The 55,306-nt window shown below is 73.5% G+C and carries 55 protein-coding genes (1 of these 55 running past the window's edge); 38 read left to right on the top strand and 17 right to left on the bottom strand.

The window, feature by feature from the left end; translation table 11 throughout:
* Positions 1-32: 32 nt before the first annotated feature.
* The 6 genes from AB0C87_RS33650 (at position 33) to AB0C87_RS33625 (ending at position 4,459) form a co-directional block, all read left to right on the top strand.
* Complete coding sequence (locus tag AB0C87_RS33650) at positions 33-626, top strand: riboflavin synthase (RefSeq protein WP_360581211.1); 594 nt, start codon at positions 33-35, stop codon at positions 624-626.
* Positions 623-1,264, top strand: a complete 642-nt coding sequence (pnuC, locus tag AB0C87_RS33645; protein WP_345184709.1) for a nicotinamide riboside transporter PnuC — start codon at positions 623-625, stop codon at positions 1,262-1,264. The genes AB0C87_RS33650 and pnuC overlap by 4 nt, the downstream gene beginning before the upstream one ends.
* Positions 1,261-2,553: a bifunctional 3,4-dihydroxy-2-butanone-4-phosphate synthase/GTP cyclohydrolase II gene (locus AB0C87_RS33640; protein WP_345184707.1), complete on the top strand. Its 1,293-nt coding sequence runs from the start codon at positions 1,261-1,263 to the stop codon at positions 2,551-2,553. Before pnuC ends, AB0C87_RS33640 begins: the two co-directional genes overlap by 4 nt.
* Positions 2,550-3,062: a 6,7-dimethyl-8-ribityllumazine synthase gene (ribH, locus tag AB0C87_RS33635; RefSeq protein WP_345184705.1), complete on the top strand. Its 513-nt coding sequence runs from the start codon at positions 2,550-2,552 to the stop codon at positions 3,060-3,062. The genes AB0C87_RS33640 and ribH overlap by 4 nt, the downstream gene beginning before the upstream one ends.
* A gap of 82 nt (positions 3,063-3,144) precedes the next feature.
* A complete protein-coding gene (hisG, locus tag AB0C87_RS33630; protein ID WP_345184702.1) occupies positions 3,145-4,020 on the top strand; it encodes an ATP phosphoribosyltransferase in 876 nt (291 codons plus the stop codon).
* The gene (locus AB0C87_RS33625) at positions 4,013-4,459 is read left to right on the top strand and encodes a PH domain-containing protein (RefSeq protein ID WP_345184700.1); all 447 of its coding nucleotides are present in this window, start codon (positions 4,013-4,015) and stop codon (positions 4,457-4,459) included. The genes hisG and AB0C87_RS33625 overlap by 8 nt, the downstream gene beginning before the upstream one ends.
* An 18-nt stretch (positions 4,460-4,477) precedes the next feature.
* Here the strand turns inward: AB0C87_RS33625 and AB0C87_RS33620 are convergent, their stop codons facing one another.
* From AB0C87_RS33620 to AB0C87_RS33610, 3 genes are read right to left on the bottom strand one after another with little or no spacing between them, the layout of a single operon-like run.
* The gene (locus AB0C87_RS33620) at positions 4,478-5,116 is read right to left on the bottom strand and encodes a hypothetical protein (RefSeq protein ID WP_345184696.1); all 639 of its coding nucleotides are present in this window, start codon (positions 5,114-5,116) and stop codon (positions 4,478-4,480) included.
* A complete protein-coding gene (locus AB0C87_RS33615) occupies positions 5,113-6,513 on the bottom strand; it encodes a selenium-binding family protein (protein ID WP_345184694.1) in 1,401 nt (466 codons plus the stop codon). Before AB0C87_RS33615 ends, AB0C87_RS33620 begins: the two co-directional genes overlap by 4 nt.
* Positions 6,514-6,523: 10 nt before the next feature.
* Positions 6,524-7,786 carry a sulfite oxidase gene (locus AB0C87_RS33610; RefSeq protein WP_360581209.1) on the bottom strand — a complete coding sequence of 421 codons (1,263 nt, stop codon included), beginning with the start codon at positions 7,784-7,786 and terminating at the stop codon, positions 6,524-6,526.
* Between the two features lie 190 nt (positions 7,787-7,976).
* Between AB0C87_RS33610 and AB0C87_RS33605 the strand changes: the two genes are divergently transcribed.
* From AB0C87_RS33605 to AB0C87_RS33590, 4 genes are read left to right on the top strand one after another with little or no spacing between them, the layout of a single operon-like run.
* Positions 7,977-8,873: a MoxR family ATPase gene (locus AB0C87_RS33605; RefSeq protein WP_345184791.1), complete on the top strand. Its 897-nt coding sequence runs from the start codon at positions 7,977-7,979 to the stop codon at positions 8,871-8,873.
* 2 nt (positions 8,874-8,875) lie between these two features.
* Positions 8,876-9,994 (top strand): VWA domain-containing protein, encoded by a 1,119-nt coding sequence (locus tag AB0C87_RS33600; protein ID WP_345184690.1) that lies wholly within the window; start codon positions 8,876-8,878, stop codon positions 9,992-9,994.
* Positions 9,987-11,111 carry an XdhC family protein gene (locus AB0C87_RS33595; protein WP_345184688.1) on the top strand — a complete coding sequence of 375 codons (1,125 nt, stop codon included), beginning with the start codon at positions 9,987-9,989 and terminating at the stop codon, positions 11,109-11,111. The genes AB0C87_RS33600 and AB0C87_RS33595 overlap by 8 nt, the downstream gene beginning before the upstream one ends.
* 18 nt (positions 11,112-11,129) lie before the next feature.
* Positions 11,130-11,771 (top strand): nucleotidyltransferase family protein, encoded by a 642-nt coding sequence (locus tag AB0C87_RS33590; RefSeq protein WP_345184686.1) that lies wholly within the window; start codon positions 11,130-11,132, stop codon positions 11,769-11,771.
* Here AB0C87_RS33590 and AB0C87_RS33585 read toward each other — a convergent pair.
* Genes AB0C87_RS33585 through AB0C87_RS33565 form a run of 5 tightly spaced genes read right to left on the bottom strand, consistent with a single transcriptional unit; the run spans position 11,701 to position 17,792 of the window.
* Entirely contained in the window at positions 11,701-12,921 is a 1,221-nt protein-coding gene (locus AB0C87_RS33585; protein ID WP_360581206.1) for an aldolase, read from the bottom strand. The two genes, AB0C87_RS33590 and AB0C87_RS33585, sit on opposite strands and share 71 nt — an antisense overlap.
* A 50-nt stretch (positions 12,922-12,971) precedes the next feature.
* A complete protein-coding gene (locus AB0C87_RS33580; protein ID WP_360581204.1) occupies positions 12,972-13,895 on the bottom strand; it encodes an aldose 1-epimerase family protein in 924 nt (307 codons plus the stop codon).
* 56 nt (positions 13,896-13,951) lie between these two features.
* Positions 13,952-15,403 (bottom strand): DUF1116 domain-containing protein, encoded by a 1,452-nt coding sequence (locus tag AB0C87_RS33575; RefSeq protein WP_360581202.1) that lies wholly within the window; start codon positions 15,401-15,403, stop codon positions 13,952-13,954.
* Complete coding sequence (locus AB0C87_RS33570) at positions 15,400-16,869, bottom strand: FdrA family protein (protein ID WP_360581201.1); 1,470 nt, start codon at positions 16,867-16,869, stop codon at positions 15,400-15,402. Before AB0C87_RS33570 ends, AB0C87_RS33575 begins: the two co-directional genes overlap by 4 nt.
* Complete coding sequence (locus AB0C87_RS33565; protein ID WP_360358657.1) at positions 16,866-17,792, bottom strand: DUF2877 domain-containing protein; 927 nt, start codon at positions 17,790-17,792, stop codon at positions 16,866-16,868. Before AB0C87_RS33565 ends, AB0C87_RS33570 begins: the two co-directional genes overlap by 4 nt.
* Before the next feature lie 212 nt (positions 17,793-18,004).
* Here AB0C87_RS33565 and AB0C87_RS33560 point away from each other — a divergent pair, with 212 nt between their 5' ends.
* From AB0C87_RS33560 to cutA, 5 genes are all read left to right on the top strand, one after another.
* On the top strand, positions 18,005-19,765 hold the full coding sequence (locus tag AB0C87_RS33560) for a PucR family transcriptional regulator ligand-binding domain-containing protein (protein ID WP_345175606.1): 1,761 nt from the start codon (positions 18,005-18,007) through the stop codon (positions 19,763-19,765).
* 211 nt (positions 19,766-19,976) lie between these two features.
* Complete coding sequence (locus AB0C87_RS33555; protein ID WP_360581199.1) at positions 19,977-21,455, top strand: solute carrier family 23 protein; 1,479 nt, start codon at positions 19,977-19,979, stop codon at positions 21,453-21,455.
* Between the two features lie 44 nt (positions 21,456-21,499).
* Positions 21,500-22,363 carry an FAD binding domain-containing protein gene (locus AB0C87_RS33550; protein ID WP_360581197.1) on the top strand — a complete coding sequence of 288 codons (864 nt, stop codon included), beginning with the start codon at positions 21,500-21,502 and terminating at the stop codon, positions 22,361-22,363.
* Positions 22,363-22,893, top strand: coding sequence for a (2Fe-2S)-binding protein (locus AB0C87_RS33545; RefSeq protein WP_360581195.1), 531 nt, complete (start codon positions 22,363-22,365; stop codon positions 22,891-22,893). The genes AB0C87_RS33550 and AB0C87_RS33545 overlap by 1 nt, the downstream gene beginning before the upstream one ends.
* Positions 22,894-25,308, top strand: a complete 2,415-nt coding sequence (gene cutA, locus AB0C87_RS33540; protein WP_345175598.1) for an aerobic carbon-monoxide dehydrogenase large subunit — start codon at positions 22,894-22,896, stop codon at positions 25,306-25,308.
* A gap of 160 nt (positions 25,309-25,468) precedes the next feature.
* On the opposite strand, the gene AB0C87_RS33535 is transcribed toward cutA, so the two are convergent.
* Complete coding sequence (locus AB0C87_RS33535) at positions 25,469-26,314, bottom strand: polysaccharide deacetylase family protein (protein WP_345175597.1); 846 nt, start codon at positions 26,312-26,314, stop codon at positions 25,469-25,471.
* A gap of 225 nt (positions 26,315-26,539) precedes the next feature.
* On the opposite strand from AB0C87_RS33535, the gene AB0C87_RS33530 reads away from it, so the two are divergent.
* Positions 26,540-27,187 (top strand): carbon monoxide dehydrogenase subunit G, encoded by a 648-nt coding sequence (locus AB0C87_RS33530; protein WP_360581192.1) that lies wholly within the window; start codon positions 26,540-26,542, stop codon positions 27,185-27,187.
* Positions 27,188-27,258: 71 nt separating this feature from the next.
* Here AB0C87_RS33530 and AB0C87_RS33525 read toward each other — a convergent pair whose 3' ends face one another.
* Positions 27,259-27,633, bottom strand: a complete 375-nt coding sequence (locus AB0C87_RS33525; protein ID WP_345175594.1) for an FKBP-type peptidyl-prolyl cis-trans isomerase — start codon at positions 27,631-27,633, stop codon at positions 27,259-27,261.
* 141 nt (positions 27,634-27,774) lie between these two features.
* On the opposite strand from AB0C87_RS33525, the gene AB0C87_RS33520 reads away from it, so the two are divergent.
* The 4 genes from AB0C87_RS33520 to AB0C87_RS33505 are packed head-to-tail and all read left to right on the top strand — an operon-like array spanning position 27,775 to position 32,525.
* A complete protein-coding gene (locus tag AB0C87_RS33520; protein ID WP_353835056.1) occupies positions 27,775-29,814 on the top strand; it encodes a hydantoinase/oxoprolinase family protein in 2,040 nt (679 codons plus the stop codon).
* Complete coding sequence (locus tag AB0C87_RS33515) at positions 29,811-31,640, top strand: hydantoinase B/oxoprolinase family protein (protein ID WP_360581189.1); 1,830 nt, start codon at positions 29,811-29,813, stop codon at positions 31,638-31,640. The genes AB0C87_RS33520 and AB0C87_RS33515 overlap by 4 nt, the downstream gene beginning before the upstream one ends.
* 58 nt (positions 31,641-31,698) lie before the next feature.
* The gene (locus AB0C87_RS33510) at positions 31,699-32,172 is read left to right on the top strand and encodes a DUF6247 family protein (protein WP_353835057.1); all 474 of its coding nucleotides are present in this window, start codon (positions 31,699-31,701) and stop codon (positions 32,170-32,172) included.
* Complete coding sequence (locus tag AB0C87_RS33505; protein WP_360581188.1) at positions 32,169-32,525, top strand: hypothetical protein; 357 nt, start codon at positions 32,169-32,171, stop codon at positions 32,523-32,525. Before AB0C87_RS33510 ends, AB0C87_RS33505 begins: the two co-directional genes overlap by 4 nt.
* A 139-nt stretch (positions 32,526-32,664) precedes the next feature.
* Here AB0C87_RS33505 and AB0C87_RS33500 read toward each other — a convergent pair whose 3' ends face one another.
* The 3 genes from AB0C87_RS33500 to AB0C87_RS33490 all read right to left on the bottom strand — a co-directional run bounded on the left by AB0C87_RS33500 (position 32,665) and on the right by AB0C87_RS33490 (position 34,882).
* Entirely contained in the window at positions 32,665-33,186 is a 522-nt protein-coding gene (locus AB0C87_RS33500) for a hypothetical protein (RefSeq protein WP_360581186.1), read from the bottom strand.
* A gap of 142 nt (positions 33,187-33,328) precedes the next feature.
* Complete coding sequence (locus tag AB0C87_RS33495; RefSeq protein WP_360581184.1) at positions 33,329-34,297, bottom strand: helix-turn-helix domain-containing protein; 969 nt, start codon at positions 34,295-34,297, stop codon at positions 33,329-33,331.
* 159 nt (positions 34,298-34,456) lie between these two features.
* Positions 34,457-34,882, bottom strand: a complete 426-nt coding sequence (locus AB0C87_RS33490) for an ATP-binding protein (RefSeq protein WP_353835060.1) — start codon at positions 34,880-34,882, stop codon at positions 34,457-34,459.
* 35 nt (positions 34,883-34,917) lie between these two features.
* Between AB0C87_RS33490 and AB0C87_RS33485 the strand changes: the two genes are divergently transcribed.
* Positions 34,918-35,802, top strand: a complete 885-nt coding sequence (locus tag AB0C87_RS33485; RefSeq protein ID WP_353835061.1) for a Scr1 family TA system antitoxin-like transcriptional regulator — start codon at positions 34,918-34,920, stop codon at positions 35,800-35,802.
* Positions 35,799-35,993: a DUF397 domain-containing protein gene (locus tag AB0C87_RS33480; RefSeq protein ID WP_353835062.1), complete on the top strand. Its 195-nt coding sequence runs from the start codon at positions 35,799-35,801 to the stop codon at positions 35,991-35,993. Before AB0C87_RS33485 ends, AB0C87_RS33480 begins: the two co-directional genes overlap by 4 nt.
* A gap of 237 nt (positions 35,994-36,230) precedes the next feature.
* Here the strand turns inward: AB0C87_RS33480 and AB0C87_RS33475 are convergent, their stop codons facing one another.
* Complete coding sequence (locus AB0C87_RS33475) at positions 36,231-36,971, bottom strand: hypothetical protein (protein ID WP_353835063.1); 741 nt, start codon at positions 36,969-36,971, stop codon at positions 36,231-36,233.
* 786 nt (positions 36,972-37,757) lie between these two features.
* Here AB0C87_RS33475 and AB0C87_RS33470 point away from each other — a divergent pair.
* Genes AB0C87_RS33470 through AB0C87_RS33450 form a run of 5 tightly spaced genes read left to right on the top strand, consistent with a single transcriptional unit; the run spans position 37,758 to position 42,429 of the window.
* A complete protein-coding gene (locus AB0C87_RS33470) occupies positions 37,758-38,423 on the top strand; it encodes an urease subunit gamma (protein ID WP_360581183.1) in 666 nt (221 codons plus the stop codon).
* Entirely contained in the window at positions 38,416-40,224 is a 1,809-nt protein-coding gene (locus AB0C87_RS33465; RefSeq protein ID WP_360581181.1) for an urease subunit alpha, read from the top strand. The genes AB0C87_RS33470 and AB0C87_RS33465 overlap by 8 nt, the downstream gene beginning before the upstream one ends.
* Positions 40,225-40,258: 34 nt before the next feature.
* A complete protein-coding gene (locus AB0C87_RS33460) occupies positions 40,259-40,924 on the top strand; it encodes an urease accessory UreF family protein (RefSeq protein WP_345175572.1) in 666 nt (221 codons plus the stop codon).
* Between the two features lie 24 nt (positions 40,925-40,948).
* A complete protein-coding gene (ureG, locus tag AB0C87_RS33455) occupies positions 40,949-41,638 on the top strand; it encodes an urease accessory protein UreG (RefSeq protein WP_353834171.1) in 690 nt (229 codons plus the stop codon).
* Positions 41,635-42,429 carry an urease accessory protein UreD gene (locus tag AB0C87_RS33450; protein ID WP_360581179.1) on the top strand — a complete coding sequence of 265 codons (795 nt, stop codon included), beginning with the start codon at positions 41,635-41,637 and terminating at the stop codon, positions 42,427-42,429. The genes ureG and AB0C87_RS33450 overlap by 4 nt, the downstream gene beginning before the upstream one ends.
* A gap of 20 nt (positions 42,430-42,449) precedes the next feature.
* Here AB0C87_RS33450 and AB0C87_RS33445 read toward each other — a convergent pair whose 3' ends face one another.
* A complete protein-coding gene (locus AB0C87_RS33445; RefSeq protein WP_360581177.1) occupies positions 42,450-42,878 on the bottom strand; it encodes a VOC family protein in 429 nt (142 codons plus the stop codon).
* Between the two features lie 75 nt (positions 42,879-42,953).
* Between AB0C87_RS33445 and AB0C87_RS33440 the strand changes: the two genes are divergently transcribed.
* Entirely contained in the window at positions 42,954-43,520 is a 567-nt protein-coding gene (locus AB0C87_RS33440; protein WP_345175566.1) for a dienelactone hydrolase family protein, read from the top strand.
* 315 nt (positions 43,521-43,835) lie between these two features.
* Positions 43,836-45,047, top strand: coding sequence for a phospholipase D-like domain-containing protein (locus tag AB0C87_RS33435; protein WP_353834173.1), 1,212 nt, complete (start codon positions 43,836-43,838; stop codon positions 45,045-45,047).
* Here AB0C87_RS33435 and AB0C87_RS33430 read toward each other — a convergent pair.
* Positions 45,022-45,636, bottom strand: coding sequence for a hypothetical protein (locus AB0C87_RS33430; RefSeq protein ID WP_353834174.1), 615 nt, complete (start codon positions 45,634-45,636; stop codon positions 45,022-45,024). The two genes, AB0C87_RS33435 and AB0C87_RS33430, sit on opposite strands and share 26 nt — an antisense overlap.
* A 123-nt stretch (positions 45,637-45,759) precedes the next feature.
* On the opposite strand from AB0C87_RS33430, the gene AB0C87_RS33425 reads away from it, so the two are divergent.
* Positions 45,760-46,926, top strand: a complete 1,167-nt coding sequence (locus AB0C87_RS33425; protein WP_345175560.1) for a CoA transferase — start codon at positions 45,760-45,762, stop codon at positions 46,924-46,926.
* The gene (locus tag AB0C87_RS33420; RefSeq protein ID WP_360581174.1) at positions 46,926-48,332 is read left to right on the top strand and encodes an acyl-CoA synthetase; all 1,407 of its coding nucleotides are present in this window, start codon (positions 46,926-46,928) and stop codon (positions 48,330-48,332) included. Before AB0C87_RS33425 ends, AB0C87_RS33420 begins: the two co-directional genes overlap by 1 nt.
* Here the strand turns inward: AB0C87_RS33420 and AB0C87_RS33415 are convergent.
* Positions 48,329-48,898, bottom strand: coding sequence for a TetR family transcriptional regulator (locus AB0C87_RS33415; protein WP_353834176.1), 570 nt, complete (start codon positions 48,896-48,898; stop codon positions 48,329-48,331). The genes AB0C87_RS33420 and AB0C87_RS33415 overlap by 4 nt on opposite strands.
* 94 nt (positions 48,899-48,992) lie before the next feature.
* Between AB0C87_RS33415 and AB0C87_RS33410 the strand changes: the two genes are divergently transcribed.
* The 7 genes from AB0C87_RS33410 to AB0C87_RS33380 form a co-directional block, all read left to right on the top strand.
* Positions 48,993-49,634, top strand: a complete 642-nt coding sequence (locus tag AB0C87_RS33410; RefSeq protein ID WP_360581172.1) for an NAD(P)H-binding protein — start codon at positions 48,993-48,995, stop codon at positions 49,632-49,634.
* A gap of 104 nt (positions 49,635-49,738) precedes the next feature.
* Positions 49,739-50,695, top strand: a complete 957-nt coding sequence (locus AB0C87_RS33405; RefSeq protein ID WP_360581171.1) for an ABC transporter ATP-binding protein — start codon at positions 49,739-49,741, stop codon at positions 50,693-50,695.
* Positions 50,692-51,501, top strand: coding sequence for an ABC transporter permease (locus AB0C87_RS33400; RefSeq protein WP_360581169.1), 810 nt, complete (start codon positions 50,692-50,694; stop codon positions 51,499-51,501). The genes AB0C87_RS33405 and AB0C87_RS33400 overlap by 4 nt, the downstream gene beginning before the upstream one ends.
* A 47-nt stretch (positions 51,502-51,548) precedes the next feature.
* Complete coding sequence (locus AB0C87_RS33395) at positions 51,549-52,829, top strand: sensor histidine kinase (protein WP_360581167.1); 1,281 nt, start codon at positions 51,549-51,551, stop codon at positions 52,827-52,829.
* Positions 52,826-53,431, top strand: a complete 606-nt coding sequence (locus AB0C87_RS33390; RefSeq protein WP_345175544.1) for a response regulator transcription factor — start codon at positions 52,826-52,828, stop codon at positions 53,429-53,431. Before AB0C87_RS33395 ends, AB0C87_RS33390 begins: the two co-directional genes overlap by 4 nt.
* 57 nt (positions 53,432-53,488) lie before the next feature.
* Positions 53,489-54,652, top strand: coding sequence for a pyridoxal phosphate-dependent aminotransferase (locus AB0C87_RS33385; RefSeq protein WP_360581164.1), 1,164 nt, complete (start codon positions 53,489-53,491; stop codon positions 54,650-54,652).
* Between the two features lie 116 nt (positions 54,653-54,768).
* Positions 54,769-55,306: the 5' portion of a carbamate kinase gene (locus AB0C87_RS33380; protein WP_360581162.1), read on the top strand. 437 nt of this gene lie beyond the right edge of the window; the window shows 538 of its 975 coding nt (coding positions 1-538); it begins with the start codon at positions 54,769-54,771; the stop codon falls past the right edge of the window.

Raw genomic sequence — 55,306 nt, 5'->3', positions numbered from 1 at the left:
CCCCGGAGCCACTGATCTAGGAGGCCCGGGAGATGTTCACCGGCATCGTCGAGGAGCTCGGCGAGATCGTGGCGATCGACCCCCAGGGGGACTCGGTCGCGCTCGCGGTCCGCGGGCCGCTGGTCGTCCAGGACGCCGTGCACGGCGCGTCGATCGCCGTCAACGGCGTCTGTCTCACCGTGGTCGACGTCAAAGGCGAGGTCTTCACCGCCGACGTCATCAAGGAGACGCTCGACAAGTCCAGCCTGGGCGCGCTGGAACCGGGCTCCAAGGTCAACCTGGAACGCCCCGTGCGGCTGTCGGACCGGCTCGGCGGCCACCTCGTCCAGGGCCACGTCGACGGCGTCGGCGCGATCGTCTCCCGCGAGCCGGGGGAGCGGTGGGACGTGGTGGCGGTGTCCCTGCCCGCCGAGCTGAGCCGCTACCTGGTCGACAAGGGCTCGATCACCGTCGACGGGATCAGCCTCACGGTCGTCGAGGCGGGCGCCGACCGGTTCAGCGTGGCGCTCATCCCGACGACGCTCGCGCTGACCACCCTCGGCCACAAGGGGCCCGGCGACCCGGTGAACCTCGAAGTGGACGTCGTCGCCAAGTACGTCGAGCGCATGCTGGGAGACCGGTCATGAGCTGGCTCGGCGCCGGTTTCGAGGTCTTCGGCGAGCACATCCTGTGGACCGACCTCGTCGGCAACGTCCTGTCGCTCGCCGTCGTCTGGCTCGCCATGCGCAAGACCCTCTGGACCTGGCCGGTGCAGATGGTCGGCGCCCTCCTGCTGCTCGCGGCCTCGCTGCACGCGCACGTCCCGGGCAACGCGCTCAAGCAGATCCTCTTCTGCGGGCTCGCCCTCTACGGGTGGCTCATGTGGACCCGCGGACGGCGCGAGGCCGACGGCCTGGTCGTCCGGCAGGCGACGCTCAGGGAGCGGGCCGTGCTGCTCGGCGCGCTCGTGGTCGGCACGGCCGTGGTCGCCCAGCTGTTCGTGCACCTCGACTGGCTGAAGGTCGCCTGGTCGCCGTGGGCGAACGCCTACATCTTCGTCGGCAGCGCGGTCGCGACGTTCGCGCAGAGCCGCGCGCTCGTCGACTTCTGGATCGTCTGGGTGCTGGTCGACCTGGTCGGGGTGCCGCTGGCGCTCAAGTCCGGGCTGTACGTCTCCGGCGCGGTCTACGGGATCTTCTTCGTGATGGTGATGGTCGGGTTCAGGAACTGGCTCCGGGAGTCCCGGGGCGAGCGCAATTCCACGCGGAAGGCGGTGACCGCATGAGCGGCAACGACACGGCGCTGAACGGCACGGGAACCGGGGGCACGGGGATCTTCGACTCCGTCGAGTCGGCGATCGCCGACATCGCGGCGGGCCTGCCCGTCGTGGTCGTCGACGACGAGGACCGCGAGAACGAGGGCGACATCATCTTCGCGGCGTCGAAGGCGACGGCCGAGCTGCTGACGTTCACGATCCGCTACACCAGCGGCGTCATCTGCGTCCCGATGGAGGGCGCCGACCTCGACCGGCTGCAGATCCCGCTGATGACCGCGCAGAACACCGAGCGCATGCGCACCGCGTACACCGTCAGCGTGGACGCCCGGCTCGGCATCTCCACCGGCATCTCCGCCGCCGACCGGGCGCGGACGATCCGCACGCTGTGCGACTCGGCGTCCGAGCCCGGCGACTTCGTCCGCCCCGGCCACATCTTCCCGCTGCGCTACCGCGAGGGCGGCGTCCTGCGCCGGCGCGGCCACACCGAGGCCGCCGTCGACCTCGCCCGGCTCGCCGGGCTCCCCCCGGCCGGCGTCCTCGCCGAGGTGGTCAACGAGGACGGCACCATGGCGCGCCTGCCCGAGCTCCAGGTCTTCGCGAAGGAGCACGGCCTCAGGCTCGTCTCCATCGAGCAGCTCGCCGAGTACCGCAGGCGCACCGAGGCGATGGTGACCCGCGTCGTCGAGACCCGGCTGCCGAACAGGTACGGGATGTGGCGCGCGGTCGGGTTCTCCAGCGCCATCGACGGCGGGGAGCACATCGCGCTCGTGCTGGGCGACCTCGGCGAGGGAGAGGACGTCCTGGTCAGGGTCCACTCCGAGTGCCTCACCGGCGACGTCCTGCACTCCGAGCGCTGCGACTGCGGGACCCAGCTCGACGCCGCCATGGAGCGGATCGCCGGCGAGGGCCGCGGCATCGTGCTCTACCTGCGCGGTCACGAGGGGCGCGGGATCGGCCTGCTCGCCAAGCTCCAGGCGTACGCCCTCCAGGACAACGGCTCCGACACCGTCGACGCCAACCTGGAACTGGGGCTGCCGGCCGACGCGCGCGAGTACTCCAACGCCGGCCACATGCTGCGCGAGCTGGGCGTACGCTCGGTACGGGTGCTCACGAACAACCCGGACAAGCTCAGGGGACTGGGCGGCTTCGGGGTGGACGTGCGGGGGCGGGAGGCCATGCCCGTCATCGTCACCGAGCACAACCGGCGCTACCTGACGGTCAAGCGCGACCGCCTCGGCCACGAGCTTGAGCTCGGGCCCCAGATCGAACCCGGACACCGGAGCGAGGGACTTTCATGAGCGGCGCGGGACGCCCCGAGGACATCACGGTCGACGCGGCCGGGCTCACGCTCGGCATCGTGTGCACCCGCTGGCACGAGCCGGTCACCGACCGGCTGCTGGAGCGGGCGCTCGCCGCGGCGAAGGCGTGCGGCGTGGACGAGCCGGTCGTGGCCCGCGTCGCCGGCGCGCTCGAACTGCCGGTGATCGCCCAGCAGATGGCCCGCGACCTCGACGCCGTCGTCTGCCTCGGCGCGGTCGTCCGGGGCGCCACCGCCCACTTCGACTACGTGTGCGACTCGGTGACCGCCGGTGTGACCCGCGTCGCGCTGGACGAGTCGACTCCGGTGGGCAACGGGGTGCTCACCTGTGACACCATTGAGCAGGCACTGGAACGCAGCGGGCTGCCGGGCAGCTCCGAGGACAAGGGATGGGAGGCGACTGTGGCCGCACTCGACACGGCACTGACCCTGCGAGGTCTGCGGCATCACGGTCACGCCGGGCACGGCCTGGAGCATCTGGGCTCCTAGGCAGGGGGCGGATCCGGCCACAGGGCCGTCCGCGCTCCCGAAACCCGGTGTCCCGTACCCATCCTCATCGAAAGGCTCATCCGTGCTGTCACTCGTTCTGCCCAAGGGGTCGCTGGAGAAGGCGACCATGCAGCTGTTCGACGCCGCCGACCTCACCGTCCAGCGCGCCTCGGACCGCGACTACCGCGCCTCCATCGACGACCCGCGCATCGACCGCGTCCGGGTCCTGCGCCCGCAGGAGATCCCGACCTACCTCGAACAGGGCCTGTTCGACCTCGGCATCACCGGCCGCGACTGGATCACCGAGACCGACGCCGACGTCGTCAGCCTCGGCGAGCTGAAGTACTCCAAGGCGACCTCCAACCCGGTCCGCGTGATCATGGCGGTGCCGGACGGCGCGCCCTGGCAGTCCGTGGCGGACCTGCCGGAGGGCGTGCGGATCTCCACCGAGTTCCCGGCGATGACCAAGCGGTACCTCGACCGGCACGGCGTCAAGGCCACGGTCGTCCCGTCCTACGGCGCGACCGAGGCGAAGGTGCCCGACATCGTCGACGCGATCGTCGACCTCACCGAGACCGGCTCGTCGCTGCGCAAGAACGGCCTGCGCATCCTCGACACGCTCCTGACCAGCTACACCGAGCTGGTCGCGAACCGCGAGGCCTACGAGGACGCCGAGAAGCGCGCCGCGATGGAGGACATCTCCCTGCTGCTGCAGGGCGTGATCCGCGCCCGCGGCAAGGTGCTGCTGAAGCTGAACGTCGCGCACGGCGACCTGCAGAAGGTCCTGGACATCATGCCCGCGATGGCCTCGCCCACGGTCACCTCGCTGGCCGGCGGCGAGTCCAACGCGGTGGAGTCGGTGGTGGCCAAGCGCGGCGTCAACACGCTGATCCCGGCGCTGAAGGCGGCGGGCGCCCACGACATCCTCGAGATCCCCATCGCGAAGATCGTTGACTGACGTCCCGGCCCTGCCGACGGTGTGGCGCCCCCGCACCACCCGGCTCGTCGCCTACACCACGGCGGGCGTGATCGTGCTCGGCATGATCGTGCTCGCCGTGGTGGTGGCGCCGCAGTTCAAGCTGTTCGACCGGATCCTGATGGTCGCCTTCGCCGCGGTGGTCGCCTGGGTGCTGCACATGCTGGCGCGCTGCCGCGTCGGCGCCGACGAGTCCGGCCTGACGGTCGTCAACGCCTTCCGCACCCGCCGCCTCGAATGGCCCGAGGTCGTCGGCGTCTCCATGACCACCGGCGACCCCTGGCCCACGCTCGACCTCGCCGACGGCACCTCCCTGCCCGCCATGGGCATCAACGGGGCCGAGAAGGCCCGCGCCGCCCACCAGCTCACCGAACTCCGAGCCCTCCTCCACACGCGCGGCGAAGCCCCCGACCCCACCTGACGCCCTGGACCGGCCGGGTCACCAGGCGGTGATGGCGGTGATGGTGCCGGCGCCTATGAGGGCCACGGCCCAGAGGCGGTCGAGGTTGAACCAGGCGCGGCGCAGGACGGCCAGGCCGACGATCTCGTAGACGAGGACGGCGATCACGCCGGCGACGGTGAACATCGACAGGGTGTGCACGGCGGTGACGAAGATCCCGGTCGACAGGGCGCTGCCGGAGGACGACGCCAGTCCGTGGTCGTGGCCCGCCGGGGCCGTCCCGGACGAGGTGAGCACGGGCAGCAGCATCAGGCCCGCGCCGTGCACCGACGACATCAGGAACGACCAGCCGGCGAGCTGCCAGAGCGAGATCCGCATCCCGACCCAGCGGAAGTGCCGCCGCGACAGCAGGCGCCACAGGCCGAACCCGACGAGCACGGCCCCGCCGCCGATCGCGACCGCGCGGGTCGCGACGACGGAGCGGGTGAGGGCGACCAGGACGGCGACGGCGCCGACGGAGGCGGCGTGGCCCGCGGCGATGGCCGGGAGCGACTGCAGCACGAGGGACCGGCTGCGCTCCTGGAGTCCGCGGGCCACGGCGAACAGCCATCCCATGGCCGGGTTGAGGCCGTGGAACGCGCCGAGCGCGACGAGTGCGGCGAGCGACCCGTCGTTCACGGGTAGCAGTAGGAGTCCGAGGAGGCGTCGCCGCCCTGGAGACGCGTCTGGTGCGGGCGGCGGCCGCGGAAGTCGTCGCCGCTGGGGAAGAACCGCTCGTCGAACGAGAAGCCGTCCGGGGTGGAGTCGAGCTTGGCCATCCAGGCGCCGACGCCGTCGGGATAGAACTGGTCGTCCCACGAGCCGTACAGCGAGTTGGTGACGTAGACGCGCTTTCCGTCGCGGCTGACCTCCACCATCTGCGGCCCGCCCGCCAGGGGGCGACCGGGGTCGGCGGGATGGGGGGTCCGGCCGACGATGCCGCCGATGCGCACCGAGCCCGCCTCGACCGGGTGGAACGGGTCGCTGACGTCGTAGCGCTTCAGCTCGCCGGTGCCCCAGCAGGAGACGTACAGCCACTGGTCGTCCACCGACAGGTCGATGTCCGTCACGAGCGGGGGCACGGCCCCGAATGGCCGGATGACGGGCGGGAGGGCGTCCGGGTCGGCCGGCTCGGCCGGGATCGTGATCACCTTGGTCGCGGCCCACCGGTCGCCGTCGCGGTGCCAGACCCACACCGACGCCGACAGGTCCTCGACGCTGACGACCACCCCCGCGAACCCGTACAGCTTCGTCGGGTCGTGCGCGGGGCGCAGCTCCAGGACCATCTGGTGCTCGTCCCCGAGGTCGACCGTCTGGACGTGCTTGCGCTTGCGCAGGTCGAAGAAGTTCAGCGAGTGCCCGTACTTGCGGCCGAGCAGCAGTTCCCCGACGACACCGTCCTCGATCATGGACGGCGTGCCCCACTCGGACGCGACGAGGACGTCGTGCGCGATGTGCCACCAGGCGTCGTAGGCGAAGTGCTGCGGGCCCCGGTCGACCTCCCAGCGTCCGAGGACCTCGAACGAGGTGTGGTCGAGCAGCGCGATCCCACCGGGGCCGTCCTCCCCGTTCGCGCCGCCGAGGGCGGTCAGGTAGAGGCCCTCGGGCCCGCAGTGGACGGTGTGCGGGCGCGAGTACCCGGCGCGCTTGGCCAGCTCGTCCGGCTCCAGCGTCTTGACGATCTTCGGGGCGGTCGGGTCGTCCTTGGTGTCGATGACGTACACCCGCGACGACCGGAGCCCGGGGACGATCAGGTACCGCCGCTCGACGTGCGGGTGCGGGGAGCCGGGGCACAGGGCGCTGCTGCACGCGTTCCACCCGAAGTGGTGCAGCTCGTCGCCGAGATAGGGCAGCTCGGTCCACCCGACCACGGAGCCGTAGGAGGCGGAGCCGGGGTCCACGTCGAGCACCGCGATCGCGTCCGGCTTCTCCGCGGCCCGGTCGAACGCCGCGACGTAGGCGAGCTTCTCCGGCGGCGCCGAGGCGGCGTCGCGCGGCGAGGCGTAGAACGTCGGGTCTGGCTTCCACAGTGGCATGGGTGCCCTTTCAGGTGATGGTGACCGGGTGCCGTACGACGGCGCCGAAGAGATAGCCGAGCGTGTTGTAGGGGGCGGTCGCGGGCTGGGTGGTGCCGGTCTCGTCGGTCGCGCGCGCCAGGAGTTCGTGGCGGCCCGGCCGTTCGGGTCGCCACGGCAGCTCCCAGCGGACCCATCCGCGGGGACTCGGGTGGCGGTCCCGCAGTCGGGCGCGGCGCCACGTCCTGCCGCCGTCCACGCTGACCTCGACGTGCCGGATGCGGCCGCTGCCCGACCAGGACCGGCCGCGCAGGACGTGCGGGCGCGCCGGCAGGGACGCCTCCCAGGGCAGCTCGAACGCGGACTTGACGTTCATGCGGGTCAGGGGCGGCGATCCCTCCTCGGGGTAGCCGGGCCCGAAGAGCCGGTAGTAGCGGGTGTTCCACGGGGAGAACAGCGGCTCGTCGGCCACCTGGATGTCTCCCAGCCACTTGATGGAGGCGATGCCCGTCCACGAGGGCACGACCAGGCGCACCGGGTGGCCGTGGTCGGGCGGCAGGGGGGCGCCGTTCATCTCGTAGGCGAGGAGCGCGTCCTTCATGGCCTTCGCGATCGGCAGGGGGCGCCGCACGCGGCCGAGGTTCTCGCCCTTGTCCACGAACTCAGCGTCCAGCCCGCGCGGCATGATGTCCACGGCCTCAGGGGTGACACCTGCACGACGCAGGACGGTCGCCAGGCGGACGCCGCGCCAGCGGGCCACGCCGACGCCGCCCAGCCGCCACGGGGTCCCCGACACCTCCTGGCCCTGCTGGGAGGTGTAGAACGCGCGGGCGTTGCCGGTGCACTCGATGAACGCGGTGACCTCCTCGGCCGGGAGCCGGAGGAGGTCCTCGTAGGTGAACTCGACGGGGCGGTCCTCGGCGGGGGCGCCGCGCAGGCCGGTTCCCCAGAGCCTCAGCCGCCAGGTGCGCGCGTCGATGAGCGGTGTGGCGACATGGTTGCGGACGAAGAACCGGTCGGTGGGGGTGAGGTACCCCTGCCCGCGCATGGCCTCCCACCGCATCTCGGCGTTCGTGCCCTGCGGGACGAACAGCTCCGGGGGCAGCGGCTTCACGATTCCGGTCGCGGCGTCCGCGGGCCGCGGGCCGAGGGCCGCGGAGAGGCCGGCGGTCAGCCCGGCTCCCGCCGACAGCCGCAGGAGTCCCCTCCGGGAGGGGGATCGGACGCGCTCGTAGGTCGCCTCGTCGGTCAGGTCGTCCCCATGGGGCAGGTCATCGGGATCACCGCTTCGCATGGCTCCGATGCTGCTCAGCCCGCGTCCAAAAGTCAACTTTCCCTACTGCTTTGACAGGTTTTTATCGGAGGGGGAGGTTCCCATAGCGCGGCAAAGTAGGGCGGGCGGCCGAGCCGGATCCGTACGGAACCAGATGTGTGACTTGGGTCTCGGGCTGAGTAGCCTGTGATCCGTGGGGGAGGCGGCGCCGATGACCGTGGACCAGGTCGGATCGCCCGCGGAGCTCGCGGGCCTGCTCGACAGGAACGGCTACCTGTGCGACGAGGGGCTCGCCACGGCCTGCTTCCTCGCCCTGCGGATGGGACGGCCCCTGTTCCTGGAGGGGGAGGCCGGCGTCGGCAAGACCGAGCTGGCCAAGACGCTCGCGCGGGGCCTCGGCGCGCCGCTGATCCGGTTGCAGTGCTACGAGGGCCTCGACGCGTCGCAGGCGCTCTACGACTGGGACTTCCCCCGCCAGCTCCTGCACCTGCGCGCGGCGGAGGCCGCGGGCGTCAGCGACGTGTCGCGGCTGGAGGGCGAGCTCTACGACCGGCGGTTCCTGCTGGCGCGGCCGCTGCTCCAGGCGCTGGAGACGTCCCCCAGCGTGCTGCTCGTCGACGAGCTGGACCGCGCCGACGACGAGTTCGAGGCGTTCCTGCTCGAGGTCCTCAGCGACTTCACGATCACCGTCCCCGAGCTCGGCACGATCCGGGCCGAGCGGCCGCCGGTGGTCGTGGTGACGTCCAACCGCACCCGCGAGGTCCACGACGCGCTCAAGCGCCGCTGCCTGTACCACTGGCTGGAGCACCCCTCGTTCGACCGCGAGGTCGCGATCATCAGGCGGCGGCTGCCGGACGCGGCGGAGCGGCTCGCCGGGCAGGTGGCGCGGGCCGCGCAGCGGATGCGCGAGGCCGACCTGCTGAAGCCGCCGGGCGTCGCCGAGTCCCTGGACTGGACGGAGGCGCTCGTGGCCCTCGGCGTCCGCGACCTCGACCCGGGTACGGCGGCGGTGACGCTCGGCGCCGTCCTGAAGTACCGCGAGGACCAGCAGCGCGTGCTCGGCGGCGACGGCGCGGCCGGGCTAGAGGCACTGCTCGACGGGGGGTGACCGTGGACCGGGACGTCACCGAGACGATGGTCGGCTTCGCCAGGACGGTGCGCGCGGCGGGCGGGGCCGCCGATCCCGAGCGGGTCCAGGCGATGCTCGCCGCGCTCGACCATCTCGACGTTCTCGACCCGCACGACGTGTACTGGGCGGGCCGGCTCACCCTGTGCGCCGACCCCGACGACCTCGCCCGCTACGACCGCTGCTTCGCCGCGTACTTCTCGGGCGCGACCGCCCGCCCGGGACGCGGGAGGCCGCCGGTCGTGGTGCGCCGGGTGCCGATGGCGGAGCCGGGCGGGCGCGGCGGCGGGCAGGGGCCGCAGGAGCTGGAGGCGGCCACGGCCAGCGACGTCGAGGTGCTCCGCGACCGCGACGTCGCGCGGCTCGGCGCCGCCGAGCGCGCCGAGGTCGCGCGGCTCATCGCCCTGCTGGACGCGGGCGCCGAGCGGCGCAGGTCGCGGCGGTTCGCGCCGACGCCGACCGGGCGGCTCGACCCCGCCCGCACCGTCCGGGAGACGCTGCGGCGCGGCGGCGAGACCTCCCTGCTCCGGCACCGGAGCCACCGCACCCGGCCGCGCCGGGTCGTGCTGATCGTGGACGTCAGCGGGTCGATGAGCCCGTACGCCGACGCGCTGCTGCGGTTCGCGCACGCCGCCGCGCGCTCGGGCGGCCGGGACGTCGAGGTGTTCAGCGCGGGGACGCGCCTCACCCGCCTCACCCGTGAGCTGCGGCACCGCGACCCGGACGCGGCGATGGCGGCGGCGTCCGCGGCCATCCCGGACTGGAGCGGCGGCACGCGCCTCGGCGAGGAGCTGAAGGAGTTCCTCGACCGGTTCGGGCAGCGGGGGCTGGCGCGCGGCGCCGTCGTGGTGATCGCCTCGGACGGGTGGGAGCGCGGCGACGCCGGCCTGCTCGGCGCGCAGATGGCGCGGCTGCACCGGCTCGCGCACCGGGTGGTGTGGGCGAACCCGCACAAGGCGCGGCCCGGGTACGAGCCGCTGACCGCGGGGATGGCCGCGGCGCTCCCGCACGTCGACGACTTCACCTCCGGGCACAGCCTCGCGGCGCTGGAGGAACTGGCCCGCCTCGTCGCGGGCGCCGGAAAGGGGAGGGCTCATGCGTGACGTGCTCGGCGACATCGCCGGCTGGTACGGGTCCGGGCGGACGTTCGCGCTCGCGACCGTCGTGAACACCTTCCGCAGCGCGCCGCGCCCTCCGGGGGCGGCGATGGCGGTCTCGCCCGACGGGGAGGTCGCGGGCAGTGTGTCCGGCGGCTGCGTCGAGGGCGCGGTGTACGAGCTGGGGCGGACGGTCCTGGAGACCGGCGAACCCGTCGTCCAGCGGTACGGGGTGAGCGACGACGACGCGTTCGCCGTCGGGCTGACCTGCGGCGGGATCCTGGACGTGCTGGTGGAGCCCGTCGGCCCGGACACCTTCCCCGAGTTCGCCGACGTCGCCGCCGCCATCGAGGCGCGCGAGCCGGTCGCGGTCGCCACCGTCGTGGCCGGGCCCGGCCGGATCGGCGCCCGCCGCGTGGTCTGGACCGACCGCGCGTCCGGATCCCTCGCGCCCGGCGCCCCGCACGCGGCCCGCCTCGACGCGGCGGTGGACGACGACGCGCGCGGCATGCTCGCCCAGGGCCTCACCGGCCAGCGGCACTACGGGCCGGAGGGGGAGCGGCGGCTGGACGACCTCACCGTCTTCGTGCACTCGTTCGCGCCGCCGCCGCGGCTGCTGGTGTTCGGCGCGATCGACTTCGCGGCGGCCGTCGCCCGGATCGGCAAGTTCCTCGGCTACCACGTGACGGTGTGCGACGCGCGGCCGGTGTTCGCGACGCCCAAGCGGTTCCCCGAGGCCGACGAGGTCGTGGTGAAGTGGCCGCACAAGTTCCTGGAGGAGACGCGCGACGCCATCGACGGGCGTACGGCGATCTGCGTCCTCACCCACGACCCCAAGTTCGACGTGCCGCTGCTGGAGGTGGCGCTGCGCACCGAGGCCGGCTACGTCGGCGCGATGGGCTCGCGCCGCACCCACGACGACCGGACGGCGCGGCTCCGCGAGGCGGGCCTGACCGGCGCCGAGCTGGCCCGGCTGCGCTCGCCGATCGGCCTGGACCTCGGGGCCCGCACGCCGGAGGAGACGGCCGTGTCGATCGCGGCGGAGCTGGTGCAGCTGCGCTGGGGCGGTTCCGGCCGCCCGCTCACCGACACCAGCGGCCGCATCCACGCCGAGTCGGGCTGACGGCACTACCCTCGCGGGATGACGTTGCGCAGTGAGGAAGCACCGGCCGGCCTGCTGCTCGCGGCGGGGGAGGGCCGCCGCCTCGGCCGTCCCAAGGCGACGCTGGAGCTGGACGGCGAGCGGCTCGTCGACCGGGGCGTCCGCACGCTGCGGGACGGGGGCTGCTCCCCGGTCCTGGTGGTGGCGGGCGCCGCGCAGATCGAGGTCATCGGCGCCGTCGTCGTGCCCAACCCCGACTGGCGCGACGGCATGGGCTCGTCCCTGCGCGCCGGGCTCGCCGCGCTGCCGCCCGGCTGCCCCGCCGTGGTCGTCGCGCTGGTCGACCAGCCCCTGGTGACGCCCGCCGCCGTGCGACGGCTGGTCGCGGCGTTCGAGGAGGGCGCGGGCATCGCGGTCGCCACCTACGGGGGTGCGCCGCGCAACCCCGTCCTGCTGGCCGCGGGGCATCTCGCCGGCGTCGCCGAGGCGGCGGTCGGCGACCAGGGGGCGCGCGGCTACCTGCGCGCCCACCCGGAGCTGGTGACGCCCGTCCCGTGCGACGACGTCGCCGCGCCCGACGACATCGACACCCCGGAAGACCTGTCCGCGCTCAGCCGCCCGCGGGAAGGACGCTCTCGTCCAGCGCCCCGCAGTCGACCGCACGGCGCAGCCGGGCGGTGAGCGCCTTGACGGTGGCGGGCTCGTCCAGGACGCCGCTCGCGTTCCCCGCCTGCTCGTGCCAGGCGCGGACCCGTCCGATCACGTCGTCGGCGCCGTTCAGGTGGAACGCGTACACGGCCGCGTACCGGCTCGGCAGGTGCGCGGGATGCAGGTCCCAGCCCTGGTAGAAGCCGTGCGCCAGCGAGTGCCGGACGTGCGCGGCGTGCGTGGCCCACGCGGCGTTGACCTCGTCGGGCCCGTCGTTGCGGGGGATGATGTTGGTGGAGCCGTCCGACAGCCGCACCCCCGTGCCCGCCAGCGACACCTGCATGATGTGCCGGGCGAAGTCGCAGGCGGGGTGGTCGAGCCGCTGCTCGTGCGGCGGGAGCCCGAGCGCCGCGGTGTAGTCGAACACGCCGAAGTGGGCGGCGGTGATGCGGCCCTGCGCCTCGGTGACGAACGGCTGGAGGCCGATCCGGTTCTCCTCGTCGTCCATCAGCGCCTGCGGCATCTCGATCTGGATCTCGAACCGCAGGATGCCCTGCGGCAGCCCGAGGGAGGTCTCCAGCCGGTCCAGGAACTCCACGAACAGCTTGACGTGATCGACGGAGGTCACCTTGGGGAAGGTGATGGTGAACCCGCCGGGCAGCCGGCCGAGCCGGTCGCGCAGCGCGGTCAGGAACCCGTCCAGCGTCCGCATCGCGCGCTCGTGGCCGCCGTCGGCGAACGACTTGACCCGCAGCCCCCAGTAGTGCGGCAGGCCCTTCACCTGGTACGCGGCGCCGACCGCCTCGACGACCTGCTCGACGTGGGCGTCCTCCTCCTTGTCGTCGCGCACCCCGTAGCCGTCCTCGAAGTCGATCCGGACGTCCTCGACCGGCTCGGTGGCCAGCTTCGCCGCGACGCGTTCGCGCACCGTCCCGGCGAGCTCCGGATCGAGGCCGAACGCCGCGCCGAACGACCCGGCGCCGGGCGTGTGGGTGTTCAGCAGCCTCAGCGCCTCGGCGCCGAAGTCGGCGGGCGTCGACCGGGAGAACCGGTCCGCCGGGACGTACACCGTGTGGACCGGTTGGCGGCCTTCCGCGCCGCCGGGGAAGCGCTCGCCGTGGGCGTCGCGGACGGCGGCGATGCGCGCGGACAGATCGTCGTACGAGGAGACGCTGAGGTTCACCCTGCAATGATCCCCCAACCGCCGCCGGGGAGGGAACCGATCCGGCGTGATCAGAACACCCGGATTCCCCAGGTCCCGCTGAACTCGGCGCCCGGTTCGAGGTCCACGACGTCCTCCCCGGACACGAACGCGTTGGGCGGGCAGGTCATCGGCTCGACGCCCAGCCCCATCCGCGGGCGCGGGGCGTGGTCGGCGGTGTAGACCTCCATCCACGGGTGCGCCTCGTCGGCCCAGAGCGCGACCGTGCGGCCGCCCCCGGACAGGGTCGCCCAGGTGCGGCCGTGGCCGTCGCGGTTGAGCCCGGTGAACGCGTTGTCGATCCGCCGGTCGCCGAACACGGGCCCGGTGCGCAGGTCGTACGGGGTGCCGGTGACGTCCAGGGACGGCCCGGACGGGATCGTCCGGTCGTCCACCGGGACGTACCGGTCGGCGCCCAGCGTGACCGTGCAGCCGTCGACGGGCTCGCCGACCGTCAGGTAGGGGTGCGCGCCGTGGCCGTAGGGGGCGGTCCGCGTCCCGGTGTTGCGCGCGGTCATCCGCACGCGCAGGCCCTCGGCCACGTCGAGGACGTACTCGGCCTCCAGGTCGAGGCGGAACGGGTACCCGGCCGCGCCGAGCAGCCGGTGCGTGAGCCGCACCCGGTCGGGCTCGTGCTCGGCGGCGGTCCACGCCGCCAGGCGGACCAGGCCGTGGATGGCGCAGTCCCGCTCGGGCTCGGACAGGTCGAGCCGGTGCGTCTCGCCGCCGTACGCGTAGCGGCCGCGGTCGACGCGGTTCGGCCACGGGACCAGCAGGTGCCCGGACGCGGCGGGGGCCGGCTCGTCGGCGCCGTGCGTCAGCACCAGCGGGCGCCCCCGGTGGGTCAGCTCCCGCAGACTCGCGCCCGACTCGGTGACGACGGCCTGGTAGTGCCCCGCGCTCAGCGCGTACTGCTCGCCCGTCAGGGCGCGCCCCCCGGTGATCGACTCGCTCATGCGGGCGACGTTACCCCGCCGTCGCCGAGGCGGGAGCCGGCGCCCCGCCGCTCCCGCTACACCGTCTCCGCGAGGGCGTGCAGGGCGTCGGCGAACACGTTCGCGGGCGGCTCGACCAGGCCCGCGCCGACCTGGCCCGTGCCGGCCTCACGCCCGGCGATGCCGGTGTCGATGACGGGCAGGATCCCGGTGCGGACGACGCGGGCGACGTCCACGCCCACCGGGGTGCCCCGGAAGGACAGCAGCGGGATCTGCAGCACCGGGTGCTCGGCCAGGGTGATCTCGTACATCCGCTGGGTGGCGGCGACCGCGTCGGGGACCTCGCCGCCCACGAACCGCACGATCGCGGGCGCGGCGGCGAGCGCGAACCCGCCCATCCCGGCCGTCTCGGTGATCGCCGAGTCGCCGATGTCGGGGTTGGCGTCGTCCGGGCCGTAGCCGCCGAGGTAGAGGCCGTCCGGGACGCCGGCGGGGCCGGTGAACCAGCGGTCGCCCGTCCCCGACACCTGGATGCCGAAGTCGGTGCCGTTGCGGGCCATCGCCACGACGAGGCTGGAACCGGGCACGCCGCGGGCCGCGTCCGCGCACGCCTTCGCCGCCGCCATCCCCGCGTTGAGGAAGAAGTGGTCGTTGCCCGCCGCGAACGCCAGCGCCTCGGCGGCCCTCGCCCGGGGCACCTCCTCGGCCGCCGCGAGCGCGGGCGCCAGCTCGCGCAGCAGCAGCGACGTCGCCGCCCGGTTGCGGTTGTGCAGCTCGTCGCCCATCTGCAGGGCCTGCGCGATGAGCGACATCAGGTCGAGCGGACCGTGCCGCCGCACCGCCTCCCGCAGGGCCGGGCCGAGCACGTCGCCCATCCACGCCAGCCGCTCGATCACCTCCGGCCCGTACGCCCCGTACCGCAGCACCTTCCCGAGGCCCTCGTTGAGCGAGCAGTAGGAGGTCCCGCCGTGCTCGGCGTCCTCGACCACGAGCATCCACATGGACGGGCTGACGACGCCCGCCATCGGGCCGACCGCGGCGTGGTGGTGGCACGGCTCGAACACGGCCGCGCCGCGCTCCAGCCGGCGCTCGGCGCCGCGCGGCGTCTCGGCGAGCCCTTCGAGGAGCATCGCCCCGACGAGGGCGCCGCGCATCGGGCCGGACGCGCGGTCCCACTCCAGCGGCGGGCCGGCGTGCAGGAACGTCCCCGGCTCCAGGCCGAGCACGTCGCGCGCGGGGCGCACGTCCACCAGGTGCGGGCGCGCCGTCACCATCCGCCGGACGGCGCGCGCGTTGGCCTCGGCGTGGCCGGGGGCGCCGAGGACCGCCGCCAGCGCCGCCTCCGTCCCGGCGGGCGGCGGGCGCCAGTCGACGGCCTCCACCGGGACGGCCTGGTCGGCGAGCGCGCTCGCGAGCACCTCCACGCCGGTCGCGACGACGCTCGGCTCGCGCGAGAGCAGCCCGCCCAGCCGGTGGGCGCGGTGTGTGTCGCGGTGTGTGTCGCGCCGCGTGTCCCGCTCGTCCCTCATCGGGGCGTCCCTTCGACGATCGGCCCGTCCACCAGCGTGAGGGCGTGCCGGGTCGCCTGCGCGTTGGAGGCGAACACGTCGGCGCCCGCCTCGCACAGCGCGACGGCCTGCCGGTCGCGGTCCTGCGGGTCGGCCGGCGTCCCGCACAACGACACCACCACGGCGAGGTCGGAGCGGTCCCGCAGCGCCGCGGCGACGGCCGGGGCGAGGGCGGCGGACGGATCGGGCTCGGCGCCGTACCCGAGCACCACGTCCAGGAGCAGGGCGCCGCAGCCGTCGTCGGCGGCCTCGGCGCGCAGGGCCTCCAGCCGCAGCGTCGGGTCGATCATCGGGTGCGGGCGGCCCCGCGTGTAGGCGTCGTCGCCGAAGTCGGTGAACCGGTGGCCGCGCGCCTCCAGATCCCGGCCGAGCGCGTCCCGCGCGATCATCTCGGCCTCGTCGCGCAGCGTCCCGCCCGCGAACAGGCCGCGCAGCGCCCGCCCGCGCACGGGCGCGGCGGCGCGCGGGGAGGTCCAGCGGGGCCATGCCGGGACGGGCCGGCCGAGCGCCCTCAGCGCCTTCTCCGCTGCCCGCGTCAGGTCGTCCTCGCCGGGCAGCGGAAGCGCGAACACCACCGGGGTGTCCAGGCGCCGCGCCGCCTCCCGGATCAGGTCCAGCACCTGCGGCGCGGGCGGCTTGGACACCAGCACGATCAGGTCGGTGGCCGGGTCGGCGTCCAGGGCGGCCAGCGCCGCCAGCGCCGACCGTCCGCTCACCTCGGGCGACAGGTCCCGCCCGCCGACGCCGAGCACGTGGCTGACGCCGGCGCCCGCGGCGTCCAGCAGGCACATCAGCTGCTGCGCGCCCGTCCCGGACGCCGCGACGACGCCCACGGGGCCGGGCCGCACCGCGTTGGCGAACCCCAGGCCCGCACCGCCGACCACGGCGGTCCCGCAGTCCGGGCCCATCACGATCAGCCCGCGCCGCGCCGCCGCCTCCTTCAGCGCGATCTCCTGCGCGACCGGCACGTTGTCGCTGAAGATCATCACGTTGAGGCCGGCGTCCAGGGCGTCCATCGCCTCGGGGAAGACGTGCGGCCCCGGCACCGACAGCAGCGCCACGGTCGCCTCGCCGCGGGCCGCCGCGGACCCGGTCGTCCTGGCCGGCGCCGGCGCCCCCAGCAGCCCCTCCCGCGCGGGCGGGCGGGACGCCTCCCGCAGCAGTCCCTCCAGCGCCTCCCTGGCCTCGTCCAGTCCGGCTCCGCCGGGTCCCTCGTCCTCGACCCGGATCGCCACGACCAGGTCGTCGGGCCCGGCCTCGTCCGGCACGGCGAAGCCCATGCGGCCGAACATCTCGCGGTTCAGCCCGGTGCCCATCGCGACCATGGCCCCGGCGACGCCCGGCCGCTCCGACAGCAGCCGGCTCACCCGCATCAGCGTGACCGAATCGTGGTAGCCCCCCCGCCGCACCTCGACCCAGTCCCTCATACGCGCCCTCCGAGGGCGGCGCGGCAGCCGGCGAGGACGCCGTGCGCCAGGTCCGTGCCCGACGTGTGGCCGAGCGCCAGCAGGCGGCGCACGGCGGCCTGCGGCGGCTCGTGGCCGGCGACGCCGCGCAGGACGGCGGCGACCTCGGCGCCCGCGTGGCCCGCCGCCGCGCAGTGCAGCAGCGTCGCGGCCAGCGCGGTCGTGCGGGTGCCCGCGTCGGCGGTGACGGCCGCGCCGAGCCAGTCGGCCAGCCGCACCGCCCCGCCGTGCCGGACGGCGCCGCCGACCAGCCGCAGCGCGACCAGCAGGCCGCACAGGATGTCGTCGCCGGTGGGCGTCAGCCCGGGGCCGAGGCCCACGATCCGCTCGGCCGCCTCCACCGCGCCCGCGAGGTCGCCGGCGGCGCAGGCCGCGGCGAGCGCGTCGGGGTCGGGGTGCCCGGCGAGGCCGCCGCCCGACGGCCCGGCGGCGGTGAGGGCGCCCGCCGCGGTCAGTTCGGCCTCCAGGGCGCGCACGCCCCGGGCCAGCGCGTCCGGCCGCAGCCCGCCGAGCGCGGGGGAGGGATCCCACCAGCGGCGCACGCGCACGGTGAGGCCCTCCGCCTCGATCCGGCCGTCGCCGACGAACGCGTCCGCGCCCTCGCGGACGGACCGGAACGGGTGCTCGCGGCGGGTGGCGACCATCACCACCGCGTTGGGCAGGCGTCCGGCGTCGGAGGTGACGACGGCGAGCACGCGCGGCTCGGGGCCTCCCCGCATCTCCAGGTACAGCGCGGCCGGGAACACCGCGATGACGCGGGCGGGGCGGCGCGGCGGGTCGAGCAGCGGCCGCAGCGCGAGGCTCGCGGCGCCGGCGGCGGGGGGCCGGCCCTGGGGGCGGGGACGGGCCGGGAGCCGGATCGGGTCGCGGACGAGAGCGGTCACGGATCCTCCCGAGGCCGGGGTCGGCGGCCGCACGGCGTGCGGGCGGCCCGGCCTCCGGCATGACGGTAGAACGGGCCCGGCATCGGACGTATGGATAATTCTGCCAAGGATGGTTGTCATCGTTCGTCTTTGTTGTCAGTGTTGATCAGGAATCGGTAGCGATCACGCCGTTACGGGCGATGTACGCACCAAAAGGCGAGGTGACCCCTGGCATGAGTTACACCACTGCGGACCCGGGCCCACCGGCCCTCAGGCTCGCGAGTACCGGAACCCTGACCTACGGCCTGTCGGTCGGCGAGGTCCTCGGCGTCAGCACCCTGAACGGCGCCCGCCTCATCGCCGGACGAGCCGGACTCGAACGCGTCGTCCAGCGGCTGAACGTGATGGAGGTCCCCGACATCCTGTCGTGGGTCAAACCGAACGAACTGCTGCTGACCACCGGCTACCCCCTCCGCAACACCCCCCAGTCGCTCGACAACCTGGTGTCCGACCTGGACGAGCGCGGCCTGGCCGCGCTGGCCATCAAGCTCGGCCGCTACCTGGACTCGCTGCCCGCCGAGATGATCGCGCAGGCGGACCGGCGCGGCTTCCCCCTCATCCTGCTCCCGAACGACGTCGGCTTCGACGACATCCTGAACCAGGTGCTGACCGACATCCTGAACCGGCAGGCGGCCGTCCTCGCCCGCACCGAGGAGGTGCACCGGGCGCTCGTGCAGATCGTGCTGTGCGGCGGCGGCCTCCAGGAGGTCGTGGACGAGGTCGCGACGCTGCTGGACGTGGCGGTCGTCGTGCTGGACGGCGAGCAGCGGGTGCTCGCGGGCGCCGGCCCCGACGAGCACGTCCAGGCGATGCGGGCCTTCGACGCGGGCCGGCACGCGGCGTGCGGCCGCGGCGGCTGCGGCATCATCGGCGCGCACGGCACCGGAGACCACCTGGTCGTGCCCGTGATGGCGGGCGGCTTCGACCACGGCCGGATCGTCGCGTTCAGCCCCGGCGGCACCCTGCGCGGCACCGACCTCGGCATCCTGGAGCGCGCCGCGACCGTCGCCGCGCTCGTGGTGACGAAACAGCAGGCCGTCGCGGCCGTGGAGAGCAAGTACCGCGCCGACTTCCTGCGCGACATCCTCGCGGGGCGCGCGGGCGGCGACGACCGGATCGTCGCGCACTGCGGCGGGTTCGGCTGGGACCTGGACCGCCCGATGATGGTGGTCGTCGCCGAGCTGGACGGGCGCCCGCGCGGCGCGGTCTCCCCGGAGGGCGAGGGGAAGGGCCGCGGCAAGGCGGCCGAGCCCGACGGCCCGCGCGGCGTGCGCGGCGCCGAGGAGCGGGCCGCGCAGGAGCGGCTCGCCGCCGCGTGGACGGCCGCCGTCCGGCGGCACGACCGGGGCGCGGCCGTCGCGAGCTTCGCCCACGAGGTCGTGGCGATCGTCGGCGCCGAGGGCGACGACCCCGCCGAGTGGACGGCCGGCCCGGTCCAGGCGATGGTCAAGGAGGCCTCGTCGATCTTCGCCGAGCACCTGCCGGTGCGGCGGACGTTCTCCACCGGCATCAGCCGGACGGTGGCGTCGCCGGCCGCGCTGCCCGAGGCCTACGAGCAGGCGGTGAAGGCGGTGCGGGTCGGGCGCCAGCTCAACGGCGCGGGCGCGCGGGCGCACTTCGACCAGCTCGGCGTGTACCGGCTGCTGAGCCTCGTCTCCGACCCCGAGGAGCTGCACGCGTTCGTCCGCGAGACGCTGGGCGACCTCGCCGCCGACGACGAGCCGGAGCTGGTGGACCTGCGCCGCACCCTCCAGGTGCTGCTGGAGACGAACCTCAACGTCGCCGAGACGGCGCGCCGGCTGCACTTCCACTACAACACGCTGCGGTACCGCATCGGGAAGCTGGAAAGGATGCTCGGAGCCTTCACCGAGGACGCCCATCTGCGACTCAACCTCACCCTCGCCCTTCACGTCCTGCGCATGCGAGGTATCTGAGGGTAGCGGCGGCGTTCCGGCGACCCCGGGACGCCGCACCGGAGCGCCCGGAGGTCCGTGCCCGGATCGGCCCGCCGGCGCACCGGCCGGTCCTCCCAATCCTGGGCGCGGGGTTTGGCAGAAGTCGCCGATGCCCGCCCAACAGGGTAGATCTACCTTGCCCGCATGACAGGCCCGCGGGAACGCGGCCGGCTGAGCAGGAGGACCCCCGATGATGATCGGCTGGAAGCTGCACGGGGACGGGCGGACCCCGCCCCCCGGGGAGGTCGTCCGCCCGGACGAGCGGCTGTCGTGGCCGCGGACCGCGGGCATCGGCGCCCAGCACGTGGTCGCGATGTTCGGGGCCACGTTCGTGTTCCCGCTCGTGATGGGCCTGGACCCCAACCTCGCGATCATGATGTCCGGGATCGCGACGATCCTGTTCCTGCTGATCGTGGGCGGCCGGGTGCCGAGCTACCTCGGCACGAGCGCCTCGTTCGTCGGCGCGGTCGCGGCGATCCGCGCGGCGGGCGGCGACAGCGCCACCGTCACCGGGGCGATCCTCGTCGCGGGCCTGGTGCTCGCGGTGGTCGGCGTGCTCATCCACGTCGTGGGCGGCGAGGTCATCCACCGGGTGTTCCCGCCGGTGGTCACGGGCGCCGTGGTGATGCTGATCGGGTTCAACCTGGCCCCGGTCGTCGCCACCGTGTACTGGCCCCAGGACCAGTGGGCGGCGCTGGCGACGCTGACGTTCGCGGTGCTCTGCGCGGTGCTGCTGCGGGGGTTCTGGGCGCGGATCACGATCCTGCTGGCGCTGGTGTTCGGCTTCGTCCTGTCGTGGCTCCTCGACGCCACCGCGGGCAAGATCACCTCCGTGCTGCCGGGGCAGAACCTGCTGGACGGGTCGGGCAAGCCGTGCGCGGCCGAGGGCCCCTACTGCGTCGCCACCGCGTTCCCGCACGAGCGGGTGAGCTTCACGGGCGTCAGGGCCGCCGACTGGTTCGGCTTCCCCGACCTGCACGCCCCCGACTTCAAGACCTCGGCGATCCTGCTCACGCTCCCCGCCGTCATCGCCCTGATCGCGGAGAACACCGGGCACGTCAAGGCCGTCGCCGCGATGACCGGCGACGACCTCGACCCGGTCCTCGGCCGGGCCATCGCCGCGGACGGCGTCGGCACCGCCCTCGCCACCGCCGTCGGCGGCTCGCCCACCACCACCTACGCCGAGAACATCGGCGTCATGGCCGCGACCCGGATCTACTCGACGGCCGCCTATCTCGTCGCCGCCGTCGTGGCGATCCTGTTCGGGCTGTGCCCGAAGTTCGGGGCCCTCGTCGCCGCGACGCCGGGCGGCGTCCTCGGCGGCATCACCGTCGTGCTCTACGGGATGATCGGGCTGCTCGGCGCGAAGATCTGGATCGAGAACCGGGTCGACTTCGGCGACCCGGTCAACCTCGTCCCGGTGGCGGCGGCGATCATCCTGGCGATCGGGAACGTGACACTCCGGGTCACCGACGACTTCCCGCTCCAGGGCATCGCGCTCGGTACCATCGCCGTCCTGGTCGGCTACCACGTCCTGAACGTGCTGCGCCGGCCGGAGGACACCGGCGGCGGCGTCATCGCCCCGGCGGAGCAGGAGATCGGCGGCCCCGTCCGGCACTCCCGGCGCGAGCCGCCCGAACCGGGTGAACCGAAGGGCGATGCGAGCTGACGGGGATGCGAGCTGACCGAGATGCGAGCTGACGGGACCGCGCGGTGAAGCCGCCTCCGTTCGGGTACCACGCGCCGGGCACGCTCGGCGAGGCCCTGGACGCGCTGGCCGCCGCGCCCGGCGGGAAGGTGCTCGCGGGCGGGCAGAGCCTCATCCCGCTGCTGAACATGCGGCTGGCGGCGCCGTCCGACCTCGTCGACGTCAACCGCGTCGCGGAACTGGACACGCTGCACGTCGGCGACCAGGGCGTGCGGGTCGGCGCGCTCGCCCGGCACACGCGGGTGGAGCGCTCGGCGGAGGCGGCGGCCGTGCAGCCGCTGCTCGGCCGGGCGCTCCGGCACGTCGCGCACCCGGTGATCCGCAACCGGGGGACGGTCGTCGGCAGCCTCGCGCACGCCGACCCCGCCGCCGAGATGCCCGCGGTGCTGGCCGTCCTCGGCGGGACGGTCGAGGCGGCGTCGGCGCGGGGGCGCCGCACCATCCCGGCCGCCGCGTTCTTCCGCGGGCCCCTGGAGTCGGCGCTGGAGCCCGGCGAGCTGGCCGTCTCGGCGTTCTTCCCGGCCGCGCCGCCCCGCACCGGCACCGCGTTCGCCGAGACGGCGCGGCGGCACGGCGACTACGCGCTGAGCGGCGTCGCCGCCGTCGTCGGCCTCGACGAGGACCTGCGGGTCGCCTCCGCCCGGGCCGGGTTCCTCGGCATCGCGCCGACGCCGCTCGTCCTCGACCTGACCGGAGCCGCGGGTCCCCGCGGGGACTGGGCGGCGGCCGCCGCGCACGTCCGCGAGCGGATCGATCCCGAACCCGACATCCACGCGGGCGCCGCGTACCGGCGCCACCTGACCGGCGTGCTCGCCGAGCGCGCCCTGGCCGCGGCCGCGGCCGAGGCGCTGCGGAGGGCGGAGGACTGATGGCCGAGGGCTTCGAGGTCGCGCTGACCGTCAACGGGACGCACCGCACGGCCCGCGTCCCGGCGCGGCGGCTGCTGTCGGACCTGCTCCGGCACGACCTCGGGCTCACCGGCACGCACGTCGGCTGCGAGCACGGCGTCTGCGGCTGCTGCACCGTCCTGCTGGACGGGGAGCCGGTGCGCTCGTGCCTGATGTTCGCCGTCACCGCCGCGGGCCACGAGGTCACCACCGTCGAGGGGCTCGCCGCGCCGGACGGAACGCCGTCGCCGGTGCAGCGCGCGTTCCGCGAGTGCCACGGGCTGCAGTGCGGGTTCTGCACGCCGGGCTTCCTCTGCACCGTCACGGCGCTGCTCCGGGAGACGCCGCGCCCGACGGACGACCAGGTCCTGGAGGGCATCTCGGGGAACCTGTGCCGCTGCACCGGCTACCAGAACATCGTCAAGTCGGTGCACCGCGCGGCCGACCTGCTCAGCGGGTCCGCGGAGGGCGAGGCTTCGTCCTCTCGCAATGAGACAGCCGGGGAGTCGTGAATGGGCACCAGGGTCTTCGGTGAACCGGTCGAGCGGCGCGAGGACGCGAGGCTCCTGACCGGGCGCGGCCGCTACCTCGACGACCTCGGGCGGGACGCGCTCGCGGCGGCGTTCGTGCGCTCCCCCCACGCGCACGCCCGGATCGCCGACATCGACGTGTCGGGGGCGCTCGACGTCGACGGGCTGGTCGCCGTCTACACGTGGGAGGACCTGCCCGGCAAGGTCGGGGACCCGCTGCCGCTGCTCATCCCGCACCCCGCCCTGACCCACGGCCGCACCGGGTACCCGCTGGCCCGCGACGTCGTCCGGCACGTCGGCGAGCCCGTGGCGATGGTCGTGGCCCGCGACCGCTACCTGGCCGAGGACGCCGTCGAACGCATCCGCGTCGAGTACGAGCCCCTGCCGCCCGTCGTCGGCATCGAGAACGCGGAGCGCGCCGAGCACCTGGTCCACGACGACGTGCCCGGCAACGTGGGCGCCGTCCTGGTCCAGGAGAACGGCGACGCCGCCGCTGCGATCGGCGCGGCGCCGCACGTGCTGGAGTTCCGGCTCTCCATCGAGCGCAGCGCGTCCATGCCCCTGGAGGGCCGCGGCGTCTACGCCCGGTGGGACGCCGACGACGGCTCGCTGCGCGTGTACTCCTCCACTCAGGCGTCCACCAGCGTGCGGGCGGCGATCGCGGCGCGGCTCGGGCTGCCGAACGGCAAGGTCGAGGTGATCGCGCCGGACGTCGGCGGCGGCTTCGGCGTGAAGATCGTCCACCCGTGGCCCGAGGAGGTCCTCGTGCCGTGGGCGGCGCGGCTGCTGGACCGCGAGATCAAGTGGACCGAGGACCGCCGCGAGCACTTCGTCTCCGCCGCGCACGAGCGCGGGCAGCTCCAGGACGTGCGGGTCGGCTTCGACGGCGAGGGCCGCGTCCTCGGCCTGGACGTGCGGATCCTGCACGACCACGGCGCCTACACCCCGTACGGGATCATCATCCCGATCGTCACCTCCACCCAGCTCCTCGGCCCCTACAAGATCGGCGCGTACCGGGCGGAGGTCGTCAGCCTCTACACCAACACCCTCATCGTCACCCCGTACCGGGGCGCGGGCCGCCCGCAGGGGGTGTTCTGCATGGAGCGGACGATGGACCGCATCGCCCGCCACCTCGGCCTCGACCGCGCCGACGTGCGCGCGGCCAACGTCATCCAGCCGGACGAGTTCCCCTACGACCAGGGCCTGACGTTCCAGGACGGCCGCCCGCTGATCTACGACTCGGGCGACTACCCCGAGCTGCTCCGCAAGGTCCGCGAACTGATCGGCTGGGACGGCTTCGAGGCCGAGCGCGCCGCCGCCGCGTCCCGCGGCCGCCGCCTCGGCATCGGCCTCGGCGTCTACGTGGAGGGCACCGGCGTCGGCCCCTACGAGGGCGGGCACGTCGAGATCGACACCGCGGGGCGGGTGCACGTGTCGACCGGGCTCACCTCGCAGGGCCAGGGCCACGAGACCGTGTTCGCGCAGATCGCCGCCGCCGAGCTGGGCGTCCCCATCGAGGACGTCCACGTCACGACGGGCGACACGCGGCGGTTCGGGTACGCGGTCGGGACGTTCGCGTCCCGCGCGGCGGTGATGAGCGGCAACGCGATCGCGCTGGCGTGCCGGAAGGTCCGCGGCAAGGCGCTGCGCATCGCGGGGGAGGCCCTGGAGGCCGACCCGGACGACCTGGAGATCACCGACGGGGTCGTGCACGTGCGCGGCGACCGGTCCGCGGCCGTTCCGCTGCGGACGGTGGCGGTGCTGTCCAACCCGCTGCGGTACGCGTTCGACGAGGAGGCCGCGGCGGCGACGCAGTTCGCGGTGGGGCGCCCGGTCACCGAGCCGCCCGTCGCGGCCGGGGACGAGCCCGGCCTGGAGGGCCGCGACTACTACTCGCCGGTGCGCTCGACGTTCGCCTCGGGCGCGCACGCCGCGATCGTGGAGGTCGACCCGGACACGGCCGAGGTCGCGATCCTGCGGTACGCGGTCGTGCACGACTGCGGGCGGCTCGTCAACCCGATGGTGGTCGAGGGCCAGATCCACGGCGGCGTCGCGCAGGGCGTCGGCGGCGCGCTGTACGAGCGGATGGTGTACGACGAGTCGGGGCAGCTGCTCAACGCCTCGTTCATGGACTTCCTGATGCCGTACGCGACGGAGATCCCGCGCATCGAGACCGACCATCTGGAGACGCCGTCGCCGCTGAACCCGCTCGGCATCAAGGGCGCGGGGGAGGCGGGCGTCATCCCCGTGTCGGCGGTGATCGCGTCGGCGGTCGAGGACGCGGAGGGGATCCGGGTGGACGCGATGCCGCTGTCGCCCGACGACCTGTACACGCTCCGGCTGCGCGCCGCGGACGACCCGTCGCTGCGCGTCCGCGAGGGCGCCGGCGCCGTCTGAGGCGGCGCGCGGTCGGGGCGTCTCCCGGGCGCCGGGCGGGGGCGAGGCTGGCGGGGCCGGCTCGGGAAAGCAGGGGACCTCGGCCCCGCCAGCGTGTTGACCTTAGGCACAGTCCGCCCGGCCCTCCGGCTCAACCGGGTTTCCTCCGGGAAGGTCCCTTTCAGGCGTGGGACGGCTGGTCGGGGGCATTTCCGCCGAGCGAGCGCGGCAGGTAGTTCTGCACGGCGGCGGGCCGGAAGCCGGCCTGCCTGATCCAGCCGAGGATCATCTGGAACTCCTGGGCGAGCCCCTTGCGGTAGTGCATGAGGACGATGTCGCCGGGCTTGAACCCCTTGCCGCCGTCGCCGCGCGCGAAGCCGTTGTAGCCGACTCCGGGCCCGGAGGTGCCGTTGTAGAACTCCGCCGACCAGAGCAGCACCGACTTGATGCCGCATTCCTTGGCCACCTGGAGGGTGGTCTGGTTGTAGCTCCCGAACGGCGGACGGAAGATCTGCGGCCGGCGCCCGTACTGCTTCGTGATGGCCTCGGAGGAGTCGCAGATCTGCTTCTTCTGCGCCTCGGCGCTCAGCGTCGCCATGTTGGGGTGCGTGACGGTGTGGTTCTCCATCTGCGAGCCCGCGTTGCGCAACGCCCAGAAGTACTGCCCCTGCCCCTTGATGTAGGTGGAGGTCAGGAACGTCAGGATGGGGACCTTCTCCTTGCGGACGAGGTTCACGAACTCCGAGTCGTAGGTGTAGCCGTCGTCGATGGTCAGGAAGACGACGCGGTCCTGCGTCTGGATGCTCCTGATGACGGGCGGCAGGCCGTTCGCGGCGGGCTGCGGCGCCGTCCAGGACCCGGGCCTGGGCGTCGCCCACTGCTGGTCGTCGAGCACGGAGGCGAGCTGCGTCCGCATGGACGGGCCGGACTCGCCGCCCAGCCGGGCGGCCACGACGGGCCAGCCGCCCGCCGCCACGCCGAACACTCCGGCGGCGACCATGGCGATCACGGGCGTCTTCCCTGGCATCGGCCGCGTACTCCGTTCGGTCGGGGGGTCTGCAGCTCTCAGGGGCGTGCAGTGGGTCCGCATCGGTTGACGCGCGAGCGGCGAGCGGGGTTCGCACCCGCGCGGAACCTGGCGGACATATCTGACCATTCCCAGCGGCCCCGGGGGTGCATCTGCCCAATCCTCGGCGTGTACTCGGCAGAAGTTGCCGTTCGGGGAGGCCGCGGGGTTCTCTAAAGTCGGGTCATGCAGCTCACCGGCAGTGCCAGCGTCGCCGCGCCGCTCGACCGCGTCTGGGACGCGCTCCAGGATCCGGCCGTGCTGGCGAGGACGATCCCCGGGTGCCGCTCCCTGGAGGAGACGGGGGACGGCACCTACCGCATGACGGTCACCGCGGGCGTCGCGTCGATCCAGGGCACCTACGTGGGGCAGGTCGAGCTGGCCGACCCCGACCCGCCGCGCTCGTTCGTCCTGCGCGCCCGCGGCCAGGGCGCACCCGGCACGGTGGACGCCACGGTCCGCGTCCGGCTGTCGGACGGCGACGGCGCGACCCGCATCGACTACGACGCGGACGCGGTCGTCGGCGGGATGGTCGGCGGCGTCGGGCAGCGGATGCTCGGCAGCGTCGCCAAGCGCACCGCGGGCGAGTTCTTCTCCGCCGTCGAACGCGACCTCACGGCCCTGGCCCCGAGCCCGGCCCCGGCCCCGGCCGCGGAGCCGGTTCCCGCGGCTCGGCCGGCCCCGTCCGCCGCCGGGACCGTGTATCCGGGACGCGCCGCGGCCGCGCCTCCCTCCCCGGAGTGGCTCCCTATGGCCGTCGCGTTCGGAGCCGGCGGAGCGGTCGCCCTCGCGGGCGTCGCGGTCGGCTACCTCATCGGCCGCCGCTCCCGCTGACCCGCCCTCCGGAAACGGCGACGGCGGGTGCCCCGGGCGAGATCGCCCGGGGCACCCGCCGCCGGAAGCCGCTAGCTGACGCCGACCAGGTCGACGACGAAGATGAGCGTCTCGCCGGGCTTGATGGCGGGGCTCGGGCTGCGGTCGCCGTAGGCCAGGTGCGGCGGGATGACCAGCTTGCGCCGGCCGCCGACCTTCATCCCGACGATGCCCATGTCCCAGCCCTTGATGACGCGGCCGGAGCCGAGCTCGAAGTCGAACGTGCCGCCGCGGTTCCACGACGCGTCGAACTCCTCGCCGGTCGACCACGACACGCCGACGTAGTGCATCGACACACGCGAGCCCTTGACGGCCTCCGGGCCGTCGCCCTCGGTGATGTCGGTGATGTCGAGGTACGCGGGCGGCTGGCCCTCGGGAAAGTCGATCTCGGGGCGTTCAAGCGCCATGAACGGGCTCCAGCGGTCGTCAGATGTGCGGACAGGACAGAGCTGCTCAGCCTATCCGCACGCCGGTCACGAAAGAACGACGCCTCCGTTGGCAGGTTGCGACGGTTTCGCAGGTGGCCGGCGTCCGGTAGACCTCTGTGCATGGTGAGGCGGCTGAGGATCGGCATCGACACGGGCGGGACGTTCACCGACGTCGTCGCGCTGGACGGCGACGGGGCGCTCGTCACCACCAAGACGCCCTCGACGCCCGCCGACCCGGCCGAGGGGTTCGCCGACGGCGTCGCGAAGATCCTGCGGCTGACCGGCGCGGAGCCGGCGGACGTGGCGGCGCTGTCGCACGGCACGACGGTCGCCACGAACCGCCTGCTGGAGGACCGGATCGACGACCTCGGGCTCGTCACCACCGAGGGCTTCGAGTCGATCCTGGAGATCGCCAGGCAGAGCGTCCCGGACGGCTACGGCAACAGCTACTTCTGGGTGAAGCCGCCGCGGATCGTCCCCGCGCACCGGGTGCGGGCGGTCGGCGGGCGGCTCGACCACACCGGCGCCGAGCTGCGCCCGTTCGACGAGGAGTCGGCCGTCGCGGCGGCCCGCTGGTTCCGCGACCAGGGCGTCCTCGCGATCGGGGTGTGCTTCCTGCACTCCTACGCCGACCCGTCCCACGAGCTGGCGATGCGGGACGTGCTGGCCCGGGAGCACCCGGACGCGGTCGTGTCGCTGTCGTGCGAGGTGCTGCGCGAGTACCGCGAGTACGAGCGGTCGGTGACGACGCTCGTCGACGCCGCCGTCAAGCCCGCGATGAACGGCTACCTCGCGCGGATCGCCGAGCGCGTCGCGGCCCGGCTGCTGGTGATGAAGAGCAACGGCGGCGTCCTGTCGGCGGAGGAGGTGGCGCGGCAGCCGATCACGACCGTGCTGTCCGGCCCGGCGGCCGGGGCGCTCGGCGCGGCGTTCGTGGTCGCGCGCAGCGGCCGCGGCTCGGTGGTGACGCTGGACGGCGGCGGGACGTCCACCGACGTCGCGGTCGTCCTGGACGGCGAGCCCACCCTCACCACCGAGGGGTCCATCGGCCGCCACCCCGTCAAGATCCCGATGATCGACATCGTGACCGTCGGGGCGGGCGGCGGGTCGGTCGCGTGGCGCTCGCCCGACGGCGCGCTGAAGGTCGGGCCGCGCAGCGCCGGGGCCGATCCCGGGCCGCTGTGCTACGGGCGCGGCGGCGCCGAGGTCACGGTGACCGACGCGCACGCCGTCCTCGGCCGCATCCCGCCGCACCTGCTGGGCGGCGAGGTGCCCCTGGACGTGGACGCCGCCCGCCGGGGCCTGGAGGCCCTCGCCGCGGACCTCGGCCTCTCCGTGGAGCGGGCCGCGGCCGGGATCCTGGAGATCTCCGCGTGGAACCAGGCCAACGCCATCCGGCAGATCACCGTGAAGCGCGGCCTGGACGTGCGCGACTACCCGCTCGTCGCGTTCGGCGGCTCCGGGCCCCTGCTGGCGTGCCGGCTGCTGGACGTCCTCGGCCTGCCCGCCGCGGTCGTCCCGGAGAACCCCGGCAACCTGTCGGCCTTCGGGCTGCTCACCGTGGACGTGAAGAACGACTACGTCCGGACCCGCGTCGTCCGCGACGCCGAGCTCGACCCCGCGCTCCTCGCCGGCGTCTACGCCGACCTCGAATCCGAGGCCGCCGAGGCCCTGGCGCGCGAGGGGTTCCCCGAGGACCGCCGCCGCTTCGCCCGCTCCGCCGACCTGCGCTACTACGGCCAGGCGTTCGAGGTGCGGGTCGCCGCCCCCGCCGGGCCGCCGGACGAGGGGCTGCGCGCCGAGGTCGTCCGCCGCTTCCACGACGCGCACGAGGCCCTCTACGGGTACTGCTACCGGGACGACCCGCGCCATCCCGTCGAATGGGTCAACCTGCGGGTCTCCGGCATCGGCCCCATCGAACGGCCGCGCCCGGCCGAGCGTCCGCCCGGCGACGGCGACCCGTCGCGGGCCCGCACCGGCACCCGGGCCGTCCACTTCGACGCGTGGGAGGAGGCGGCCGTCTACCGGCGCGAGAAACTCGCGCCCGGCGACACCGTCGAGGGCCCGGCCGTCATCGAGGAGTTCGGCTCGACGCTCCCGCTGCATCCCGGCTTCACGGCGGCCCTCGACGGCCACGGCAACCTGGTGGTGACCCGATGACCGGCCCCGCGCCCGACCCGATCCTGCTGGAGATCGTCGAGGGGACGCTCGCCTCGGTGGAGCGCGAGGTCGAGACGGCCATCGCCCGCACCGCCCGCTCCCCGATGATCCGCGACGCGCACGACTTCCGCGCCGGGATCCACGACCGCCGCCTGCGCAAGCTGACCGGACGGTCCTACTCGGCGCTCGTCCAGCCGGTCGCCCGCGACTTCCCGCCGGACGAGATGCGGCCCGGCGACGTCTTCTTCCACAACGACGTCTACCTGTCCGAGGGCGGCATCGGGCACCTGCCCGACCTGTGCGTGACGGTCCCGGTGTTCCACGGCGACGACGTGGTCGCGTTCGTCCAGGCGTTCGGCCACCACGACGACATCGGCGGCGCCGTCCCCGGGTCGATGCCGAGCCACGCCCGCAGCGCGTTCGAGGAGGGCCTGATGGTCCCGCCGATCAAGCTGTGGGACCGGGGCGTGCCGAACCGGGCGGCGCTGACCATCATGACCCGCAACTCGCGGATGCCCGACTCGCTCGCCGGCGACCTGGACGCCGAGTGCTCGGCCTGCCTGATGGGCGCCCGCCGCCTAGGCGAGCTGTTCGCCCGCTACGGCCGCGCCGACGTCGAGGCCTGCTTCGACGCGATCATCGACCGGACCACCGAGACGTTCCGCCGCGAGCTGCTCACCAAGATCCCGGACGGGACGTTCGTGTGGGAGGACTACGCCGAGCACGACGGCGTCGACCCGCCCCGCCTGCACGCCCAGCGCATCACGCTGACGGTCGACAAGGCGGCCGCCGTCCCGCTCGTCATCGACTTCACCGGGACGTCCCCGCAGGCCAAGGGGCCCATCAACCACGCCGGTGACTACTCGGGCGGCGTGTTCCTGAAGAAGTGGCTGGCGCCCGTCCTGCGCAACCTCGCCGACACCCCGGAGCGGGCCGCCGAGCTCGACGTCAACGAGGGCGTGGTGCCGCTCATCGAGATGCGGTTCCCGGAGAAGGGCACCCTGCTCACACCCGTGTTCCCCGCCCCGACCAACGCCCGCACGTTCGTCATCCTGCGGCTCCTCGGCGTCCTCGCGGGCGTGCTGGCCAAGGCGACGGGCGGCCGGATGCCCGCCGACCAGGAGACGATCCGCTACACCGGCGTCTACGGCGAGGACGACCGGGGCCCCTACCTGATGCGGGAGGTGCTCGGCGGCGGCTCCGGCGGCCGCTCCTACGCCGACGGCGAGGACACCATCCACGTCGTGCCCGACTCCCGCAACATCCCCGCCGAGTTCGCCGAGGCCCGCTGGCCGTTCGTCGTCGAGCGCCTCGGCCTCGCCGTCGACTCGGGCGGGCCGGGGGAGCACCGCGGCGGCCTCGGCTACGACAAGCACATCCGGATGCTCCGCGACGCCCACTACATGTCGATCGCCGACCGCTCCATCCTGTCGTGCTGGGGCGTCAACGGCGGACGCGCGGGGCGCCCGTTCCGCGTCGACATCGACGGCGAGGAGATGGACGGCCTCGTCGACGACCGTCCCGTCCGCGCCGGGCAGGTCATCCGCATCCGCACCACCGGCGGGGGCGGCTGGGGCGACCCCCTGAACCGCGACCCGTCCCGCGTCGCCGCCGACGTCCGCGACGGCAAGGTCTCCCCGGCCGGCGCCCGCGACGACTACGGCGTCGTCCTCACCGGCGGCGCCGTGGACGCCGAGGCGACCGAGACCCTCCGAGCGCGCCTCCGCGCGGAACGCGGCCCCGTCCCGTTCTTCGACCGAGGCCCCGGCTACCCGCAGCTCTCCGGCGGCGCCACCTCCGCCGAAGTCGACTCCCTCGACCCCTGAGCCCACGTCATCGCGGGCGCGGAGGCGAATTCAGAATACGATCTGATAACGTGGAGCCATGAGCACCAGGACCCGTCCGGACTCGGTCACCTTCTCCGACCTGTCCCGCAACCCGCGGGCCGTCGCGGAGCGGGCCTCCAGGCTGGGGCGGGTGCGCGTCACCCATCGCGACGCGCCGGACTTCTACCTCACGGCCGCCGACCGCGAGGAGCGGCGGGACGAGACGCTGGCCACCGCGTCACGGATCTTCATCGCGCTCATGAAGCACGATCCGGGGGCCCGCGAGCTTCTGCTCGCCATGCCGGACGTGTTCCCGTGGGTGCGTCACCTCAGCACCGAGGAGGTCCGCGCCTTCACCGTGGAGCTCGTCGAGGCCCTCTCGGACGCGGCGGAGCTCGACCTCGACACGTCCCTCAACGAGGTGGTCGCCGGGTGGCGTGCCACCGCGCGCATCAAGGCGGACCCCGAGCAGCACGAGGAAGCGGTGCGGCCCACCAGCGGTGACTTCGGTCCGGTGGAAGTCATCCCATGAGCCCCGAACGAGGGGACAGGGTCACCGTCCCGCCCCCCGCCGACGAGTGGGACTTACGCTTCGGAACGAGCGAGGCGGCGCGCGGCTGGGAGGAGCTCTGCCGGCTCGCTCTGGCCAACACGCGCCGATGCTTCGAGACGCTTCGTTCCGAGCCGCGCTCCCGCGCCAACCCGCAACGGCAGCACCGGCTCCGCGGGGACCTCGCGACCCACCGGCACAACGGCCGGGAACTGGAGCAATGGGAGTACGAGGTCACCAGTGGAGGCCGCGTGCGGTACCTGATCGATGACGAGGCGGGCATCGTTTGGGTGGTCTACGCGTCACCCCGCCACCCGAAGGACACCGAGAACTGACGCCCGGGCCCACGCCGGTACCGCTCCAGGCGGAGTTCGCGGACCTGCGGCGGCGTCCCGCCGCTGGAGGCGGCGGGACGCGGAGGCGACGTCTCGGTGCCGGTCTTGTCAGGGAGACCGGAGGTCCGAGGCCGTCAGGTCAGCAGGCCTGGACGTAGTACGCCGGCCTGAAGTCGTACGTGCCGTCGGTGCCCGGTGGGACGTTGACGAGCACGTTGTGCGCGATGCCCTTGATGAAGGCGTGCGCTCCGCCGGTGTTGGAGTTGTCGTAGAGGCCGGTGCCGTTCCACGCCCGCAGCGCCCAGTCCGCTCCGCCGCGACGGCAGTGGAAGAGGGAGAAGACCTTGCCTCCCTCGGCGGCCAGGACGTTGGTGTAGAGGCAGAAGTGGCCGGTCGGGCACGGCGTGCCGCTGGTCGTGTTGATCCACGTCCAGCAGTCGGCGCTCACGTAGATGTTGGCGCAGTACGGGACGCCGACGACCGACGCGTTGTCGTTGCCGTGGTCCTGCTGGACCGGCGCCGCAGCGGGAGCGGCCCGCTTGCCGTCGGCCCGGACGGACCCGCCGCCGGGACCGGCGGCGTAGGCGGCGCCGCTGCCGGCGAGGAGCACCGTCAGGCAGATCACCAGCCCGAGCGCCTTGCGCAGTGTTCGTGGTGCCATCAGAGGACAACCTTTCTCGTGTGCCGCGAGGTCGTGCCTCTTGCAGGAGCGATGCGGAGCGGGGAGGTCGGATCTTGCAGGGAGCGTCCGGGCCTCGCGTGGGTTCACGAATGAGGGTGCAGGCCGCTGACCTGGCCTGTCGTTACGTGTGCGCGCACTCGCCTGTCGCCTGAGCGCACTGCCGGCGGAACTGGCCGGGGGAGAGGCCGTAGGTTCCGCGGAACACCTGGCTGAAGTGCGCGGCGCTGCCGAATCCCCACCGGGCCGCGATCGCGTTGATCGGACGGTCGGCCAGCCGGGGATCGGCGAGGTCGCGCAGGCAGCGCTCCAGGCGGCGCTCGCGGATCCAGCCGGCGACGGTGTGCCCCTCCTCATGGAAGAGCTTGTGGAGGTAGCGCAGCGAGATGTGATGAGCCGTGGCGATCGCGTCCGGAGTCAGGTGCGGGTCGGCCAGGTTCCGGCGGATGAAGCTGAAGATCTGGGCCATCAGCACATGCCGCCTCGCCTGGGGCGGCACCACGTCCGGGGCGTCCAACGCGGTGGCGAGCGCCGCGGTGAAGACGTCCAGCGTGAGGGTGGACAGCCGGGCGGTGTCGGACGGTCCGAGTTCATGCATGTGCCGGGCCAGTTGCAGCAGGAACTGCGACGACAGCGCCCCCACACCCTGATCCCTCCGGAGTCGGACCCCGGCCAGCCGCCGCAGATCCCGATGCGGGAACGGCAGCAGCGAGCGAGGAAGGCACAGGACCAGCACCTGCCCGCTGGGAACGTCCGGCGATAACTCCGCCCGGTAGGGCCGCGAGGTGTCGGCCAGCACCAGGTCCCCGGGACCGAACTCCGCCCGCCGACCGTCTTGCGCCATCACGCCGTGCCCGCGCACGGTGCACACCAAAATGAAGGCCCCGGGATCGGACTGACGGATCAGCTTGGGGGTGCGCTCCACCGAGTACGGCGTGGCGGTCATCAAGGACGCCTGCACGGGCCCGAATTCACTGATGCAGAGACGGGCCTGGAAACGGCTCTCCAGGTGCGGTTCGCAGTGCAGTTCGCAGGGGCCCCAGACTTTCGAGGTGACCTCGTGCCAGAAAGCGAATCGCTCCGCCACGGGCACTTCCGCGGTACTGATCACTTTCATGAACCCACCCGAACACGGTCGTGGCGGGGTTTCGGAACAGCATCACCCGAACACCTCCATGAACGCAACCCGCCGTTTCCGCCCGTGGGCGGGGTGTCGAAATGCGCATTTATCGAGATTCTGTGCCATTTACTCCTAGGGGATGATTCGGGCCCAGACCCACTTGCCGCCGCAGGGGTCGCGCATCGCCCCGCACGCGGCGGACAGGGCCTGGACGATGTGCAGCCCCCACCCGCCGTTGTCGTCGAACGCCTCCTCGGACAGGTCGAGGCCGTCGAGGGTGAGCTCGGCCTTCGGCCGGGCTTCGGGGAGGTCGGAGGCTCCGTCCCACACGGCGACGATGACCCCGTGCGCGTCCCTGCTGACCTGGAGCCGCAGCTCCGCGTGCGGCGTCCTGTCCACCGCGTTCGTGACGAGTTCGGAGACGATCAGCAATGCGTCGTCGAGAACATGCGAATAGCCCCATTTGTGAAAGCGTGCCTCCGCCAGCGTCCGCGCCAGCCCCACCGCCGCCGCCGATCCCGCCAAGGAAATGATCAGATCCCCGGTCGCCGTCGTCATGCCCGCCTCACCCTCGTCCGAGTTTCGGATTTCATGTGACAAGGGTCACGGCGAGGTTCTATGTTCGGCTTGTAGCCGCCGTATCTGAATACAGGGAGGATGCAGTGCCGATCGTTCGCGAACCCCTCGATCCCAAGATCTCGATGTGGTACTTTCTCGCGTTCTACCTGCGATTCTGGCGCGAGAAGATGGGACTGTCGCTCACCCAGTGCGGAGAGATCATGGGAGTGACCCGGGGCTCTGTATCCAACTTCGAGGCGGGGCGGCGGCGTCCCCATGATGACCACATGCGAGCGTTGGACCGGCACTTCGGCACCGGGATGTTATTTCAACTCCTGCTCTGGTTCGCCAGAATGGCCCACGACCCCAACTGGGGACGGCAGCTCGTCAAGTACGAGCAGGAGGCGCACCTGATCAAGACCTACCACGGTCAGGTCATCCCGCTCGCGCTCCAGACCGACGAATACACCTGGGCCTACGTCCAGGTGGGCAATCGGAAGGACTTTGACTCGGAGATGGCCGAGCGCGTCGCCCGAAAGAAATCCTTCTTCAGCAGGGGGAGCGCCGTCGAGATGTGGGCCACGATCGATGAGAGCGTGCTGGCGCGCGAGGTTGGCGGCCCGGAGGTCATGAGAGCTCAGCTGGAGCACCTGCTCGCTATGGCTGAACTACCTCAGGTCAGCATCCGTATCATCCCCTTCGGCTCAGGGGCACACGTAGGGGTGGACGGGTCGCTGCAAGTCCTTAGCCTGGAGAGTCGTGACATCGCCTATTCGGGCGCTCAGAACGGCGGTCGCCTGATCGAAACACCTGGCGAGGTTCGTGAACTGTCGGTTATGTTCGATCGTATCGGCGCTAAGGCGGCGTCCGAGGCAGCGTCCCGCGAGATCATCTACCGGTACATGGAGCAGTTGCCATGATGACGAAGTGGCGCAAGAGTTCTCACAGTGGTGGAGCCAATGATCAGCACTGTGTTGAGCTGGGGCGGCTCGTGAATCAGGCGAAGATCGGCGTGCGTGACTCGAAGGACCCGGACGGCGGTCACGTGTCTATGACCGCAGCCCAGTTCGCTGGTCTGATTGCGGAGATCAAGCGGCGTTCAGGGTGGTGACCGAGCCTGTGTGACGGCCTCTGAGCCGCCATCAGCGGTGGGAGGGAACAGGGCCCGGCAGTGGGTGCCGGGCCCTGCGTGTTGGACGGCGCGTCCGTGGACGCGCCGCCCGGACAGCACCCCGCCGGCCGTGGTTCGACCGGTGGAGTCCTGCGGTTCGGTCGGGCGGCGTCGAGCCGCCCGACCGCCTGTGCTTCAGGCGTCACGAAACACCTTGTCCTCGCGGCGCTCGGCCTCTCAGTTGAGGCCGAACAACGCGGAGACTTGCCGCGCCAGCTTCTCCTCGGTGACCGTGGAGTCCACCTGGAGCCCGTGCAAGCCCAGATGCTCGACCTGGTCGGCGATCCGTTGGGTGAACATCGCGTCGCGCTGGAGGAGCTTCACCAGCGCCTGCGCCGGGTCACTGGTCTTGGCGATGAATCCCCACTCCAGGCCGCCGCGGTGCTCGAACACCGACGTGCGGAACTCTGGCGTGGGCAGCAGCCACACCGCCTGGTCCTTCCTTGCCAGCAGTGGCAGGACGAGGTCCGGCAGCAGCCGGAAGCCCTCGGCGATCACTGGCCGGTCGTCGGGAAGTTCCAGGAGATCCTTGACGATCTCGTCGAACCCCTCCCCCTGGTACCAGTGGAAGGTGTCGAGCATCGCCTGAGGGGTCCTGGTCACCCACCGCTGGTCCATGCTCATGGCCGCGAAGCCCCGCAGGTAGGGGGCCTGCTCCACGGGCATGCGACGGGCGTGGGCGGGCATGGTCGCGTCCGTGTCGTACAGGTACACCTCACCCTGGTCGGCGAGGCGCCGGGCGGTGGTCGTCTTCCCACCGCCGCTGCCGCCGCCGATCCAGAAGACGTGACGCAACCGCTCCCGCACCATGGCGAGGGGAGAGCTGGCGTCAGTGAAGTCGGTCTCCGCCGGATCGGCGTGAGTGGTGAGCGGCCTGGCGCCGCCGTTGTCATGCGGAGCGACCCTTGCGCTGTCCATGCGCTGCATAGGGTTGCCTCCCGGTGTGAGTTGGCTTTGCCCAGCTGTTGATCAGCCGGGCCTTTCCGCCGTGGACCCGAGTGGTCACGGCACATGATCATCATGATCCAGATAGAGGTGGTTTGTCTAACGCCTTTGCACTGCACGGGATCTGCCGCCGACGGCCTTCCGGAGCAGGGGCGCCCTGCTTTTCGATTCGCGGCGGACCCGGTAATCGTCCGTGGTAGGCAAACTCGTCTGTGACCTGCTGTTTTGGCGGGTGTCGGACAGATGACCTGCGAGAATGCGCGCGGTGGCGCGACGGTGCGGCCGGAGGGCGGCTTGCGATCCGCCTCTGATCGGCCTGTTAGTGGAACGTTCCGAGGCAAATAGTGACCCTCGAAATTTCTCCTCGCCTTCGAAATGACGGCGCCCTGCTGACGGAGGCGTCGAAGGAGTTTCGGCCTGTCGGATACCGCAGACAGACCGATGTCCACATGTGGGAGGCGATCCGGAAGGTCCACGGATATTGCGGAGGAGGATCCGCTGCGCGCCTCGGCCGGTCCAGAAGCCCGATCGCGCCCTCGGCATGTGCCGCCGGCCAATGTTGCCTCTCGGGACGGTGAGTCCAGAGTGGCCGAGCGAACCCTTCCGGACCAAATCACCCTAAGTGACACTTCAACTCCGGAGAGGCGCCGCGTCCGGCGGTGCGACCCCGGAAGCGCTCGGCCGTCTTCCCGCCGTCTGTGAGCCGCGCCGTTTGGCGGCGCGGTCGCGGGGAGCCCGGACGACCTTGAGGAGGAAGCTGTGCATCTGACCCCGCACGAGCAGGAGCGCCTGATGATCCATGTGGCCGCCGACGTGGCGGCCGGGCGCCGGGCTCGTGGGCTCCGGCTGAACTATCCCGAAACGGTGGCGCTGCTGACCGCGCACGTGCTCGAAGGGGCCAGGGACGGCAGGACCGTCCGCGAACTGATGGCCTCGGGGCGGGGCGTGCTCACGCGCCGCGAGGTGATGCAGGGCGTGCCCGAGATGATCGAGATGATCCAGGTGGAGGCGACCTTCCCGGACGGCACGAAGCTGGTGACCATCACCGACCCCATCCCGGCGCGGCCCGACGTCACCGCGCCCGGGCAGGTCGCGCACCCCGAGCAGGCGGAGCCTGTGGGGATCAACGACGGGCTGCCGGTGACGAGGGTGGAGGTCCGCAACTCCGGCGACCGCGCGGTGCAGGTCGGCTCGCACTACCACTTCTACGAGGTGAACCCGGCGCTGGAGATCCGGCCGGTACCGGTGGCGGCGGAGGCGGAACCCGACCGGGAGTGCGCGTACGGCAAGCGCCTGAACATACCCGCGGGCAAGTCGCGGCGCTTCGAGACCGCCTGCCGGGTCGAGGTCGATCTGGTTCCGCTGCAGGGAGAGCGCAAGGTCATGGGGCTTCGCGGGATGGTCGGAGGCGAGCTGCGTGACTGAGCCCGAGGTGTGCCGCCCCCGGCTGGAGCGCGCGGAGTACGCCGACCTGTACGGGCCCACCGCGGGCGACCGGATCCGGCTCGCCGACACCGACCTGTGGATCGAGATCGACGAGGACTGGGCGGGCGGCCCGGGGCACAGCGGTGACGAGGTGGTGTTCGGCGGCGGCAAGGTGATCCGCGAGTCGATGGGCCAGTCCCGGGTGTCGCGCGCCGAAGGCGCCCCCGACACGGTGATCACCGGGGCGGTGGTCCTGGACCACTGGGGCGTCGTCAAGGCGGACGTCGCGCTGCGCGACGGTGACATCGTCGCCCTGGGCAAGGCGTACAACCCCGAGACCATGAACCGGCGCCACGACGACCACGCGGTCGCCACCGACATCGTGATCGGCCCGGAGACCGAGATCATCGCCGGCAACGGCAAGATCCTCACCGCGGGCGGGGTGGACACCCACGTCCACTTCATCTGCCCCGAGCAGCTCGACGAGGCGCTCGGCTCGGGCGTGACGACGCTCATCGGCGGCGGTACGGGGCCCGCCGAGGGGAGCAAGGCCACCACCGTCACGTCGGGCTCCTGGCACATCACCTCCCTGCTGGAGGCGCTGGACGGCTCGGCCGTCAACATCGGGCTGCTCGGCCAGGGCGCGACGATGTCCGCGGACTCCATGCGGGACCAGCTCGGCGCGGGGGTCATCGGGTTCAAGGTGCACGAGGACTGGGGCGCCACCCCCGCCGTCATCGACGCCTGCCTGCGGGTCTGCGAGGAGTCGGGCGCGCAGCTGGCCATCCACGCCGACACCCTCAACGAGGCCGGTTCCCTGGAGAGCACGCTGGAGGCCATCGCGGGCCGCTGCATCCACGCCTTCCACGTGGAGGGAGCGGGCGGCGGACACGCCCCGGACATGATCGAGATGGCGTCCCGGCGCAACGTGCTGCCCGCGTCCACCAACCCCACCCGGCCGCTGACGGTCAACACCGTCACCGAGCACATCGACATGCTGATGGTCTGCCATCACCTCAACCCGAAGGTCACGGAGGACCTGGCCTTCGCCGAGTCGCGGATCCGGCCGTCGACGATGGCGGCCGAGGACGTCCTGCACGACATGGGCGCCATCTCCATCATGTCCTCCGACGCCCAGGCGATGGGGCGCATCGGCGAGATGGTCCTGCGGACCTGGCAGACCGCGCACGTGATGAAGCGGCAGCGTGGCCCGCTGGACGGCGACGGGGCCGCAGACAACCTGCGGGCCCGCCGCTACGTCGCCAAGTACACCATCAACCCCGCCGTCGCCCAGGGCATCGCCCACCGGGTCGGCTCGGTGGAGACCGGCAAGCTCGCCGACCTGGTCCTGTGGGAGCCGGCGTTCTTCGGCGTCAAGCCCTACCTGGTGATCAAGGGCGGGCAGATCGCCTGCGCGCAGGTCGGGGACGCCAACGCCGCCGTCCCGACCCCGCAGCCGGTGCTTCCCCGCCGCATGTTCGGCGCCCTCGGGCAGGCCCCGGGCGGCAACTCGGTCACCTTCGTCACCGAACGGTTCGCCGGAGGCGTGCCCGGCCTCCGCAAGCCCTTCGAGACCATCACCGGCACCCGGGGGCTGACCAAGGCCGACATGCGCGAGAACGACGCCCTCCCGCGCATCGAGGTCGACCCCGACAGCTTCACCGTGGTGATCGACGGCAGCGGGGGAGCGGCCGAGCAGGACGACCGGAGCCGGGACGTCAACGTGGAGGTCGGCGAGGACGCGGTCACGCCGGCCTACCGGACCGAACTGCCCATGGCCCAGCGGTACTTCCTGTTCTGACCGGTCCCCACCCCTTGGAGCCACGTTGAGCCCGGTGTCGCTTCTGATCCTCGGTGACGGGCGTTTCCCCTCCGGAGGCCACGCGCACTCCGGAGGCGCCGAGGCCGCCGTCACCGCCGGACGCGTCCGCGACGCCGCGACCCTGGAGGACTTCTGCCGCGGGCGGCTGGCCACCGCCGGCCTGGTCGCGGCCTCGCTGGCCGCCGCCGCGGCGGCCGGACACGACCCGCTGGTCCTGGACGACGCCGCCGACGCCCGCACACCCGCCCCGGCGCTGCGCCGGGCGGCGCGCAGGCTCGGACGGCAGCTGACGCGCGCCGTCCGCGCCGTCTGGCCCAGCCCCGAACTGGAGCACCTGGCAGCCGCACGTCCCGGCGGCGCGCACCAGCCCGTCGTGCTCGGCGTCGCCGCGCGCACGGCCGGGCTGACGCCGCGGAACGCCGCCCAGGCCGCCGCTTACGACAGCGTCAGCGCGCCGGTGACCGCCGCGGTACGCCTGCTCGGCCTGGACCCCTTCCAGGCCGCCGCCGTCGCCGCCCGCCTCGCCGGCGACATGGAGGACGTCGCCGCGGAGGCCGCCCGCCATGCCGCGCGCCTGCCGGTGGACGGGGTGGACGCGCTGCCCGCCGCGTCCGCGCCGCTCCTGGACATCACCGCCGAACAGCACGCGGCCTGGCCGGTACGCCTGTTCGCCAGCTGAAGATCGCCACACCCGGAGAGCACCATGCACCTGCACCGCACCGACCCGGTCATCGACGACATCATTCCCCCCGCCGCGGCCCGCTCCGGCGACCGTCCCCGCCCGCTGCGCATCGGCCTGGGCGGCCCGGTGGGCTCCGGCAAGACCGCCACCGTCGCCGCCCTGTGCAGGCGGCTGCGCGACACCCTGTCCATCGCGGTGGTGACCAACGACATCTACACCCGCGAAGACGCGGAGGCCCTGCTGCGCCAGGCGGTGCTGCCCCCCGAACGGATCACCGCCGTCGAGACCGGCGCCTGCCCGCACACCGCCATCCGCGACGACATCTCCGCCAACCTCGAAGCCGTCGAGGACCTCCAGGAACGGATCGGCTCCCTCGACCTCGTCCTGATCGAATCCGGCGGCGACAACCTCACCGCCACCTTCTCCAAGGGCCTGGTCGACCACCAGATCTTCCTCATCGACGTCGCGGGCGGCGACGACATCCCCCGCAAGGGCGGCCCCGGCGTCACCGCCGCCGACCTCCTGGTCATCAACAAGACGGACCTCGCCCCGCACGTCGGCGCGGACCTCGGCGCCATGGAACGCGACGCCAGGTCCGCGCGCGGCCCCCTGCCCGTCGTCCTCACCAGCGTCAAGGCCGACCACGGCGTCGACCCCATCGCGGACTGGGTCCGCCGCCGTCTCGCCGAGCAGGCCGCGGCCCGGGCATGACCGCGGCGCCGCCCGCTCCCTTCGGGCTGCACGCCACCGCCCGCCTCAGAGCCGAGGCGGCGGACGGAGTCACCGATCTGCCGCTGCTCCACGGCGACGGCCCGTTCGCGCTCCGGCGGCTCCGCCCGCGCGGCCCGCAGGCGCGCGTCTGCCTCCTGAACACCATGAGCGCCCCGCACAACGGCGACCGCCTGCGCGTCGAGGCCGTCGTCGGGCCGGGCGCCGACCTGCACGTCATCTCCGCCGCCGCCACCGTCGCACTGCCCGGACCGGCGCCCGGGCACGCCGTCCTCGACGTGGCGCTGAGCGTGGCGGACTCCGCGCGACTGCTCTGGCTGCCCGAACCCGTCATCTCCGCCACCGGAAGCGACCTGCGCCAGCGCATCCGCGTCGACCTGGCCCCCGGCGCACGGCTCGTCCTCGGCGAGCAGCAGATCCTCGGCCGCGCACACGAGCCGGCAGGACGGCTGGCCTGCCGCGTCACCGTCCGCCACGGCGGACGGACGCTGCTGGACCAGCACACCGTCTACGGTCCCGGCGCCCCCGGCTGGGACGGCCCCGCCGTGCTGGCCGGCAACCGCGCCGTCGGCCAGCTCCTCGTCATCGACCCCGCGTACCGAGACCTTCCGCCCGGCACGCGGATCCTCGACGACGTCCCGGCGCGCGCCCACGGCGTCGTCACCCCGCTCGCCGGCCCAGGCGTCCTCCTCACCGCCGTGGCCCCGGACGCCGGCGACCTCCGCCGCTGTCTCGACGCCGCGCTCCGCCACCTCGGCCTCGGGGCCGGCTGAGCCGGGGAGCCCGCACCGGATCAGCCCGACGACCCGGGCCGGGTGCCGGGTTCGGTGAGCTCGATGATGTTGCCGAGGTTGTCGCTGACGAACGCGACGCGCTGATCGATCTCCGCCACCGCCATGGGCCCGCCGATCAGGTCCGCTCCCAGGTCGCGCAGTTCGGAGACGGCCGCGTCGAGATCGGTGACGGCGAGGCAGAAGTGGTGCAGGCGCGCCGGGTCCATGCTCGACAGGACGTTGTCCGTGGGCGCCTGGCGGGTCGACGCGACCGCCATCAGTTCGATCTTGACGTCCCCGCGGACGAGGAAGACGAACGTCATGCCGTAGGTGTCGAACCGCCGGTCGACGGTGAAGCCGAGCGCGCGGGAGTACCAGTCGATGGTGGCGTCGAGGTCCGCGGGGGGAACGGTGATGCCGATGTGGTCGAGGGAGAAGGAAATGCTCATGCGGTCAACGTTCGCCGCGGGCCGGGCCGATTACCAGAGCCGGATCGACGGCGGAGTCCACGGCATGATGCCGGTATGGCTCATGTCGCGCTGTTCCACTCCGTCCTCGGGCTGCGCTCCGCCGAACTCGCCGCGGCCGAGCGACTGCGCCGCGCCGGGCATGAGGTCCTCGCACCGGACCTGTTCGGCGGCCGTACCGCGGCCACGCTCGACCAGGGATTCCGGATAGCCGACCAGGTCGGCTGGACGACGGTGGTCGAGCGCGCCCGCCAAGCCCTCCAGGCCATGCCGGACCGGACCGTGCTGGCCGGCCTCTCCATGGGCGCGGGCGTCGTCGGCGCCGTCTGGCCCGAGCGCCCCGACGCCGCCGGGGTCCTCCTGCTGCACGCCCCCGCCGAGATCCCGGCGTCCGTCCGGCCGGGCCTCCGGGTGCAACTGCACGCCGCCGAGCCGGACCCCTTCGCACCGCCCGAGCAGGTCGCCGCTCTGCGGCGGTCGGCCCGGACCGCCGGCGCCGAGCTGGAGATCTTCCGCTACCCGGGTGTCGGCCACTTCTACACCGACCCCGATCTCCCCGACCACGACTCCGCCGCGTCCGAGCTGACCTGGAGCAGAGTGCTCGACTTCCTCGCCTCGGCCTGAAGCCGCGCGCGACGAGGGGAGCGGCCGCCCGACGTCCGGGGTCCTCTGATCCGCTTTCCGGCCGGCTGGTCTTCCTGACAGGGCCCATTTCCGGGCGCGGTAAGGACCACGGCCGGGCGGAGGTACTCTCGGTGTCCGGCCGCGTGCATTGGGTGCCGGGAAATGATGTCGATTCGCTCTCACCTCATGGCGCGGCGGCATGAAACGCGTATCCGCGGGGACGCATCCGGGCCGAGCGGCGATCGCTTTCGTGCTTTCGGTGTGGCGGCACGAGTCCGTCGATCGTCGGCCTTGGCATAAGGAGAAGACAACAGAATGACCGTGTCGCAGCAGGAACCGACGCCCCCCGGAGACGACCTGCTCTCCTCCCCGTCCGATCGCGCGCACCGGATCCGCCGCGCCCTGGAGCGGCTGATCGGCGTGGCGGCGACGGAGGGCAACGCCGTGATGCCCCTGCGCAACGGGGACGAGATCTTCCCCCGGATGCTGGACGAGATCGCCGGGGCGCGGCGCACCATCGACATGATGACCTACGTGTACTGGCGCGGGGACATCGCCCACCGCTTCGCCGACGCGCTGTCGGAGCGCGCCCGCGCCGGGGTGCGGGTCCGGCTGCTGCTGGACGGCATCGGCGCCTGGCAGATCGAGAAAGACCTGGTGAGGCGGATGGAGCGGGCGGGCGTGACGGTCGCCTGGTTCCGCAAGCCCGTGTACGTGTCGCCGTTCAAGCAGAACCACCGGTGTCACCGGAAGGTCCTGGTGGTGGACGAGCGGGTGGCCTTCACCGGCGGGGTCGGCATCGCGGAGGAATGGTGCGGTGACGCCCGGGACGAGAGCGAGTGGCGCGACAGCCATTTCCGGGTCCGCGGGCCCGCGGTGGACGGGATCGCGGCCGCGTTCGCGCAGAACTGGGCCGAGTGCCACGACATGCTGTTCGACGACCGCGACCGCTTCGTCGGCCACGAACCGGCCGGCGACGCCGTGGTGCAGGTGGTGCGGGGGTCGGCCAGCGTCGGCTGGCAGGACATGCAGACCCTTCTGCGCGTCGTCCTGCAGCTGGCCGAGCGGCGGCTACGGGTGGCCTCCGCCTATTTCGCGCCCGACGACTACTTCGTCAACCTGCTGTGCGAGACCGTCGCCCGCGGGGTCGAGGTGGAAATGCTCCTCCCGGGCCCGCACGCCGACAAGCGCGTGAGCCGCCTGGCGAGTCAGCGCCATTACGAGGACCTTTTGAAGTGCGGCGTGCGCATTAACCAGTTCCAGCCGTCGATGCTGCACACGAAAATCCTCACCATGGACGGAATGGTCTCGCTCATCGGGTCCACGAACTTCAACCGGCGGTCCCTCGATCACGACGAGGAGGTCATGCTGGCCGTGATCGACAAGGATCTGACCGCGACCCTGGACGCCCATTTCGAGGAGGATCTCGCGCGCAGCGAGCGGGTCGACCACGCCCGGTGGGCCCGGCGCTCCGTGGCGCAGCGCGCCAAGGAACTGTCGATCACGCCCATCCGCCGTTTCCTCTAGGAGGGCGGTCGTCCACCGGCCCGGGAAGGGCCCTGAAGCGGTGCGGGGTGAAGGTCGTGCCGTCCACGAGGAGGTCGCAGCGGTCGACCGTGGCGTCGGCGGCGAAGTGGGCCTGCTCGCGGACGGCCCAGTCCTCCCAGGCCCCGGCGTACTCGGGGCCGTCCCGGTCGAGGGCGCGGGCGCGGCGCAGGTCATACGGCGCGTCGATCCAGATCCGGTAGGCGGCGGGCGCCTTCGCCCAGGCGGAGCCGACGCCCTCGACGAGCAGCACGGGAGCGGGCGGGACGCTCTCCTCGGGGCCGTAGCGGTCGTGGCGCCAGTCGTAGCGGCGCAGCACGGCGGGCCGCCCGTCCCGCAGCGGGTCCAGCACCGCGTGCCGGAGGGGGCGCCACCAGGTGAGCGGGTCCGCGTCCCACGGCACCCGGAAATCGTCCGACCGGACGACCGGGGCGCCGACCAGGACCTCCGCCAGGTGGCCCGCGAACGTGGACTTGCCCGCGCCGCTCGGGCCGTCCACCGCGACGACCCGCACCGGGCCGCAGGACGGCGGCAGCGCGAGCAGCCGCGCGGCGAGCGCGGCGTAGGTCACGCTGGAGGACCCTCCTCCGGGGTGGGACACGGGAGACGGCGGCACGGACGGCATACTTCCAGGTACCCGGGCCCGCCCGAGAACGGAGCCGTCCCCCCGGAGCCCCGAGAAGGAGAACGCCCCTTGCCCGGACCGCTCGAAGGCGTCGTGATCGTCGACCTCAGCCGCGTCGTGGCGGGCCCGCAGGCCACCATGACGCTCGCCGACCTCGGCGCTCGCGTGATCAAGGTCGAGCAGCCCGGCACCGGGGACGAGACGCGGGGGTGGGGCCCGCCGTTCGCGGGCGCGGACCGCGTGAGCACCTACTACCTGTCGATCAACCGGAACAAGGAGTCGATCACCCTCGACCTGAAGTCGGACGAGGGCCGGGACGTCCTCGCCCGGCTCGTCCGGCACGCCGACGTGCTGGTGGAGAACTTCCGGGCGGGGGTGCTCGACCGGCTCGGCTTCCCGGTGGAGCGGCTGCACGAGCTGAACCCGGGGCTGGTCGTCCTGTCCATCACCGGGTTCGGGCACGACGGGCCCGAGGGCGGACGGCCCGGCTACGACGCGATCATGCAGGGCGAGGCGGGGATCATGAGCGTGACGGGGCCGCCCGGCACGCCGAGCAAGGTGGGCCTGTCGATCGCCGACATCCTCGCCGCGGGCAACGGCGTCGCGGGCGTGCTGGCCGCCCTGTACGAGCGGACCCGCACCGGGCGCGGGGCCGTCGTCCGCACCTCGCTGCTGGCGTCGGTGGTCGGGGCCCACATGTTCCAGGGGACGCGCTGGACCGTCGCCCGGGACGTCCCCGAGTCGGTCGGCAACGACCACCCGTCCATCGCCCCCTACGGGACGTTCCGCTGCGCGGACGGGCAGATCCAGATCGGGGTCGCCAACCAGAACCTGTGGCGCAGGTTCGCGCCGATCGTCGGCCTGGACCCGGACGACGCCCGCTACGCGACGATCCCCGACCGCGCGGCCCGGCGCGCCGAGCTGACCGCCGACATCGAGCGGGCCCTCGCGGCCGGCACGCGCGACGCCTGGCTCGCGCGGTTCGGCGAGGCGGGCGTCCCGGCCGGGGCGATCCGGTCGATCGACGAGGTGTACGAGTGGGAGCAGACCCGCTCGCAGGGCCTGGTCGTCGAGGTGGACCACCCCCAGCTCGGCCCGATCGAGCTGCCGGGGCCGCCGCTGCGCTTCGACGGCGCGCCGCGGCGCGAGCACACCGCGCCGCCGCTGCTGGGCGAGCACACCGGCGCGGTCATGGCCTGGCTGGAGGAACGGGAGAACGAGGAAAGGGGCGAGTGATGGATCTGCTCGGCGGGACGGGCGGCCCGGTGCGGATCGCCGGACGGGAGCTGCCACGCGACGAGCTGCTCGGCCGGGCGTCCGCCGTCGCCGCGGAGATCCGGGGCGCGGACGCGGTCGCCGTGCACGCCACGGCGTCCCTGGAGACGGTCGCGGCGGTCGTGGGCGGCCTCCTCGCGGGCGTCCCGGTGGTGCCGCTGCCCCCCGACTCCGGGCCCGCCGAGCGCGCCCACATCCTCGGCGACTCCGGCGCGGACCTGATCCTCGCGGACGGGGCGACGGAGGCGTCCGTGACGGAGCCGCCGCTCCTCCCGGTCGACCGGTTGCCGAGCGGCGGGAGCGGTGGGAGCGGCGGGCACGCGGAGGTCCCCGCCGACGCGACCGCCCTGATCCTCTACACGAGCGGGACGACGGGCGCGCCGAAGGGCGTGCTGATCTCGCGGAGCGCCATCGCCGCCGGGCTCGACGCCCTCGCCGAGGCGTGGGCCTGGACGCCCGGCGACGTCCTGGTCCACGGGCTTCCGCTGTTCCACGTGCACGGGCTCGTTCTCGGCGTTCTCGGGCCCCTGCGGGTCGGGTCGCCCCTCGTCCACACCGGGCGTCCGAGGCCGGAGCTCTACGCGGCGGCGGCGCGGGACGACGGCGGCAGCCTGTTCTTCGGCGTCCCCACCGTCTGGTCGAGGACGGCGGCGGACCCGTCCACCGCCGAGGCCCTGCGCGGCGCTCGGCTGCTGGTGTCCGGCAGCGCGCCGCTGCCCGTGCCCGTGTTCGAGCGGCTCTCGGCCCTCACCGGGCACCGCCCGGTGGAGCGGTACGGCATGACCGAGACGCTCATCACGGTCAGCGCCCGCGCGGAGGGCGACCGGCGCCCCGGCTACGTCGGCACGCCGCTGCCCGGCGTGGAGACCCGCCTGGCCGCGGAGGACGGCTCGGCCGTCCCGCCGGACGGGGAGACGCCCGGGGAGCTGCACGTCCGCGCGCCGCTGCTGTTCAAGGGCTACCTCAACCGGCCGGAGGCGACCGCGGAGTCGTTCACGTCGGACGGCTGGTTCCGCACCGGCGACATCGCCACGATCGGCCCGGACGGCTGGCACCGGATCGTGGGGCGCGCGTCCACCGACCTGATCAAGAGCGGCGGCTACCGGATCGGCGCCGGGGAGATCGAGAACGCGCTGCTCGCCCACCCCGCCGTGCGGGAGGCCGCCGTCGTCGGGACGCCGCACGACGACCTCGGCGAGCAGGTCACGGCCTACGTCGTCGCCGACGGGGTCGGCGAGAGGCAGCTCATCGACTTCGTGGCCGAGCGCCTGTCGGTGCACAAGCGGCCCCGCGTCGTCCACCTGGTCGGCTCCCTGCCCCGCAACGCCATGGGCAAGGTCGTCAAGAGCCGGCTGAGCGAGCTCTAGGGGAGGAGCTCGGCGAGGACGGGCCGGACCAGGCCGCGGGCGAACGACTCGGGGGGGTCCTCGGACTCCGCGAAGTAGAGCAGGAACCCCTGCTGGAAGCAGGCGCCCATCAGCAGGGCCGCCGCGGCCTGCGTGTCGGCGGTCGGGGCCACCCGGCCGAGCTCGCGTTCGGCGTCCAGGTAGCGGGCCAGCGCGCGCACCGGCTCGTGCGGGCCCGCGCCGTACTCGCGCAGCGACTCGCGGGTCGCGTGCAGCAGCCGCGGCTGCGCCGCCATCGAGACCATCATCGGGAACGAGCGCCGGTAGAAGCCCAGCGCGCCGTGCACGATCCTGACGAGGTTCGCCTCGACGGTCTCCTCGCCCGGGACGCCCATCGAGGTGAACGGCGGCATGCGCTCCTTCAGGACGCGCAGCATCAGCTCGTCCTTGTCGCGGAAGTGCTTGTAGAGCAGCGCCTCGGAGTAGCCGGCCGCCTTCGCGATCTCCTTGGTGGTGGCGCGGGCGACCCCGTGCCGCCGCATGACGTCCGCCGCGGCGTCGAGGATCCGTTCGCGCGCGTCGCTCAATGAGGCCCCCTTGACAGGTGAGTGAACGCTCACCATGCTAGAGGTTAGTAAGCACTCACTCACCCCCTTTCGCAACGATTCCCAGGAGGACCCGATGAAGCTCACGGTGTTCGGGGCGACCGGCGGCACCGGCGTCCAGGTCGTCCGGCGCGCGCTGGACGCCGGGCACGAGGTGACCGCCGTCGTCCGCGACCCCGCCGCCCTGCCCGGCGAGGTCCGCGCCTGCGCCGACGTCGTCCAGGCCGACGTCATGGACCCGGCGGCGATCGAGGAGGCGGTCCAGGGCCGCGACGCCGTCGTCACCGCGATCGGCACCCGCGACGGCCGCCGGCCGACCAGCGTCTGCGCGGCCAGCGCGGGCGCCATCATCGCGGCCATGCGGGCGGCCGGGGCCGAGCGGTTCGTGCTGACCAGCGCGTCCGGGCTCCACGCCGGACCGGGCGACGACCCGCTCACCCGGTTCGTGGTCAAGCCGCTCGTCCTGGGCCCGCTCCTCAAGCACGCGTTCGCCGACATGCGCGCCGCCGAGGCCGTCACCCGCGAGAGCGGCCTCGCCTGGACGATCGTCCGCCCGCCGCGCCTCACCGCCGGCCCCGGCAACGGCCGCTACCGCAAGGCCGCCGACCGCAACGTCCTCGGCGGCCTGTCGATCGCCCGCACCGACCTCGCCACCGCGCTCCTCGACGTGGCGGGCGACCTGTCCACCGTCCGGCACGTCATCAGCGTCGCGGGCTGAGGCCGCGGCATGACACCTGTCACGCCGATCACCTGACGGCGCGCGTCCCGGACCGGTGACACGCGCTTCTACCGGGGCGCACGCGCGGGCGCGAGGCTGGGGCCATGGAGACGAACCCGGCGATCCGCGTCGACGGCCTGCGGCAGCGGTACGGGGACTTCGAGGCCGTCGCCGGGATCTCGTTCGAGGTCGCGCCGGGGGAGCTGTTCGCGCTGCTCGGCACGAACGGCGCGGGCAAGACCACCACCCTCGAAACGCTGGAGGGGCACCGGACCGTCCACGAGGGCACGGTCCGCGTCCTCGGCCACGACCCGCACCGGGAGCGCCGCCGGGTCCGGCCGCGCATGGGCATCATGCTGCAGGACGGCGGCTTCTTCGCCGACCTCACCGTCGCCGAGACCGTCGACCACTGGCGCGGCTTCACCCCCGCCGCGCGGGCGCGCGACGAGGCCGTCGCCCTGGCGGGGCTCGCCGAGAAGGCGGGCGTGCGGGTGCGGCAGCTCTCCGGCGGCCAGAAGCGCCGCCTCGACCTCGCGCTCGCCCTGCTCGGCAGGCCCGACGTCCTGTTCCTGGACGAGCCGACGAGCGGCATGGACCCCGAGGCCCGGCGCGCGACCTGGGACATCGTCCGGGACGTGGTGGCGGGCGGCACGGCCGTTCTGCTCACCACCCACTACCTGGAGGAGGCCGAGCACCTCGCCGACCGGCTCGCGATCCTGCACCGGGGCCGGATCGAGGCGTCCGGGACGGTCGCCGACGTCGTCGCCGGGCACGGCGACCGCATCGAGTTCCGGCTGCCCGAGCGCGTCCAGGTCGCCGAACTGCCCCCGCTGCGGGGCGCCCGCGCCGACGTCCGGGTGGAGGGCGGGCGCGCCGTCGCGTCCTACGCCCTGCCCTCCGGCGACGGCGACCGGGACGGCGACGCCCCGGGGCTCCAGTCGGGGCTCTACGAGCTGCTGCGCTGGGCCGACCGGGAGGGCGTCCGGCTGGACGGCCTGCGGGCGCGCAGCGCCTCCCTCGAAGACGTCTTCCTGCGCACCGCCGAAGGAGCCTCCCGATGATCCTCCCCTCGATGAGCTCCGCCGCGGTGCTGCGCGTCGCCCGGCTCGACCTCGTCCTGCTCTGGCGGAACCGGACCGCCCTGTTCACCGTCGCCGGCCTGCCCGTCCTGTTCGCGGCCATGCTCGTCCCGGTCCGCGGCGAGAGGATCGACGGCGTCGACGGCGCCCTCCTGCAGGGCACCGGCCACCTGGGGTTCTTCCTGGTCTTCGCCGTCTTCATGAACCTCGTCAACGTGCTCACCGCCCGCCGCGAGGACCGCACGCTCAAGCGGCTGCGCGGCACCGCCCTGTCGGACGCGGAGATCACCGCCGGCAGCGTCCTCACCGCGACCGCGCTGTACGCGGTGCAGGCCGCGGCGCTGCTGGTCCTGCTCGGCGCCGCGATGGGCGGCCGGATCCCCGCCGACCCCGTCCTGGTGCTGGCCGGGCTCGCGGGCGGCGCCGCCGTGTTCGCGACGCTGGCGTTCGCCGTCTCGGGGATCACGCCGAACGCGGAGCTGGCGCAGCTCACCGTCCTGCCGATCATGTTCGGCTGCATGCTCGGGGCCGGCGTCATGTTCCCGATGGGCGGCCTGCCCGGATGGGTCCAGGAGGCCTGCCGGTGGGTGCCGCTCAGCCCCGTCGTGGAGATCGTCCGGACGGGGTACTTCGGCCAGGACTTCGTGCACCGCCCCGGACACCCGTCCGTCGGCATCGCGGAAGGCTGGCTCAGCTGCGTGCGGCCGTTCTTCCTCCTGGCCTTCTGGGCCGCGTTCGGACGCCTGCTGGCCACCCGCTGGTTCCGGTGGGAGCCGCGCCGCGCCTGACGCGCCGCGGGGCCCCGTTACAGTGCGATGCGAGGAGGAACGGAACCATGGCGGTCGCGACCACGGCGGACATCGAGGAACAGGCCGCCCGCAAGCTGGAGCGGTACAGGCGGGTGACGTACCGCTCGTTCATGTTCGCCGCCGTCGGCTTCGTCCTGCCGGGCCTGTACGGCCTCGAAGAGGCGTACACCGACGGCGACGCGGCCGTGCCGGTGATCGTCGCGGCCGTCGCGGGGCTCGCGGTGCTCGCCTGGTACTACGCGCGCCTCGTCCGGGCGGGGCTCGAAGGCACGACGTCCAGGCGCGACGCCGTGGGAAGCGGCGCCGTCGCCGGAGCCCTGAGCCTGATGCTGCTCACCAGCCCGTGGTTCAGCGTCATCCCCGTCTTCTGGGTCTCGGCCGTGGTGCTGTCCCCGATGGGACGGAGGCGGATCGCCGCGCTGTGCGCGGGCACCGGGGCGTACTGCGGGGCGGTGGGCACGGTCGCCGCGGAGCGCCTGTACCCCGACGGCGACGCCCCCTGGTACGCGATCTTCCCGGTGCTGTTCGCCCTGTACACCGCGATCTCCGGGTTCGTCGTGTTCGTCAACCGGTACCAGCGGCGCATGTGGGAGCTGCACCAGGAGGCCTACGCGGCGCGCGACGCCCTCGCCCGGCTCGCGGTCACCGAGGAGCGGCTCCGCTTCTCCCGCGACCTGCACGACCTGCTCGGCCACAGCCTGTCCCTCATCGCGGTGAAGAGCGAGCTGGCCAAGCGGACGGTGCGCGACGACCCCGACCGGGCGGGCGCCGAGATGGCCGACGTCCAGCACGCCGCGAGGGAGGCGCTCCGGGAGGTCCGCGCCGCCGTCCGCGGCTACCGGGCCGTGGAGCTGGACGCCGAACTGGCCGGGGTGCGGGCCGTGCTGGAGGCCGCCGGGGTGCGCTGCGAGATCGGCCGCCCGCCGGACGGGCTGCCGCCGGAGGTCGGCTCGGTGCTCGCCTGGGTGATCCGCGAGGGCGCCACCAACGTCATCAAGCACAGCGAGGCGAGGAACTGCGCGATCTCGCTCGTCGTGTACGGCGGCCCCGCTCCCGGCGGCGTCCCCTACGGTGACTCCGTGGTCCTGGAGATGCGCAACGACGGCGTCCGCGGCGCCGAGACCGCCGGGGGCTCGGGCCTGACCGGCCTCGCCGAACGCGTCGCCGTGCTCGGCGGCGAGATCACCGCCGGCAGGCACGGCCGCGACGGGTTCCTGCTGCGCGCCGCCGTTCCCCTCCCGCCCGCGCACGAGCGCGGCGGCGGAACGGACGCCGGTCAGGCGCTCACGGCCGGGCGGCCCGCGTGATCCGTGTCCTGCTCGCCGACGACGAGCACCTCATCCGCGGCGCCGTCGCCGCCCTCCTCGGCCTGGAGCCCGACCTGGAGGTCGTCGCCGAGGTCGGCCGCGGCGACGCGGTCGGCGCCGCGGTCGCCGCGCACGACCCCGACGTGGCCGTCCTCGACATCGAGATGCCGGGCGCGGACGGCCTCGCCGTCGCCGAGGAGCTGCACGCCGCCGGCGCCCGCTGCGCGGTGTGCATCCTTACGAGCTTCGGCCGCCCCGGCTACCTGCGCCGCGCCATGTCCGCCGGGGTCCGCGGCTTCGTCGCCAAGGACGCCCCCACCGACGAGCTCGCCAGCGCCATCCGCAAGATCCACGGCGGCGGCCGGTACCTGGACGCCGAGCTGGCCGCCAGCGCGATGGCCGCCGGGGACAACCCGCTCTCCGAGCGCGAGCGCGACGTCCTCCGCCTCGCCGGGGCCGGCGCCGAGACCGCCCGCATCGCGGCCGACCTGCACCTGTCGGAGGGCACCGTCCGCAACTACCTGTCCACCGCGATGGCCAAGATGGGCGAGCCCACCCGCGTCCGCGCCGCCCGCGCCGCCCTCGACATGGGCTGGATCTGATCGGGAGGCCGTGCCGGCGGCGCCGTGCACGCCGGGCCGGGGGCCTAGGCTTGGGGCGTGAGCGAGCCATTGGTCGAGCGCATGCAGGGATTCGGCGAGACGATCTTCGCTGAGATGTCGGCTCTCGCCGTCCGGACCGGGGCCATCAATCTGGGCCAGGGCTTCCCGGACACCAGCGGTCCGCCGCGGATGCTGGAAACGGCCGTCGAGGCCGTCCGGGCGGGCGCGAACCAGTACCCGCCCGGCCCCGGACTGCTCGAACTCCGGGAGGCCGTGGCGGCGCAGCGGCGGGAGCGGTACGGGCTGTCGTTCGACCCGGCGACCGAGGTGTTCGTGACGGTCGGGGCCACCGAGGGGATCGCCGCGTCCGTGCTGGCGCTGGCGGGGCCGGGCGACGAGGTCGTCGTGTTCGAGCCGTACTACGACTCCTACGCGGCCGTGATCGCGCTCGCCGGGGCCGTCCGCAGGCCCGTCACGCTGCGCCCGGTGGAGGGGCGCTTCACCTTCGACCCGGCCGAGCTGCGCGCCGCCGTCGGCCCCCGCACCCGGGCGATCCTGGTGAACTCGCCGCACAACCCGGCCGGCACCGTGTTCACGCGGGACGAGCTGGAGGCCATCGCGGACGTCTGCCGCGAGCGCGACCTGGTGGCGATCACCGACGAGGTGTACGAGTACCTGACGTTCGACGAGACCGAGCACGTCCCGCTGGCGACGCTCGACGGCATGCGCGAGCGGACGGTGTCGGTGTCGTCCGCGGGCAAGTCGTTCTCCGTCACCGGATGGAAGACCGGGTGGGTGACGGCGCCCGCCCCCTACATCCGGGCCGTCCAGACCGTGAAGCAGTTCCTCACCTACGCGGTCAGCGCCCCCTACCAGCACGCCGCCGCGTACGCGCTGCGCAACGAGATCCCGTGGGTCGAGGAGCTGCGCAAGTCGCTCCAGGCCAAGCGGGACCGGCTCATCACCGGCCTGGAGGCGGCCGGGTTCGCGACCTGCCGCCCGCAGGGCACCTACTTCGTGCAGGCCGACATCCGCCCGCTCGGCTTCACCGACGGCAGGGAGCTGGCCCGCGCGCTGCCGGAGAAGGCGGGCGTCGTCGCGATCCCGAGCCAGGTGTTCTACGACCACGCCGAGGCGGGCGCCCACTTCGTCCGGTTCGCCTTCTGCAAGAAGGACGAGGTCATCGACGAGGCGGTCAGCCGTCTCGCGCGCCTGCGCTGAGGCCTCCCCGCTCCGCGGGCGCCGGGGAGAACCGCCGGAACTTGACGAAGAAACGGCGTTCGTTGGGCGGAATTCGCCCGTGAGGGGCGGCCGCCGCGCGGGTTAGCGTCCGTCCCGTGACCTGGGGCCATGCGGGCGGACGCAGCGGTGGACACGGCGGCGAGCGGATCCTGATCGCCCTCGGCGGGAACGCCATGACGGCGCCGGACGGCAGCGCGACCCCGGACGCGCAGGCGGCCGCGATCGAGGCCGCGATGGCGCCCGTGGCGGACCTGGTCGCGGCGGGCGCGCGGGTCGCGCTCACGCACGGCAACGGCCCCCAGGTCGGCAACCTGCTGATCAAGAACCAGCTGGCGTCGGCGGTGGTGCCGCCCGTCCCGCTGGACTGGTGCGGCGCGCAGACCCAGGCCACCGTCGGCGTGATGGTCATGAACGCGCTGGAGCGGGCGCTGGCCGCGCGGGGCGCCGCCCGCCCGGTGTCGACCGTGGTGACGCGGACGCTGGTGGACGCCGCCGACCCCGGGTTCGCGGCCCCCGCCAAACCGATCGGCCGGTACTTCCCCGAGGCGGAGGCCCGCCGCTCGATGGCGCTCGGGCAGGTGTGGAAGCGGTTCGGGGACCGGGGCTGGCGGCGCGTCGTCGCCTCGCCCGAGC

The sequence above is a fragment of the Actinomadura sp. NPDC048021 genome, from assembly GCF_040653135.1.
GTDB lineage: Bacteria > Actinomycetota > Actinomycetes > Streptosporangiales > Streptosporangiaceae > Spirillospora > Spirillospora verrucosospora.
This window is presented reverse-complemented; position numbering and strand designations above follow the sequence as displayed.

Coding starts and splice junctions, on each gene's coding strand:
- AB0C87_RS33520 (WP_353835056.1), top strand. CDS start 27,775: ATGGTGAGGCGGCTGAGGATCGGCATCGACACGGGCGGGACGTTCACC.
- AB0C87_RS33545 (WP_360581195.1), top strand. CDS start 22,363: ATGGCCGAGGGCTTCGAGGTCGCGCTGACCGTCAACGGGACGCACCGC.
- AB0C87_RS33420 (WP_360581174.1), top strand. CDS start 46,926: ATGGATCTGCTCGGCGGGACGGGCGGCCCGGTGCGGATCGCCGGACGG.
- AB0C87_RS33440 (WP_345175566.1), top strand. CDS start 42,954: ATGGCTCATGTCGCGCTGTTCCACTCCGTCCTCGGGCTGCGCTCCGCC.
- AB0C87_RS33555 (WP_360581199.1), top strand. CDS start 19,977: ATGATGATCGGCTGGAAGCTGCACGGGGACGGGCGGACCCCGCCCCCC.
- AB0C87_RS33560 (WP_345175606.1), top strand. CDS start 18,005: ATGAGTTACACCACTGCGGACCCGGGCCCACCGGCCCTCAGGCTCGCG.
- AB0C87_RS33525 (WP_345175594.1), bottom strand. CDS start 27,633: ATGGCGCTTGAACGCCCCGAGATCGACTTTCCCGAGGGCCAGCCGCCC.
- AB0C87_RS33510 (WP_353835057.1), top strand. CDS start 31,699: ATGAGCACCAGGACCCGTCCGGACTCGGTCACCTTCTCCGACCTGTCC.
- AB0C87_RS33615 (WP_345184694.1), bottom strand. CDS start 6,513: ATGCCACTGTGGAAGCCAGACCCGACGTTCTACGCCTCGCCGCGCGAC.
- AB0C87_RS33505 (WP_360581188.1), top strand. CDS start 32,169: ATGAGCCCCGAACGAGGGGACAGGGTCACCGTCCCGCCCCCCGCCGAC.
- AB0C87_RS33590 (WP_345184686.1), top strand. CDS start 11,130: ATGACGTTGCGCAGTGAGGAAGCACCGGCCGGCCTGCTGCTCGCGGCG.
- AB0C87_RS33480 (WP_353835062.1), top strand. CDS start 35,799: ATGATGACGAAGTGGCGCAAGAGTTCTCACAGTGGTGGAGCCAATGAT.
- ureG (WP_353834171.1), top strand. CDS start 40,949: ATGCACCTGCACCGCACCGACCCGGTCATCGACGACATCATTCCCCCC.
- AB0C87_RS33450 (WP_360581179.1), top strand. CDS start 41,635: ATGACCGCGGCGCCGCCCGCTCCCTTCGGGCTGCACGCCACCGCCCGC.
- AB0C87_RS33650 (WP_360581211.1), top strand. CDS start 33: ATGTTCACCGGCATCGTCGAGGAGCTCGGCGAGATCGTGGCGATCGAC.
- AB0C87_RS33535 (WP_345175597.1), bottom strand. CDS start 26,314: ATGCCAGGGAAGACGCCCGTGATCGCCATGGTCGCCGCCGGAGTGTTC.
- AB0C87_RS33580 (WP_360581204.1), bottom strand. CDS start 13,895: ATGAGCGAGTCGATCACCGGGGGGCGCGCCCTGACGGGCGAGCAGTAC.
- AB0C87_RS33515 (WP_360581189.1), top strand. CDS start 29,811: ATGACCGGCCCCGCGCCCGACCCGATCCTGCTGGAGATCGTCGAGGGG.
- AB0C87_RS33605 (WP_345184791.1), top strand. CDS start 7,977: ATGACCGTGGACCAGGTCGGATCGCCCGCGGAGCTCGCGGGCCTGCTC.
- AB0C87_RS33400 (WP_360581169.1), top strand. CDS start 50,692: ATGATCCTCCCCTCGATGAGCTCCGCCGCGGTGCTGCGCGTCGCCCGG.
- AB0C87_RS33435 (WP_353834173.1), top strand. CDS start 43,836: ATGACCGTGTCGCAGCAGGAACCGACGCCCCCCGGAGACGACCTGCTC.
- cutA (WP_345175598.1), top strand. CDS start 22,894: ATGGGCACCAGGGTCTTCGGTGAACCGGTCGAGCGGCGCGAGGACGCG.
- AB0C87_RS33610 (WP_360581209.1), bottom strand. CDS start 7,786: ATGCGAAGCGGTGATCCCGATGACCTGCCCCATGGGGACGACCTGACC.
- AB0C87_RS33570 (WP_360581201.1), bottom strand. CDS start 16,869: ATGAGGGACTGGGTCGAGGTGCGGCGGGGGGGCTACCACGATTCGGTC.
- AB0C87_RS33500 (WP_360581186.1), bottom strand. CDS start 33,186: ATGGCACCACGAACACTGCGCAAGGCGCTCGGGCTGGTGATCTGCCTG.
- AB0C87_RS33475 (WP_353835063.1), bottom strand. CDS start 36,971: ATGGACAGCGCAAGGGTCGCTCCGCATGACAACGGCGGCGCCAGGCCG.
- AB0C87_RS33490 (WP_353835060.1), bottom strand. CDS start 34,882: ATGACGACGGCGACCGGGGATCTGATCATTTCCTTGGCGGGATCGGCG.
- AB0C87_RS33640 (WP_345184707.1), top strand. CDS start 1,261: ATGAGCGGCAACGACACGGCGCTGAACGGCACGGGAACCGGGGGCACG.
- AB0C87_RS33410 (WP_360581172.1), top strand. CDS start 48,993: ATGAAGCTCACGGTGTTCGGGGCGACCGGCGGCACCGGCGTCCAGGTC.
- AB0C87_RS33595 (WP_345184688.1), top strand. CDS start 9,987: ATGCGTGACGTGCTCGGCGACATCGCCGGCTGGTACGGGTCCGGGCGG.
- AB0C87_RS33530 (WP_360581192.1), top strand. CDS start 26,540: ATGCAGCTCACCGGCAGTGCCAGCGTCGCCGCGCCGCTCGACCGCGTC.
- AB0C87_RS33445 (WP_360581177.1), bottom strand. CDS start 42,878: ATGAGCATTTCCTTCTCCCTCGACCACATCGGCATCACCGTTCCCCCC.
- pnuC (WP_345184709.1), top strand. CDS start 623: ATGAGCTGGCTCGGCGCCGGTTTCGAGGTCTTCGGCGAGCACATCCTG.
- AB0C87_RS33575 (WP_360581202.1), bottom strand. CDS start 15,403: ATGAGGGACGAGCGGGACACGCGGCGCGACACACACCGCGACACACAC.
- ribH (WP_345184705.1), top strand. CDS start 2,550: ATGAGCGGCGCGGGACGCCCCGAGGACATCACGGTCGACGCGGCCGGG.
- AB0C87_RS33395 (WP_360581167.1), top strand. CDS start 51,549: ATGGCGGTCGCGACCACGGCGGACATCGAGGAACAGGCCGCCCGCAAG.
- AB0C87_RS33405 (WP_360581171.1), top strand. CDS start 49,739: ATGGAGACGAACCCGGCGATCCGCGTCGACGGCCTGCGGCAGCGGTAC.